The 57671-nt window shown below is 61.8% G+C and carries 46 protein-coding genes, 1 tRNA gene and 2 pseudogenes (2 of these 49 only partly in view); 19 read left to right on the top strand and 30 right to left on the bottom strand.

Features of this window, described 5'->3' with window-relative positions:
- The 9 genes from NUH86_RS15355 to NUH86_RS15315 all read right to left on the bottom strand — a co-directional run.
- Positions 1-4014, bottom strand: the 5' portion of a protein-coding gene (locus NUH86_RS15355) for a sacsin N-terminal ATP-binding-like domain-containing protein (protein ID WP_267250297.1). Its footprint begins 3222 nt before the window's first position; 4014 of the gene's 7236 nt are visible here — the first part of the coding sequence; the start codon lies at positions 4012-4014; its stop codon lies beyond the left edge, outside the window.
- Positions 4015-4568: 554 nt separating this feature from the next.
- Positions 4569-5900 carry an McrC family protein gene (locus NUH86_RS15350; protein WP_267250296.1) on the bottom strand — a complete coding sequence of 444 codons (1332 nt, stop codon included), beginning with the start codon at positions 5898-5900 and terminating at the stop codon, positions 4569-4571.
- Positions 5897-9607 carry an AAA family ATPase gene (locus NUH86_RS15345; protein ID WP_267250295.1) on the bottom strand — a complete coding sequence of 1237 codons (3711 nt, stop codon included), beginning with the start codon at positions 9605-9607 and terminating at the stop codon, positions 5897-5899. Before NUH86_RS15345 ends, NUH86_RS15350 begins: the two co-directional genes overlap by 4 nt.
- A gap of 185 nt (positions 9608-9792) precedes the next feature.
- Entirely contained in the window at positions 9793-11289 is a 1497-nt protein-coding gene (locus NUH86_RS15340; RefSeq protein ID WP_267250294.1) for a relaxase/mobilization nuclease domain-containing protein, read from the bottom strand.
- Positions 11286-11609, bottom strand: coding sequence for a plasmid mobilization protein (locus NUH86_RS15335; RefSeq protein ID WP_044661439.1), 324 nt, complete (start codon positions 11607-11609; stop codon positions 11286-11288). Before NUH86_RS15335 ends, NUH86_RS15340 begins: the two co-directional genes overlap by 4 nt.
- A gap of 293 nt (positions 11610-11902) precedes the next feature.
- The gene (locus tag NUH86_RS15330; protein ID WP_267250293.1) at positions 11903-12487 is read right to left on the bottom strand and encodes a hypothetical protein; all 585 of its coding nucleotides are present in this window, start codon (positions 12485-12487) and stop codon (positions 11903-11905) included.
- Positions 12484-13245: a division plane positioning ATPase MipZ gene (locus tag NUH86_RS15325; RefSeq protein WP_267250292.1), complete on the bottom strand. Its 762-nt coding sequence runs from the start codon at positions 13243-13245 to the stop codon at positions 12484-12486. The genes NUH86_RS15330 and NUH86_RS15325 overlap by 4 nt, the downstream gene beginning before the upstream one ends.
- A gap of 146 nt (positions 13246-13391) precedes the next feature.
- Entirely contained in the window at positions 13392-13571 is a 180-nt protein-coding gene (locus NUH86_RS15320) for a hypothetical protein (protein ID WP_267250291.1), read from the bottom strand.
- Between the two features lie 96 nt (positions 13572-13667).
- On the bottom strand, positions 13668-14120 hold the full coding sequence (locus tag NUH86_RS15315; RefSeq protein ID WP_267250290.1) for a hypothetical protein: 453 nt from the start codon (positions 14118-14120) through the stop codon (positions 13668-13670).
- 155 nt (positions 14121-14275) lie between these two features.
- On the opposite strand from NUH86_RS15315, the gene NUH86_RS15310 reads away from it, so the two are divergent.
- A complete protein-coding gene (locus NUH86_RS15310; RefSeq protein ID WP_267250289.1) occupies positions 14276-15778 on the top strand; it encodes a hypothetical protein in 1503 nt (500 codons plus the stop codon).
- Positions 15779-16137: 359 nt separating this feature from the next.
- Here the strand turns inward: NUH86_RS15310 and NUH86_RS15305 are convergent, their stop codons facing one another.
- Entirely contained in the window at positions 16138-17487 is a 1350-nt protein-coding gene (locus NUH86_RS15305) for an IS1380-like element ISSp1 family transposase (protein WP_013039775.1), read from the bottom strand.
- Between the two features lie 137 nt (positions 17488-17624).
- Between NUH86_RS15305 and NUH86_RS15300 the strand changes: the two are divergent.
- A pseudogene (locus tag NUH86_RS15300) lies at positions 17625-17741 on the top strand (helix-turn-helix transcriptional regulator); the annotation flags it as partial.
- A gap of 100 nt (positions 17742-17841) precedes the next feature.
- Here the strand turns inward: NUH86_RS15300 and NUH86_RS15295 are convergent.
- From NUH86_RS15295 to NUH86_RS15270, 6 genes are all read right to left on the bottom strand, one after another.
- On the bottom strand, positions 17842-20844 hold the full coding sequence (locus NUH86_RS15295; RefSeq protein ID WP_267250288.1) for a DEAD/DEAH box helicase family protein: 3003 nt from the start codon (positions 20842-20844) through the stop codon (positions 17842-17844).
- Positions 20845-20855: 11 nt separating this feature from the next.
- Positions 20856-22883, bottom strand: a complete 2028-nt coding sequence (locus NUH86_RS15290) for a site-specific DNA-methyltransferase (RefSeq protein ID WP_267250287.1) — start codon at positions 22881-22883, stop codon at positions 20856-20858.
- A gap of 44 nt (positions 22884-22927) precedes the next feature.
- A complete protein-coding gene (locus NUH86_RS15285) occupies positions 22928-23719 on the bottom strand; it encodes a DUF4391 domain-containing protein (RefSeq protein WP_267250286.1) in 792 nt (263 codons plus the stop codon).
- A 10-nt stretch (positions 23720-23729) separates the two neighbouring features.
- Positions 23730-26396 carry a DEAD/DEAH box helicase gene (locus tag NUH86_RS15280; RefSeq protein WP_267250285.1) on the bottom strand — a complete coding sequence of 889 codons (2667 nt, stop codon included), beginning with the start codon at positions 26394-26396 and terminating at the stop codon, positions 23730-23732.
- A gap of 755 nt (positions 26397-27151) precedes the next feature.
- Positions 27152-28474, bottom strand: a complete 1323-nt coding sequence (locus tag NUH86_RS15275; protein WP_267250284.1) for a tyrosine-type recombinase/integrase — start codon at positions 28472-28474, stop codon at positions 27152-27154.
- Between the two features lie 153 nt (positions 28475-28627).
- A tRNA-Ser gene (locus NUH86_RS15270) sits at positions 28628-28717 on the bottom strand.
- 122 nt (positions 28718-28839) lie between these two features.
- Here NUH86_RS15270 and hspQ point away from each other — a divergent pair.
- The 3 genes from hspQ (at position 28840) to NUH86_RS15255 (ending at position 31998) form a co-directional block, all read left to right on the top strand.
- Positions 28840-29211, top strand: coding sequence for a heat shock protein HspQ (hspQ, locus tag NUH86_RS15265; RefSeq protein ID WP_267250283.1), 372 nt, complete (start codon positions 28840-28842; stop codon positions 29209-29211).
- Positions 29168-29938: a GDSL-type esterase/lipase family protein gene (locus NUH86_RS15260; RefSeq protein WP_267250282.1), complete on the top strand. Its 771-nt coding sequence runs from the start codon at positions 29168-29170 to the stop codon at positions 29936-29938. The genes hspQ and NUH86_RS15260 overlap by 44 nt, the downstream gene beginning before the upstream one ends.
- A 122-nt stretch (positions 29939-30060) precedes the next feature.
- Positions 30061-31998, top strand: coding sequence for an OPT family oligopeptide transporter (locus NUH86_RS15255; protein WP_267252161.1), 1938 nt, complete (start codon positions 30061-30063; stop codon positions 31996-31998).
- A gap of 139 nt (positions 31999-32137) precedes the next feature.
- On the opposite strand, the gene NUH86_RS15250 is transcribed toward NUH86_RS15255, so the two are convergent.
- The gene (locus NUH86_RS15250) at positions 32138-34795 is read right to left on the bottom strand and encodes a M1 family metallopeptidase (RefSeq protein WP_267250281.1); all 2658 of its coding nucleotides are present in this window, start codon (positions 34793-34795) and stop codon (positions 32138-32140) included.
- A gap of 263 nt (positions 34796-35058) precedes the next feature.
- Positions 35059-35532 carry a preQ(1) synthase gene (queF, locus tag NUH86_RS15245; RefSeq protein ID WP_267250280.1) on the bottom strand — a complete coding sequence of 158 codons (474 nt, stop codon included), beginning with the start codon at positions 35530-35532 and terminating at the stop codon, positions 35059-35061.
- 84 nt (positions 35533-35616) lie between these two features.
- Here queF and NUH86_RS15240 point away from each other — a divergent pair, with 84 nt between their 5' ends.
- The 6 genes from NUH86_RS15240 to NUH86_RS15215 all read left to right on the top strand — a co-directional run bounded on the left by NUH86_RS15240 (position 35617) and on the right by NUH86_RS15215 (position 41790).
- A complete protein-coding gene (locus NUH86_RS15240; protein WP_267250279.1) occupies positions 35617-36774 on the top strand; it encodes a hypothetical protein in 1158 nt (385 codons plus the stop codon).
- 71 nt (positions 36775-36845) lie between these two features.
- Entirely contained in the window at positions 36846-37694 is an 849-nt protein-coding gene (locus NUH86_RS15235; protein ID WP_267250278.1) for a sulfurtransferase, read from the top strand.
- Complete coding sequence (gene metC, locus NUH86_RS15230; RefSeq protein WP_267250277.1) at positions 37691-38914, top strand: cystathionine beta-lyase; 1224 nt, start codon at positions 37691-37693, stop codon at positions 38912-38914. The genes NUH86_RS15235 and metC overlap by 4 nt, the downstream gene beginning before the upstream one ends.
- The gene (locus NUH86_RS15225) at positions 38911-40167 is read left to right on the top strand and encodes a mechanosensitive ion channel family protein (protein ID WP_267250276.1); all 1257 of its coding nucleotides are present in this window, start codon (positions 38911-38913) and stop codon (positions 40165-40167) included. Before metC ends, NUH86_RS15225 begins: the two co-directional genes overlap by 4 nt.
- Before the next feature lie 254 nt (positions 40168-40421).
- Complete coding sequence (locus NUH86_RS15220) at positions 40422-41177, top strand: TorF family putative porin (RefSeq protein ID WP_267250275.1); 756 nt, start codon at positions 40422-40424, stop codon at positions 41175-41177.
- Between the two features lie 103 nt (positions 41178-41280).
- Positions 41281-41790 carry a sterol desaturase family protein gene (locus tag NUH86_RS15215; RefSeq protein WP_267250274.1) on the top strand — a complete coding sequence of 170 codons (510 nt, stop codon included), beginning with the start codon at positions 41281-41283 and terminating at the stop codon, positions 41788-41790.
- Positions 41791-41965: 175 nt separating this feature from the next.
- On the opposite strand, the gene NUH86_RS15210 is transcribed toward NUH86_RS15215, so the two are convergent.
- The 10 genes from NUH86_RS15210 to coxB all read right to left on the bottom strand — a co-directional run bounded on the left by NUH86_RS15210 (position 41966) and on the right by coxB (position 50697).
- Entirely contained in the window at positions 41966-42835 is an 870-nt protein-coding gene (locus NUH86_RS15210; RefSeq protein ID WP_267250273.1) for a class I SAM-dependent methyltransferase, read from the bottom strand.
- Between the two features lie 2 nt (positions 42836-42837).
- A complete protein-coding gene (gene thrC / locus NUH86_RS15205) occupies positions 42838-44238 on the bottom strand; it encodes a threonine synthase (RefSeq protein ID WP_267250272.1) in 1401 nt (466 codons plus the stop codon).
- 44 nt (positions 44239-44282) lie between these two features.
- The gene (locus tag NUH86_RS15200; protein ID WP_267250271.1) at positions 44283-44909 is read right to left on the bottom strand and encodes an SURF1 family cytochrome oxidase biogenesis protein; all 627 of its coding nucleotides are present in this window, start codon (positions 44907-44909) and stop codon (positions 44283-44285) included.
- Positions 44906-45316, bottom strand: a complete 411-nt coding sequence (locus NUH86_RS15195; protein ID WP_267250270.1) for a DUF983 domain-containing protein — start codon at positions 45314-45316, stop codon at positions 44906-44908. Before NUH86_RS15195 ends, NUH86_RS15200 begins: the two co-directional genes overlap by 4 nt.
- A 72-nt stretch (positions 45317-45388) precedes the next feature.
- The gene (locus NUH86_RS15190; protein WP_267250269.1) at positions 45389-46219 is read right to left on the bottom strand and encodes a cytochrome c oxidase subunit 3; all 831 of its coding nucleotides are present in this window, start codon (positions 46217-46219) and stop codon (positions 45389-45391) included.
- Between the two features lie 36 nt (positions 46220-46255).
- A complete protein-coding gene (locus NUH86_RS15185; protein WP_267250268.1) occupies positions 46256-46831 on the bottom strand; it encodes a cytochrome c oxidase assembly protein in 576 nt (191 codons plus the stop codon).
- Positions 46831-46962, bottom strand: coding sequence for a hypothetical protein (locus NUH86_RS15180; protein ID WP_267250267.1), 132 nt, complete (start codon positions 46960-46962; stop codon positions 46831-46833). Before NUH86_RS15180 ends, NUH86_RS15185 begins: the two co-directional genes overlap by 1 nt.
- Positions 46959-47879, bottom strand: coding sequence for a heme o synthase (locus tag NUH86_RS15175; protein ID WP_267250266.1), 921 nt, complete (start codon positions 47877-47879; stop codon positions 46959-46961). Before NUH86_RS15175 ends, NUH86_RS15180 begins: the two co-directional genes overlap by 4 nt.
- Positions 47880-47997: 118 nt before the next feature.
- Positions 47998-49665, bottom strand: coding sequence for a cytochrome c oxidase subunit I (gene ctaD / locus NUH86_RS15170; RefSeq protein ID WP_267250265.1), 1668 nt, complete (start codon positions 49663-49665; stop codon positions 47998-48000).
- Between the two features lie 18 nt (positions 49666-49683).
- Positions 49684-50697 (bottom strand): cytochrome c oxidase subunit II, encoded by a 1014-nt coding sequence (coxB, locus tag NUH86_RS15165; protein ID WP_267250264.1) that lies wholly within the window; start codon positions 50695-50697, stop codon positions 49684-49686.
- A 286-nt stretch (positions 50698-50983) separates the two neighbouring features.
- Between coxB and pyrE the strand changes: the two genes are divergently transcribed.
- From pyrE to NUH86_RS15140, 5 genes are read left to right on the top strand one after another with little or no spacing between them, the layout of a single operon-like run.
- A complete protein-coding gene (gene pyrE / locus NUH86_RS15160) occupies positions 50984-51565 on the top strand; it encodes an orotate phosphoribosyltransferase (RefSeq protein ID WP_267252160.1) in 582 nt (193 codons plus the stop codon).
- A 5-nt stretch (positions 51566-51570) separates the two neighbouring features.
- Entirely contained in the window at positions 51571-52308 is a 738-nt protein-coding gene (locus tag NUH86_RS15155) for a pyridoxine 5'-phosphate synthase (RefSeq protein WP_267250263.1), read from the top strand.
- Entirely contained in the window at positions 52305-52706 is a 402-nt protein-coding gene (gene acpS / locus NUH86_RS15150; RefSeq protein ID WP_267250262.1) for a holo-ACP synthase, read from the top strand. The genes NUH86_RS15155 and acpS overlap by 4 nt, the downstream gene beginning before the upstream one ends.
- Before the next feature lie 28 nt (positions 52707-52734).
- Positions 52735-53625, top strand: a complete 891-nt coding sequence (lepB, locus tag NUH86_RS15145) for a signal peptidase I (RefSeq protein WP_267250260.1) — start codon at positions 52735-52737, stop codon at positions 53623-53625.
- A gap of 23 nt (positions 53626-53648) precedes the next feature.
- Positions 53649-54680 (top strand): AI-2E family transporter, encoded by a 1032-nt coding sequence (locus tag NUH86_RS15140; RefSeq protein WP_267250259.1) that lies wholly within the window; start codon positions 53649-53651, stop codon positions 54678-54680.
- A 72-nt stretch (positions 54681-54752) separates the two neighbouring features.
- On the opposite strand, the pseudogene NUH86_RS15135 reads toward NUH86_RS15140, so the two are convergent.
- Positions 54753-55316 (bottom strand): annotated as a pseudogene (locus NUH86_RS15135) (FKBP-type peptidyl-prolyl cis-trans isomerase).
- Between the two features lie 84 nt (positions 55317-55400).
- Positions 55401-55607 carry a 30S ribosomal protein S21 gene (gene rpsU / locus NUH86_RS15130; RefSeq protein ID WP_004208618.1) on the bottom strand — a complete coding sequence of 69 codons (207 nt, stop codon included), beginning with the start codon at positions 55605-55607 and terminating at the stop codon, positions 55401-55403.
- Positions 55608-55832: 225 nt separating this feature from the next.
- Between rpsU and NUH86_RS15125 the strand changes: the two genes are divergently transcribed.
- The 3 genes from NUH86_RS15125 to NUH86_RS15115 form a co-directional block, all read left to right on the top strand.
- Entirely contained in the window at positions 55833-56603 is a 771-nt protein-coding gene (locus tag NUH86_RS15125) for a class II aldolase/adducin family protein (RefSeq protein WP_267250258.1), read from the top strand.
- A gap of 401 nt (positions 56604-57004) precedes the next feature.
- The gene (locus NUH86_RS15120) at positions 57005-57319 is read left to right on the top strand and encodes a hypothetical protein (RefSeq protein ID WP_267252159.1); all 315 of its coding nucleotides are present in this window, start codon (positions 57005-57007) and stop codon (positions 57317-57319) included.
- A 53-nt stretch (positions 57320-57372) separates the two neighbouring features.
- Positions 57373-57671, top strand: partial view of a hemerythrin domain-containing protein gene (locus NUH86_RS15115; RefSeq protein ID WP_267250257.1) — the 5' portion only. The gene runs 166 nt beyond the window's last position; only the first 299 of its 465 coding nucleotides appear in the window; the start codon lies at positions 57373-57375; its stop codon lies beyond the right edge, outside the window.

Below are 57671 nucleotides of genomic sequence, written 5' to 3'. Positions count from 1 at the left end.
CTCGGCAGCAGCCAGCATGGTCGTGCCCGCGGCTGACAGCGTCAGTGCCTGGCCGTCCTGCACCGGAACTACCATCAGGCGCAGGCGCGCCATGTGCTCCGCCAGCGGATCGTACAAGCCCAGTTGTCGGCGCGACCGGTCATCAAGGTCTGCACATATGTCGTCGAAACCGGGATTGCCCATGAATTGGCTAGCGACCCGGCGAATGGCCTTTTCGCGCCCCAACATGGCCAGAACCATTAGCACCGCAGTGTGCAGTTCGTGGAAGGGCTGGAACGGCTTGAACAGCGCCTCAACCATGTCCCCGATCGGCCGGCACGCTACCTCTTTGCCAAATGCGGCCGGCGAATGATCGGCAGGCACATCGAACCGCCATTGCCGCGCTAACAGATCGCGCGGTTCCACACCTGAGGCAGAGAGGGCCAGTTCGTCGGCACGGGCAAAGCGACCGGCCTCGCTTTCCACCAGCACATCGGCGGGCAGAAAATCGGTTTCGGTACGCAGGTCTGGGGCATGCTTCTCAAAACCGGCGCGCCACAACCTGCGGGCGGCCTCACCGACCTGACCATCGCGCCCGGCGATTCCGGCCAGCGCATTGAGTTGGTCGACGACGGCATCGAGATCGGGGGCGGCAAAGCGGATGCCGGCCATGACCGCTCGTAGCGCCTCCTCATCCGGAAAGTTGCGGAGCGTACTAGCAACGATCGGCCAAGCGCCTTCGGCCAGGTCGCAGCGCGCGTGCGCAAGCTTTGTCAGATCCGCCCGCCAGTTCAACGTATCCACGATCAACCCCGCCAGGCGGCTTTCGGCCGCGTCGCGCAGCACCCGGCGGAAAGCCGTTGCTCGATCGTCGACGAGGCGATGGCGATCAAGCGCCGAAAGCAGGTCGGGGGACAATTGCTCGCGGAGGACCGGGGTCTGTGCAGCCATCACCTGGGTCCACGCATCGGCAGCGCAAGTCGGCAGGTCGAGCACATCGCGCGGCGCACGGCCGCGCCCATCCACCGCCAACCAAGCCCGATCACGCAGATCCGCATCCATCGAATCCTCGAGTGACGCGATACTGCCCAGCACCTCGGCTATCTCCGAGCAGAACCGATGCGGTTCGGCACTGTCTAGCGCGAGCCTAACCTGGCGCTGCGGACTCCATCCGACTATGAGGGCATTTTGCACGGCAGAGGCGCGCGGATCAGGCCAAGGGTCCAAAATCCGCACGAGCCTTCGCATGGTCACGGGCACGGCATTGAGCCCACCTCGAAGCAGGGTGTCCGCACGGTGCAGTCCCTCCTCATTCATCGCCCGGTGCAACGCCAATTGCATTAGGACTTCTTTCGAGAGGCCCGACGTAAGTAAAGTTTCAGCCTGATTTTCGCTAAATGGCTCGACGAAGCTGCGCCGGCGCACCAGCTGTTCACCGAGCCAGGCCAGATCGAGATCCTCAATGTCGGTCTTGCGCGCCTCCTCGTGGCCGAGCTTGTCGGCGATGGCCGGGTCAAGCAGACGGATTGAGACATCATCCGCCATCAATTTATGGACGAGAGATCCCAGCGCCACAGGCAAGCCGACAAGCCGCGCCAACGTGACCTGATCACGTAGGCCCGGTTCGCCCGTTATCAGCCGCCGCATCAGCGGTGCCGGCATGTGTTCGCGCAATTCCTTGAACAGTTCGACCCGCGCTGAAATCGGGCCGAATTGCAGAACTTTTCCCAGCACCGCGACCTTGTCGGATACCGTGTTCGACGAAGCCAACGACATGCCCGGCGGCGGGGGGAGCGCGATATTCTGCCGCAAGTGGTAGATCACCGGCTCAACAATCGCGCTGGCAAGCTTTTCAAGCTGCGACTGCGGGCCATGGTGGAACAGCAGCTTCTCGCGCATGAGGTCGAGGACTTCCGCGGGGGAGAGCATGATGTCTGCTCGATCATCAACCCGCACAACGGGGATGACCTTCAGCGATGCTGCCTTGCTGTCGCGCGCCAGTTCGGCAAGCGTCAGGCCGTTCTGCAGAACAAGTCCGATGAGTGCGAGCGCCTGATCGAAGATGCGGCTCGGCCGCTGGGTCACCGATTCAAGCACAGCCAGCAACGACACTGCTTCGTCACGCGCAAGCCTACGCGTTTGCTTCGCCTGCTCCTCGCTTATCCATTCTGCGCGAATGCACAATGTGTCTGGAAGTTCTGCAAGGCGAGCGAGCAACTCCGGATCGGTCACCGACTTGGGGAGGACGAGCACCTGATCGTGCGGCAGATGCAATGTCAGTCGCCTGAGCTGGGCCATCGGCGCCAACTTCGTGCCATTGCGCATGGCAGCGCGAAACGCATTCGCCATTGCGGCCCGGGCCAACGGACCAATCTCGCCGCCGCCCGTGCTGGCATTGTAATCGAGAATTTCGACCAATGTATTGGCGGCATCCTTGCTCGATAGAGATGCTGGGGCGAAGCCGGCTACCAACTCGGCCAGCTCACGATCCTCCCACGCAGGGCGCGCTTCGCCGAGCGTGACGCCTTGCGCGAGCACGAACTCATTTGCTGTGCACCAATCAAGAAAGCCCTTCCACGCCTCCGTGAGGCGGCGCGGGCGAGTTGCCTCGGACGAAGGCATTGGGCGCAGTTGCGTCGCCTTCTCGATGCGCCAGTTGCTATCGCTCCCATCGAGTCTCCGCACCAGCGCGCGACCTCCGCAAATCGCTCTCGCCCTCTCCCGCCACCAACGACTTTCACCAAGAGCGCGAATCAGCTCATAGCGGTCGTTGTTGGCTTTGATGCCGAGGACCGCCTGAGCCACAGCGTCGAGCACGCACGGGAGCGAAGCTTCGGCCTGCAAGGCTTCGTTCCAGCGGAGCTTGATCGCGTCCTGCCCCCTGTTACCGTCGTTAACAAGAATACTCGCGCGATTGCTCGACACAAAGAAGTCGCCGTGGACGACGATGTCGACATTTTCATTTCCTAGCAGCGCGGGATCGCCAAGTACGACACTGCGGTCCTTGGCCGGGTCACCGAGCGGCAGATAGACACCCTGCCATATGCGTAGTCGCGCGGACTTGCCGGGACCTACCGGGTGCCGGCAAATGATCGACGCTCCATGTGGCGTGGCTTTCGCCTTGTCCAGCCCGGTCAACGTCCAAGCAGAGGGCCAGTCACCTTCTTGCCTCAGCGTCACAGCCGTTCCATCGGTGAGGCTGCGCTGGGCGCCATGTACCTCGCACGCTTTCCCGTTTACAGTGAAGCGCCCCCCAAACGCTGCCTCCATCTGACGCTGGGCGTCATCGCCAGGGCCGGAGAGGCGCGTGCCCCCCGGCTGAACTTCGGCGCGCCAGGAAATTTCGCCCGGGCATTCGATGTCGATCCGCACGAGGTGACGCAGGCAACTTATTGTGGCGTGGAGCTGCTCGCCATCTACAATATCCTTCAATGCGTCGCGAGGATTCCATTGCGCTCTGGTCAGGCTAATCCGGGAGTCAGAACTGGGCCGCAGCGTATCAGTGCGCAACGGGATGTAGAGAACGAGCCCCATCGCCATCCCCTGACCATCGGCCCAATCAGCCAACAGCATTTCATCCTTCGCCGAAAGCGACTTCCATGCGCGGGCGTGATCGGCCTCAGCGATTTCCTCATACGGATTGAGGATCATCGTGGTCGGCTTAGGACCGCCATCGATCCGGGCGAACACGGGATATGCATCGCACAGGTGGTAAAGCGCCTTCTGGCCTAAACCGAAGCGGCCGACCGCCTGGCCGTCACCACCCTTACTGCCGCCGGCAGCCAGTTGCAATCCCTCCCAGTTGCTCGAACTCACCGGACCATCATTGGCGACAAAGATCCCAGGCGCACGCAACAGCACGTTGTCAGCATCAGGGAAGCCGTCGTGCCCGGCCAAGAGAAGCCGAGTAGCGCCTACATCATCAGCGTTCTGAATTAGTTCCTTGAAGATCGTGAAGCCCGATCCGTAACTTTCCGAGAGCAAGGTCTGGATCTGCTGTATGGTCGCCTGCGGCGTGGTCTTCAGTGCGGTCATGCAATTTCAACTCAAGAGTTTCTGAGGCCAATTATTCATCAGATGCGAGATTTCACCGATGGCTGCTAGGTTGTAAGCGCCACAAACTCCGTGCCGCTACCGAACCGCCAGCGATCACGAAGATCTGAGCGAGATTACGCTCCGCCCATATACAGGGCACGGGGGCCACGGTTGACGGCAGCTGGCGCTGAATTGATGGATTCTTGACATGCGCTACAGCGTGGCACGATCAAGCGACAAAATTGGTCGCACCATCATTCGCCTCGAATTCCGTGCGCTTGGGTAAATGGCGCAAACCAGCGGGTGCTTTGACGAGATGCAGCTATCAATCAGAATGCCCCCTTCTCGACTGCCAACAGAACCAACATCGGATCTGTTGCACAGACAGCTACTGCCGAAAAGTTGATTTACTTACGCATCGGCAAATTTTAGTTCTTGTCCCGCCGGGCAGCCTTTCCACTACGCAGTACGATGCAAGAGTGCTGGGCCCTGCCGCCGAGGAAGGGCTGATCAGATCGGCGCAGGGACGTTGCATCGCACCGAACGTAGACCGATCATGCTGTAGCCAACTTCAGATCACTCTCGAGTTCACGAGGCAGAAAGTCGAAAATCAGTTTTTTCAATTCGTTTTGGACGAGGTTCATCTGCGCCGTCAAATCGACTACTCCCAGCGCCAGCATTTCCCGCCCCCCCGCTATGCCGAAGCGGTGGCTGACAGCCGTTCCGTTCCCCGCGACTGCGGGATAGAGTAACATCAGGCGATCGCACTGATAGAGACGAGAATAAGCCATCATCTGGTACACATCGCCCTGGGCCACCCCCCTCTTTGCAACCGAAGCATCCGGGGTAAGACATTTCCATTTGGTATCGATAATGGCGAGGTCCTTCCCTCCACGGCGAAGAAGGATATCAGGTCGTGTTTGGAACACGTGGCCCTCACAATCCTCATCTTTTGTCCATTCGCCCAAACAATGACGAAGGCCTCCCTGCTCCACGACGCTGATGCCGCTTCCTGACAAAGCCCGCCGTAGCAGGGCAGCGACCGCTGCTTCGAAAAGGTCATTCATTGGAAAGAGAAGCGTTATGCCGTTGTGTGATCGATGATCGTAAGTCGTTCCCTGCCAATCACGCCTGAGCAGCAATTTCGCCAAAGCGAAGACAGTTTCCCACCGCTGACTGGTGCGATCAATCCTGACCTTCTCCCAGGGAAGTGCGGAAATAGGTACATCTGCGACATCTGCCAGAACGAAGCGCAGTTCTTCTAGCAGTCGGCGCGTGTCGTGCGCGCGGGCCAACCGAGACAGAAAGACCACGGCTGCTTTCATCACCTGCATCAGCGGTGTGTCGCTAGACAGCACATCAAAGCGGCAGGCGAGCCGATCCGGGCGCCCCACATGAACTGTCAGTTGGCGGACAATATCGAGCTTTCCGCGGAGTGTCGGCAGATCTTCAGCGCGGGCTTGATAAGCGCGAGGCAAGCCTCGGCGAGCTAAGCCTAACAGCCGCTGCGCAAAGTGGCGGATCAAAATATCGAGCAGGTTTTCGGCGCCGTGAGCCAAGGCTGCCTGAGCACCGTCCGCCAAGTTCAGCCCCAGCGCCAAGTCCAGCAAGCAAATCAGGCGGGACCGAACCGTCGGGAGATCACCCAGTTCGGCCTCAGGATCGACTTTCGGCAAGATTTCTAAGCTGCAACCTGGTGCGGCGATGACGCCCACCATCTGTTTGGCCCGCAGGTGATGACGATGATCGGTCAGGATGGCGCTCCCATCCTCTCCACCCATCGGATGTGCCCGAGCGGCAGCCAGCAGCGCCTCAGCCTGCGCCAGGGAAAAGCCATCTGGACCGATTGCTACTCGTCCCCACTCGGGCACGTGGAGATGCGTCATGCGACGTCGTTCTCCGCGTCCGGCGCATCATCCTCGTTGACCGCTGACAAAATTGCCCCTTTGCCCAGAAGACGGGCGAAAGCGTCAGAGAGGGAAATTTCCGGTTCAGCACTGTAGAAATCTCGAACAAACCAACGCTCGCGATTAATACCCTCCATGCCAGGTGGAGCCTTGATCACTCCTTGGCCAATGAACCCGTCGCCAAGCACCATCCGAACGCGGCTCCAATCTTCGAAGAAATACTCCTGAAGCAGTGGAATGATCTTGTCGCGCATCACGTCGACAACATCGTCGGACATATTGCAGCCCATGAAGAAGGCATGTCCGATACGGTGCTCGCGATCGATCAGATACTCAATCCGATCGTTGATCGTCTCTAATATCTGGACGAGAGGCAGTTTCACCGCTTCAGCTACACCCTTGAGTTGCTGCGGATCAGGGGCAATCTCGCGAAATTTAAAGCGGCGACGAAGCGCAGTATCGAGCAATGCTATAGACCGGTCGGCAGTGTTCATCGTGCCAATGACGTGAAGGTTCGCCGGCACGCCGAACTCTGCCTTCGAATACGGCAATCGTACAGTCAGAGCGTTAGGCATGCCGAGCCGCTTGTCCGGCTCTAGGAGTGTGATGAGCTCTCCAAATACCTTTGATATGTTCGCCCGATTGATTTCATCGATGACTAAGACAAATTCGTCGGGCTTGGTCGAAGCGATCGGCGACTCGCCAGGCTCTTTATCGGCCTTAAGCAGACGACTCAATGCAGGAATGTTGATGCGCTTACGAGGTATCTCGTAAACGGTGCGCATAGTGAAATTGCCGTCGATGATAACGTCTAGAGGCAGCGGCTCATCAGCTGTCATGAGCCATTTCACCTTGCGCCGGTGGGCAAAATAACCTTCGGCTTCAGGGATGAACTCGTAATCGCCTACGATCTGCCCCACGGCTCGAAACGCGCTATTGCCGAAAGGAACAATGACGATATCACCTATCGCCATATCATTGCGGAAACGGTGGGTCTGAGTCCAATTGCTGGGCTCTTGGCTTTCAGGAAACAGCGACAACCAATGGGACTTGATCGCCTCTACGGTCGAGAAGCGGTCATCGCTCCAATCTTCCGCTCTCCCCCAACCCAAAGCGATGTATTCGTCCTTTAGCGCCGCCTCGTAAACTTCTTCCTCCTGCCGAATGGCACCCAAGCCCATCTTCCAAAATTGGCAGGTGGAAAGATCGATCGCACTACCCGTTTCGCCTGCTTCCGCCTTTTTCCGAGCATGTTCAGCGAGCGCACAAATCTCACGTAGAATGCCCGGACACGGCTTTAGCCGGAAACCAGCTCCCTGTTCTTCGGCATCTTCGTCAGGCCGCAAACCTTCCACGAAATTTTCATAGTCGTAGGCCTGATGGAAGGTGACGAACGCAATGCGCTTCTCCGCTTCGAGCTGCCGATAGCGAGCCATCAGAGCAGCCCTCCCCTCGGCCGTTTCCGCGAAGTCAGCCGAACCAACGCACAAGCGCACGGCTTCCCGGGCCGTAGAGTAGGTCTTACCGGTGCCGGGAGGCCCATAGAGAATGAGATTGGTCGGGTTGAGCATTATATTGTCATCCTGCGATGCGTTGAGGCGATCACGCCAAAAAGGTGAATTCAAGAACCAATTGAAATCTTGCGCTTCGCCCTCAAAAATGAACGCCGCAAGCTTCTGTGCGGCCTCGCGTTCAGGCCGAAGGCGCCAAATTGTGTCGTTGTTGGTGTAGAGCCACCAGAGCAGCGGCTCGGGCAAGACGGTCCAATCCACTTGAACCTGACGACCGTCTTCCCCTTTGCCCGTCACAATCCCGGTTGCCCGTATCCGCATGGCACTGACCGGTTTACCGTTGGTTTCAAATGGCGCATTTCGCTGGTTTGGCAGGTAGTCTCGCAAGACGATCCTGTCGCCCGCCTGCATCTCGCGAACCATATGATTATACTTGCTGTCGCTGTCGTAGAGCAGATGCCATGTGCCACGTTCCACGAAGCTGGCGAACCCGTCAGCGTCCCCATCACGGGAAGTCACAAGCCAGATTGGGGTCCCACCGGTGATCTCGCCGACCTTCGCTTCGGGTTCCGGTAATCGCTTCTGGCAGGTTTCCCAAACAAAGCCTTGAACGTCCCAGAGATCGCGAGGCGCCCACTGCCATTCGTCACGCATGATCCGCTCTACCGTGCGGACAAGGCGCATCACGCCGGCCAACTCACCTTCGCTCAATGGATTCGGGCCGAAAGCGGGGCTGCCGCTCAGCATCCAACATGCGTTGTCCGTGGGGGTGGATCGGATGCCAAACATTCCTTCGGGAGCGATCAACGCCCGAAGCATGGTCGATATCGTCCGGCTTTCGGCATACGGATTTGCTTGCGCATGAGGCAGCATCAGCGGCCACGTAGCGCCGACGAAAGCCATGACTCCGGCAACGTCGTCCCCGACCTGAGCCAGATCCTCAGCTGCTTGCTCCACCACTCCTGGATTGTCAGTCCGAAGCGCTTGGACAATATTGATCACCCGCCAATCAAGAAGCTCGCATGGCACCCCGGCTTTGCCGACGAGCAGGTCGAGCAACGATGCGCCTAAGGATGGCTCATTCTTCGTTTCGCCCGTGAATTGGCCTACCAAAGCTTGCGCATGTTGTACAAGATTGCGCCTTTTACTGCCCTCATTAGACGCATAACTGGCGCCGTCCTCGAAGCTTACGAACCCGGGGTGGCGCTCAAGAAATTCAGAACGCAACCCGTCGAGCCAGTCACGATCGACATAGGGGCCGGCATCCTCATACCAATCGAGCAGTTCAACAAGCTGCACTGCATCCGCTGGGCGAACGATCAAAACGGGTCGCGGCCTATGTCCATTTGCCGCCCTATGTTTCAGCCGAGGCGGTAGATTAGAATGCCGCGCCTGTGTGGGAAGGTACGTGCGGTGAATAGGAAGCGGGCAAGACTCTCGATCGACACTGTCTTCAATCCAAATTTGAGCTACCGAGACCGTGCGCTCCCACGCAAGCTGACGCCCATCTGGCAGGCCAAATGCCAGCATCTTAGCGGTATCCACAATCGGGACGCCGTATCGCTGACGCAGTTCCCCTTCGATGTCACCGTCATTTGCCGCGAGATCAAAACATAAGACAGTTGCCGGGCTGATATTCGCTCCGACACGCTCAGCCAGTCTCACATCAGCCATTTCGCGAAACTTGCGGCCGGCAAGAGCCTGGCAGATGTTCGGCCAAGCCTCCTTCAGGCCGAGAGCCGCATTGACGTCGCGCACGAGAACCTCAACGCTATCCTCTTCGCGCTCACGTGCCGGCTCAATGTAGTTCTCAAGGACGTGCAGTCGAATGGCGTCGGCGTACCGATCGCCCAGTACCGCCCCTTCCAAAAACTGCCCGTACTGGCCCAGCCAGGAGCGCCAGCTAGCCAATCGATTTAGCGGCCTCTTAGACTGCGGCATGAGTATCTTGAAATCACTGCCGCCGTTTTGAAAGTCGGCCTGCATTGCCTTCAGACGCTGACGTAAATGTACAAATTTGTCAGCCTGCCAGGCGTCGGCGAGATCCGAATGAGGAGAGCCTAACGCAGACAGGTTATTCTCGATGGTCCGAACTGCATGGGCACGAGTGCTTCGACCGCTTTCAGTATTCGCTCCCCGCTCGGCAAGCCAAGCCTTAAACTCCGCTTCTTGCAAATCAGCCCCCCATTTTCCGCATCCAGCTAACGCTATCGGCTCGTTGGAGCTACGATTTTCTTGTTAACTTTCCATGCCTTTTAGACGAGCCAAGCCGTACAACAGTCTACGACAGTAACGGTCGTATGTCTGAGAACGGGTTCGCAATTCCGATGGCCTTGGCGGAGCTCGGCTCTCTCACAATGTCAACGCGAACGGCCTGATTGTTGCGCAATCCAGGCCTGTTGACGATCGATGTCGGGGTCAGTCTCGACCCGAGGTTCAGCATGCGGTTGCGTGTGCAGGGGGGCAACCGCTGATCGCTCCACAACAGTTTCCTTCGTGCTTGGTTTGTGAGCGGGCATTTCGTAGAACACCGGATCACTATGCTCGACGACAGATTTCTCGGGCACATTCTGAGCCATGAAAAGCGCGTAGCTCAACAAGCGCGGTAGTCGAAGCTTGCCTATTTGCGTCCGGAAGTCATCGTCCAGCGCCTTGAGCTGAGGCAATCGCACGTTCTTCGTGAACGCGACGCTGAACGATCGCCTTTGCGATGAAGGGAGACGTGCAGTTTCCTCCTTGCGCTGTTTGGTGAGTCGCTCAGACTGAGCCTTCCGCTTTGCCCGGTGCGAGCGTTTCAGCTTTTCCCGCTCGAGACGCGCCAGTCGGCGCGCCTCGAAATGCTGCGTCCGGTATAGATTAAATTCAGTCCGGTCTGGTCGCACCTCTTCGACCTTCATCTCCGGGCAGGCGCGCAGATAGTCGGTATTTTGCGGCCACCACCGCTCAAAGGTGATAGCGTCCGCCGGGCGGCGCTTTTCAATTTGAAGCAACCCATATCGGCTCTCCGCGGTATCCAAATCGGAGGCCTTGATTCGATTGTTGACGCTGCGCAAATCATACAGCGTTAGCCCAATGATCTTTGCCCTTGCCTTTTTGCTTTTGCGCAAGGCAGCCTCGAAACCCACACCGATGGCGGCGAGGGCCCGTCCAGCGTGATGCCAGCTCGGAAGGTCCAGAGCGGCACGGATGTCATCAGCCCGTTCAAGCAAAGACCGCTCACCAGTTCGGGCGCGCCGATGTTCATGGGCGGCTTTCGTCCGACGCGACGGCCCGACTTCTCGTACGCCCTCCATGTCGAGGTGGGTACGCAATTGGCGCAGTTCGAGCCGCTTCTCGATCGCCCTGCACAGGTCTTGAAGCCGGAACAGTGCAAACTGATTGAACGATCGCCACACAACATCCGCCACGGGCAACTGCTCAACCTCAGTCTTTTTGAGGGCGAAAGATGCAACCCCTTTGTGACGCGCGTGCGGCGCGAGGAAAGCCTGCTTCGGAGGTGTCTTAAGAGTTAAAGGCGACACGGTGCAGATCATGAGGTGGATATGATCATATTGCTTATCGCGGTGGCGGACGGCAACTAGCTGGTGGCCGTGAAGGCCGAATTCGTCGAGCAGATCATCAATGATGTGCTTCCATGTCTCGTCAGACAACTCCCCGTCTTCGACGGCCGCGGAAAGCGAAATGTGCATCACGACCGCCTTGGCGCGAGGCGCCTGCTCGGCGACCAAAGCCATCTCCGCTGATGCATTCTGGAGTGACGAAACCTCGCGCAAATCGAGGATCTCGTGATCGCGATTGTAGGTAAGGTATACCTCCAGTCCGGAGAAATTTCGGCCCCATGTGATTGAGGGGATCACGACGCAAGCATCCTGCGGATGGCGTCGAGCAGGTCGGCATAGGCGGCTTGCAGCTCGCCCACGAGTTCGACGGAGCGCGCGGTATTGGCATGACGCGCAATCTGGTTGATGTTCTGGCCGATACGCCGGACATCATGAACCAACTGACGCGAAGGAATGAGCTGGGGATGCGATTGCCGCACCAAACGGCGGAGCACTTCAGCAGTTGAGATGTCCGAATGTTCTGCGATCTCCTGGAGGAGATCATATTCGGCAGGTGACCAGCGCGTGGGAAGCACGACGGTGCGCACACGAACCTCGCTGCCTGAGCGATGGGTCATTTCATTTTCTCCAGAAACAAGGGTTTCGAAAAGTCTTGGAGGGAGGGGTCCAGGGGAGGGCAACGCTCCTCCCCGGCCAGGTCCGGCCACGTCAACGGCAGCGCCAGAGCGACCACGCGACAAAGCTGACGTCTCCGCGCCGATGCGCGGTATACGTTGGCCAGCCCTGGCTAATTTCCTCCCACGTTAATTTGAAAGCACACTAAACTTAAACCCGCAGCTATCTGCGGACGGAGCCGAAGGCGGAGGGGAGAGCCTGTCAGCACAACATCGTTGAACTGACGGGCCTTCAATTACTGATTTGCGAGGCGGTCGGCGTATTCCGCCGCACAAATGCGAGAGTCGCTGCGGAACTGTTCCACGGCGTAATCTGCAGCTTCGGCGACATTCCGCTGTTTGATCGCTGCTGCTCCGAAGACGGCATCAATGCAGTGATTGAAGTTGATTTCCGAGATTGCGTGCTGGCGTACCTCAGGACGCGAGAGCCACCATTTGGTGCTGGCCCCACCAGTGACGAGGCCGAAGATCAAAACAAACAGCATCCAAAACGCGCCCCAGCGATACAGGCGCGCCATCGCGTCCTGACTATCGACTGGCATCAGATCGCGGAAGGTATAGAAGGCAGTTTCCGCTGCCTTCTCGACGCGTTTTGGCAGGTCTCGGTGAACGGTCTGTTGTGCCTCGAATGAGGCCTTCTGTACAACTTCATCAATTTGGCGGATATGTTCTAACCGGAAGATTATCTCAGCAAGAACCCCCGGCGAATCCCGCATTCCCGCAGGAAGCCGTCGGAGGAATTTTTCCATTCTGACGTAATCTTCGGAACTTGCTTCGCGCTCCAATAGATCACGATACATCTGTTCGACAAGTTGCCTCATAGGATCAACCCCGACTGAATGCAAAACGGACGAAAGGCTCGAATGACGTCGTCCCACCACAGCTCGAAATCGACCTGTTCGGATACGCTCAGGGTCAACATCGACAAATCATCGAACGGGCAACGTGCGCGGGCGATCTTCGTACGAGGCCGAATTTGCAGCGCCGGAATGAAGGTCTCCGACGCGCCGGCCGCAAGCATTTCTTCGCGCAGTTCGGACTCGTGCCACAGTACGAATGAGCGGGGGCTATCGCCGAACCGCCCATTCATCACGATTAGCGTTTTCTCTGGAGGCGCGAAATCTTTGACGCGATTCAACAGGGTGATTACGTCTTCCTCCTCATCAATCACCCAAACATGCAAAATGTCGCGATTGAGCTTTGCTACGGCCCGATTTACCCGGTGCATCTCGCGCTCCAGCGCGTCGCCAACATTTCCTGGCATATCGACAAGGAGCGCGGCATTTGAAGGGGAATTCTCCCACCCATCAAGAAGCAATCCCCAACCATCCGTATGGCGAAGATAAGCCCGCGTTACCGGCATGACGCTACGATAGTAGCGATCCAAATGCGCATTGCGCGCATCGCAATCGAAACCGACGACGGGGTAACCGGCTGACCGGAGAAATGCGGCCAAAATACGGGCGATGAGAGACTTGCCGATTCCACCCTTGTCACCATTTACGACAATGATTGGCAGACGTGGTGAAGTAGCGAGTGGCGGAAATTCGGGGCAAATCGATCCTGTCTTTGCAGACATAACGTGCACTCCTCGAAAAATTTTATCAATGTGGTCGCTGATCGAGTGATGAGCGTCCGTGACGGAAGCGCAGAGCGCCTGGCCGCAGTTGTTCAATCCGTGCCGGCGCGGGTTATCCGCCAGCTAGTCTGCGCTTGCCTGAGCTTTCAACGCCATTTCGGCGAAGCAGCCTGTGGCCAGCTAGTGCGAGACAAACGCATAAAGCTTAAGGCCTTGAACGACTTACCTGCGCCTCCTTTGTTACCGGTGACGAAGATCACCGAGGCGCTTTCCACAGCATGAGGCTCACGGCGAACGGCAGCATTTTTATCGATAATCATGGTCATGATTTTTGAGTCCTGTTGGCGTCATTTCGAAAGAATGCGGGCAGATGACACGATCAAGCCGCCCGCCATTTTGATGCGAGGCTTTAGAAAGGAGGATTAGTTCGGCACCATCACATCACTATAGAGATCAGCGTGAGGTGCTGGCTTGGGAGCCACGACGCTGTGAGCGCTGCTCGCCTTCGACGGGACTGAAGTTCCCAAAGCGGTTTGCTGCCGCGCATTCCGCGGCGAGACCGGCTCCGCATCGACGGGCGCATACTTCTGGCGCTTCTTCGGCCGCTTCAGCGCGGTTTCAGCGCCAACCGCTTTCAGCTCCTTGCGACCAGCAGCCAGCGCCTCACGGAGGATCGACGGCGTAACGCTGGCAGCCTCCATCCAATCTCTGGCCTTCTGGTTGGCGACAATCGCCGGCAGTTTCACCCGAGGGTTCGCCGCCAAAAGGGCCTTCACGAACCGGGCGGCCGCTACCTGCGGGGCGGCAAGCAGCTCGCGATCTGCGAGCAGTTCGCGCGCAACTTCCGTACCAAGTTCCGCTTCATCGTTAATCATCTTTACGTCCTCATTTAAACCGAACCACTGCGGCTCGATAAGGACGTTCGTACACAGCTAACGACGTCTTCGATTGGTATACGATCCGGCTTTTAATCAGAACTTTAGGGTCTTCATCCACAGCGCTCCGGGCCAGTTCACCGGAGCGAAACCAGATGTTTGAAGATCCCTCGAATTTCATCAGAAGCGGTTTTGGGAACGGACCCGTGGACATGGGGATTTTGAGGTCCCTGGCGCGGGAGTTTGTTCTGAGCGCTCAAACGCATGATATGGACCGGCAAACGTATCTCGGCCGTCTATTTACTGAAGAAGATCTCGCAAGCTTGCCCATCGGACACCTGATGGACCATCGCATCCGCATGCCACGGGAATTCGCCCTCGACCTCAAAGACAAAGATCAAGACGAGATCACTGGCCTTTTGGATCACATGCTTTGCGTCCGCCCTCATCCGGAAGCCCGCCTCCTTCTTGCGGACGCTTTGAAGATCGAGACGAGCAAGCTGGCATCAAATCTTATTGAGATGCGTGAGCAGAATCATAGTCTGTTTTTCGATGTCATTAGCGGACACCTCGATGAGCCTTTGGAATATTTGGCGAATCTGCATCTCGGAAGTACGGATTTATCCCGCGCACAAGCATGTATCGCAGATATGCTTGTGCTTTATTCAATGTTTGAAATTCAGGTGCTTGCAGCACGAGCTGTGGTTTTGGACGCCGGAAAATTCCTGCCCTTTGATCACACCGAGATGACAGAGCGGGCTATATTAAACCTCATGTCTGATATTGCCGACGCCTATGTTTATCGCTATCGTCAAAACCATCTTAAAGTCAATAATCTTCCACTAATACAGGGTCGTCCTCCCGTACTCGCATCAAAATTTAACCTAAATTTCGCCAGAGGCGTCGCCAAATCAAAAGGAATCTCCAAGAAGGACCAAGATGGCAATTTTGGGACGCTGAGTGACGAACTTTATCAAACGTTTGGTGAGATTAAAGACATCATCGATCGAGCCAAAAATGACCCAGAATTCAAGCGCCCAACTAAAGAGGATATTGAAAACTTCAAGAGCACAGCGGCATCAACCTATTTTTTTGGCATAAGCGCTGGGACCCAAATAGCTTTTGCCGCATTGCGACTCATAAACCTCTCTAAAAGAAAAAGGCAGCTGACGTCGCCAAATCCTAGCCATCGTGAGTTAGCGTTCTGGGAATGGCTTAAAGAGGATCTCCCAGCCAAACGGCACAACGGGGCCAAGACGATACTTTTTGTCATGAGAGCGTTGATCCTTGAGGATCGCCAAGCCGGCACGGCGTTTGATTCCGACGGCAAGGCTTGTCATCTGTCATCGCAAATGAACTCGCACGATCATGACGGCAACGTGGCGGGCATATCCCTACTTAGGGATGCAAAGCGAGGCTATCCAATGAAAAGTGCTGTAAATCGAGAAACAGTGCCTCTGGATAACAAGCTGAGCTTAGCGGGAGTTCACGAGATAGACCTCCTGCCCGACTACAGGATTGGATTAAATCTCAAATCGTCTACCTCCAAGGAGAGGACGAGAAAGCCTACGGTTGGGCATGACCAACCCCCGCGCCCTAAATACAAATTGGAAAGCCGCTCTCGGAGAAGCCCCCGAGCGCCCAGTCGATTTGGATGAACTCGGCGGACTGATTTCGAACCTGATGCAATCTCTAAAACATCTTCCTAGTAAGGAGCGGCAGCACCTGATTGCCGCCATCCTTCCCATATGCCTTTCATTTGCAACTTCATTGAGACCAGTCGATCAGACCAGCAGATCCAGCTCAAGCTTACTTCGGCTACCAGAGGTGCTACGCCGGACAGGCCTAACCTCTCTTATTCACGACGCTCGGTTTCGGGCCCGCTCTGGGCATTTGCTGCGGCTGGCTGTATTGCGCGGACGACCGGCATCGCTGGCGTTTGTTTCACCGCATTCGGATTGATGGGCTTTTCGGGTTGAAGGGCTGGGCTCGGAGTTCTGCGGCGCTGCCGCATGGGCTACGTCGGCGCAGGCTTCAGCCGGAGAACGAGGGCGCGGAACAGGTCGGCATCCGGACAGGCGGAAGCGAAGGCAATGCGGATGCGGCTAGCACTTTCTACGACGCGCGCAGCGACCTTGAGCAGCCGCAGGCGCAAGGTGGTAAACTCCGCGCTTGCCAGAGCAGCGGTCCTGGGCATCGCCTGCTGGATGCGCCATAGCAGCCAGTATGCGGCAGTGTGCAGTATCAGGCGCATCTGATTGGCATTGGCCGAGCGGCACGAGGTTCGGTCGCTGGCGAGCTGGGACTTGTGGCGCTTGATCAGGTTCTCGGCCTGACCACGCGCGCAGTAGAGCGTGTCGTAGATGTGCTCGGCCGATCCTGTTGCCAACGAGGTGACGACATAGCGGATGTCCATGCCCAGCGTGCTGGCCTCGATCCGTGCAACGACGCGACGCTGGCACTTCCAGGTCTTTGCCCCATAGCGGGTCTCGGCATAGTTGCGCAGGACGGGACACTGACGCTGGGCGCGCTTGACCGCGCAGGCATCGGCGACCGCAACAATGGCGGGATCGGCGCGCAGCGCTGAATTGGTGGGCAGGCCGAACACGTAATCGACGCGGGCCGCATCGCAGTAGGCCATGACCTCGGGTCGACCATAGTGCCCGTCGCCGCGGATAGTGATGTGGGTATCGGGCCAATTACGGCGCAGGTGACGCACCAGGCGTCGGATGTGCCCCGCCGCCTCCTTTCCAGAAGGCGTCTTGCCTGTGCGCAGCAGCATGGCCACCGGCCTGCCGGTCGCGGTGTCGTAGATATGGATCGGTAGGAAGCAGCGCTCCCCATGATGCCCGTTCCAGAACGAGAGCTGTTGATAGCCATGCACGACGTCGCACGTGTCGTCGATATCCAGCGTGACCGCTGTCGGAGGGGCGGGATAGCTGGCGCAGTAGATGTCGATCATCGCGGCCATCATGCTGGCCAGTTCGCGCGTAGTCGGTGCATTTTCCCACCGGCTCATCGTCGGTTGGCTGGCCAGCCCCGCGCCCGATTCCGGCAGCTTGCCGAGCGCCAGGCGGAAGCCTGGATCGTCGCGCAGAGCATCGAGATCATCGGCATCCTCATAGCCGCACGCAATCGCGAACACACGGGCACGCAGAATGTCATCCAGGCGATGGATCACCCGCGCTGGATCGCGCGGATCGGCAATACAAGCCGCCAGGCGCTGGCAAATCCCCATCGCGCGCTCGGCCTGTGCAAGCAGTAGAACACCGCCATCCGAGGTAAGCCGGCCACCGTCGAACGCAGCTGTGATTTTCTTGCGGCCGACTGCTGGGAATCCAAATGAGCTTGCGATATCATCGTTCATGGCGGGTGTGGCCCGTGGCATTTTCTGCCCTGCGGCAGGTTCGGCTTAGACACCCAGTTCCTAATTCAGATCAGAGGCTTACGCCACTCCCGCCAACCCTTCAGGACACTTTTGGTGAATAAGGCGGGCTAAAGAGGTCCACACTGTATAACAAGATTGCGGCAGGGTCATTTCCGTCGCAAATCCAGATCTCAAACAATTGCACTGCTTGGCGGGAATCCGATATTGAAACGTGGTGCGCAAACCCAGCGTGACACATTCGCGCGATCAAAGCGGTTTTTCGCACTGCCCCGAGGCGAAGTCCGGCATCAAAGCTGATACCTAATGTACTTCGCCCCAGCATTCGAGCAGCCGCTAAATCTGCGCGAGAATTCCGTCGAGGTTGGTCGCGGTCACGAAGGGTACGTCCAGCGCCTTGAAGTGCGCCTTGCCGCAAGCGATCTGCGCCTTCTCGGCGTCGCGGAGCGTATTCAGGTCGCCCTTGCTCTCACTGACCAGATAGACGTCTTCTCGACCATCATGCTGGCGGACGATGGCCCAGTCTGGATTATACGTGCCCAACGGCGTGGTGATCTTGAAGCCCTGCGGAAGCTTGGCGAACACCTTTATCGCGCCGCTGATGTCGAGCGCCTTGGCGAGTTCGGCCTCAATGTTCGAGTCCGTGACGATGTGATCGAGCGGCGCGTGCTCGACCGAGACCAGCCGATCGACCGACACATCGTCTTCGGGCGCGAACAGGTCCTGGGCCCACCATTCGTCCAGCGGCTTATAGATGATGCCGTTCGTCATCATCAGCCGTTTACCCGCCTGGATAATCGCCGTCACCGCGTCGACGAAGGCGGACGGGTTCACCGCCGCGTCCGCCAGCCGACCGGACTGAACAAGGATGTCGGCCAGCACCTTACGCGGCAATTCGGTGCGGTTCTGTAACTCGCCCAAAAGATCGGGCACGTCGAGGCGCGTGACGGCAAGCCGTTGCGGCTGTGAAGTCCCGACCTTTTCCGGGGTTACCCCTTCTCGGCCGATCAGCATCTCGGCAAGCTCGAAAGTAACGCGGGCCTCGCCGGGGCGCGGCATATCCCGTAGCGCTTGCGCGCACCGCGCGACCAGCGCCGTGTCGTCGAAGTCGAGGCGATAGGTCGTCTTGCGGCTGATCCGTTCCCACAGCGCCTGGAAGTCATGCCCCTCAAGCACCTTGAGGTTGAGCTTAACCTGCCGCTTGTCGCGGGCGTCGCTGACCGGCACCTTGCGCGCAAGACGGTGCAGCATATCGCGAACCAGCTTAGCCGCCGGTGGCGGCAGGTCGGCAGGGAGCGGTACGGTGTTCTGGGCGAGGGCGGTACGGAGCTCAGGCTTCGCATTGCCCTTCTCGTCGATCAGCCCCGCATCCGCGAGGCCGTCGAAAACGGCGCGGCTTTCCTTCACCGACACGAGGGCTGTGCTGCCATCTGGCAGAACGTACGTGAGGCCGGCGAACAGGTCGGCGGTGACGATGCCTAGCTTGACATCCAGCGCCTGTTCCATCTCGGTCTGCAGGCCTTGGGCGAATTCCTTGTAGCCCTCCTGTGCAATGACAGTGAGGACGTTCAGCCCCTCGTCGCGCCGGCGTTGGCCGCCCTGGTCGACGCATAGGCGCAGGCCCCGGCCGATGGACTGCCGCCGCCGTGTCTCGTTGGCCATCTCGCGCAGCGAGCAGATCTGAAAGACGTTGGGATTATCCCAGCCCTCGCGTAGCGCGGAGTGCGAGAAGATGAAACGCAGGGGCTCGGATTCGTCGAGTAGGCGCTCTTTGTCCTTCATAATTAGGTCGAAGGTACGTTCCGCATCCTCACGTGAGCGGGCATTGGAGAATTCGCCAGCCGCGTTCAACGTCGGCTCGGTGAACCGACCCTTCTTGTCTTGCGAGAAATATCCGTCATGCGCTCGGGGGGCGTCCGCGGGCACTTCAGCGAAGAGCGACTGGAAGCGCGGCTGCGCGGCTAGCTTGGCATATTCTTCTTCGAACATGGTTGCGAGCGGGCCGGGCTGTGGGTTGTTTGCCTCGTCATACCGGCGATAATCGGCCACCGCGTCGATGAAGAACAGACTGAGCGTCTTGATGCCCAGCGGCCGATTCCGTAGTTCTTTACGGAAATGGTGCTCGATCGTCTGGCGCACCATCGCGCGGGACAGCGACGCGGCATCAACATCGCCCCAGCTGTCATTTATCCCAAGCACCTTCACGCCATCACCGGGAACGATCAGTTGCATTGATCCGCCGCCACGCATCTTCTCAATGATGCCGATGCGGTATCCGGCATAGACTGTCCGCCCGCCGGACGCCTGATCCTCGATCAGTTCGGTCCCGTCATAGACCCACACCGCCTGGCGGGACACGCCGCCCTTCATCTGCTTGGCGATCTCGACCCGGGCGCGTGGGAGCTGTCCCTTCCTGGCCTCGACCTCCAGCAATTTCACATAGGGGCTGTTGTCGGCGTCCTGGATCTGGGCACCGTCCACTTCGATTGACTTCACCAGCCCCCGGTCATGCGCGTCGAAAGCGTCTAGGCGATAGACCGGGTGAAACTTGGCCACATGCGTCGCCGAATAGCGGATCGTCGCCAATGGCTGCATTGCCCGCATGATCTGGCGGCCTGCGCCATTGGGATTGGCATCGACTGACTGCGGCTCGTCAACGATGATGATCGGACGGGTGCTCTTCACCCATTCGACGCCGGGAATATCGCGCGTCTGTTCGCGTGCCTGCTGGAACACGGCAGTCTTGGTGCCGAGCGACTGCACGGTGGCGATCATCACCCGGATCGACGAGGACGACGCGAAATCGATGATCCGAGACAGGTCGGAACTGTCATAGACGAAGCTCTCGAAAGGCACGCCATCGTAGATCTGACGGAAATGGTCGCGTGTCTGCTCGATTGTCTTCTTCACGCCCTCTCGGATCGCAACAGATGGGACGACGATGACGAACTTGGTGAAGCCGTAACGTCGGTTCAGTTCAAAGATGGTGCGCAAATAGACATAGGTCTTACCGGTGCCCGTCTCCATCTCGACGGTGAAATCCATGTCATAGTCGCCGCCAGCATCCTTCTTGCCCTTGGACGCGACGTTCAGGTCTGGAGAAGCAGGCAGCGCGTGGCGGTTCTGCACGATGTGCAGATTTTCCAGCACCGCCTCGTCGAGCAGGTCAGAGCGGTTGGCGTAGCCCAGCAGCTTCTCGTTATATTCCAGTTCGCCCGCGATTTGGCGCGGAGCGACGGTGAAGAGCGATTGGCGTTCTTCCTGCCCAGCGAACAGATCAACAACGGCGTCGATGGCGGCGACCTGATGCGGAAGCTCGGCTTCGAAGACAAATTTCATCGGCCGTCCAATCAGATGCTGGCGATCTTGGCGATGCGATCGCCCAGACGCTGACGCAGGATGGCCGCAAGGTTCGCCTTAGTTGCCGCGCGGTTGCCATCGGCACCCAGCCCCGTGTCCTTGAAATAGACTGTTGTCTGCACCGGATCGAGTTCCTCGACCCAATCCGCGATGCCTTGGCTTAGTGCTTCGGCGTCGTCGGCGTCGACATTGCCCAGGGAGACCATCAATGTGCCGCCGCCCATCGCGTGGACGATCTGGCCCGAAACGCTACGCTTCTCTTCCGGCAGCGTCAGATCAATGCCGGTCTTGAGCAGCAGCTCGACGAGCAGGTCGTTCTCGGTGCGACCGGGCAGGACATTGTCGACGGCATCGAGGATGCTCGCCTCCAGATTTTCGACATCTGGCTGCCATGGCTTCAGGTTCGACGTTGCGAGCTTGTAGACACGAAAGCCGGTGTCGATCTTGGCGCCAGGATGCTCCTTGCGGATTTTCGCACCGGCACGACGCAGGCGCTCCTTGGTCAATTCTGCGATATTGGCCGGCTTACCGATAGAGCCTAGAAACTTGACAGCCGCGTTTTGACTGGCCTGTCCAGCCTCCAGCAGCTCCGGCAGCTGCACAAGGATGCACCGTCGTGCAACGCCATCTTCTAGAGTTGCCTGCCAAACTCCACGTCCAGTCGTACCGGAACCTGCGAAAAAGTCCATTATGCAGTCGCCATCGTCGACCGCCGTGTAGGAAATTAACAACGATATCAGCGAAACCGGCTTAGGGTTGGAGAACACCCGCACTGACTCTGGAAAATCATCGCGCAGATCATACGCGCCAAGTCGCCCATCTATATCGACCCAACTTGGCAGCTTTGCACTGTAATCTTTGGCATACACTTTAAGCTCTACAATTTTATTTTCATCTTCTCCAAACAATATGCGATCGTCATTCAGAAGCTTATCCATTGTCTCTTTTGGAAAGCGATAGCCTAATAGTGGCTGCTTCGTTGGCTTGCCAGTCACCGGATGGAGAACATCGTATCGGTAGCCCTCCTTGCCCGGGTTATGAACGCTCTGACTTCCCGTATAAATTCCGCCTTCGTCAATATACTTGTATCTATCCAAAGGCCACAATTCGGCTCGGTGGGCGCGATACCATTTGTCATATTCTTCTGAAAGACGGTCGCCATGATAAATGGCAGAAAGCTCAAAGCCCTTTTCGATAAGTATATCTTTTACAGCTGATGCTCTGGACCTCCATACCCCGTCGATAGCCGCCTTGCTTCGAGCAACAACTATTATGTATTCGTGTTCAACCGCTACATTTGTTGGATTGTTGTCTGTTGCATTCTTCCATACGATAGTTCCAACAATATTCTCCTGTCCGAAAATATCGCAGCATATTGCCCACAGATTAGAGTATTCGCGCTCTTCGATCGATATGGCGATAACACCTTTATCTGCCAGCATCTCCTTTGCCAAAATTAATCTGGGATACATCATGCTGAGCCATTCAGCGTGCAGCCGTCCCGCAGCCTCGCGATCTGTTGTCAACAATTCACCTACACTTCCACTCTGACCTGTTAGTGCGAGATATGTTGAAATCGATTCCGTATAATTGTCAGGATATACAAAATCCTTTCCCGTATTATACGGAGGATCAATATATATCAACTTTACTTGACCAGCATACGATCGCCGCAGCAGTTTCAGTGTTTCCAGATTGTCGCCCTCGATCATGAGGTTCTGCGTCGTATTCCAATCGACGCTGTCCTCGGGCGCAGGCAGCAGCGTTCCCAGGCTCGGTGTCAGAGCAAAGGCACGAGCCTTGCGCTTTCCCTTCCAGTTGAGACCATACCGCTCCTCGCCGCCCTCCACAGAATCGCCGAGTATTTCCCGCAGGATTTCGAAATCGATCGTGCCATCGATCATGATTTCCGGGAACAGCTCTTTCAGCCGCGCGACGTTGCCTGCGACAAGGTCGCCGCTGCCCGCCGCTTCATCATCGCGGGTGATCTGCGGAATAGGGTCGCTGGCGTAAGTCACACTTCATCTCCATGCGCGCCCAAGGCCCGCATCTTCCTTCAAAATTATTGTCGAGCGAAGGGAGTTTCGGCCAACTCCCCCGCGATGGCCTGAAGCCTATCTTTAAGCTCCCGCGCCTGATTGCCAAGTTCAACCTGTTGAGCCAGCCGCTTTTCCCTGCGCGCGGCCGCACGGGCCGTCAGCCATTCCGTTTCGACCTGTCTATAGCGTTGCAGCGCCGTCCGACGCGCTTCGGTGGATGCCGCATCAGGCGCCAGTTGGAATGGCTGCTTGACGATCCGGGCTATTGCAAGCGCCTCAGCCCGCTCGATCAATGCACCATAAAGCGCGGACAGATGCGCCTGCGGCAGGCCCGGCAGCGCGAGGCTCGACAGGAATGACACCGAGGCAGGATCTTGCTCAGCCTCAAGGTCCGGCACGATGATCAACCGCTCGACCACCATCTGGTCCGCGATCCGCTCCGCCCGGCGGAGTGGGGCAAGGCTTAGCCGGGTTCCAGCGCCTCCCGGCAATGCCGTAGCGAGGATGATCGGCACAGGGACGGCGCGATGGATCAGGGTCAGCAGTCGCTGGGTCGGCTCGATCCGCGCCGTCATAGCCAGCAACTGGATGGCCGGGACCGGTCGCTCTTCATCCACGCCCGCCGCGACGCCGATCGTGGCGGGGGACAAGGTTGCCCACCAGTCCAGCCGCTCGATTGCACTGTCGATCAGCTTGCGGTCGGCGGTGTTGGCGGCGCCATGCTGCGCCAGCACATCTTTCGGTAACCGCCGCGCAGGAGCATTCATCGCGGGCAAAGCCAGTGCGGCGCGAATATCGGCGGGCGTGACCGTCATGCGACGGCCATCATTTAGGCGGCAAGACGGCCAGCCAGCAGATGACTTCCCAATCATCCAACCCGCTTTCACCGCCTGCACCCTCGATCCCGCCAGTGGTGAACAGGCTCTCGACCGCGCGTTCCTCCGCCTTGCCGGTCACGCCCCGGATGGCGGCCGCCAGCAAGGACTGCCATGCCTCCATCGCCTCACCGCCTCGCGTTTCGGCATCGAACCGTGTCCACGCCTCGGCTTGCTGATCCGCAGATGTCGCGGCGGCGAGACGCAACAGGTCCAGCATCCGCTTGGGCTGGCTATGCGGCAGGATGATACGATCATCGATGCCAACGTAGATCAGCGCATGGGGAAAGAGTGGATCGCCTTTTGCTATCGACCGTTCCGCTGCCGGCGTCGCGGCGCGCAGGACGAACAACGCGCCGGGCGGAAAATCATCGCTGGCGAAGATCGGCGAGTATGTGCCCAGCAATTGCTTGCCGAGGGCCACGCGCTCATCCGGGGACAAGCGCGCCAGATCCAGCCTCAGATCGTTCAGCGTCAGATCGGTGATGGACACGCCGGATGACAGATCCTCCAGGTCCACGACCCGCGATTGCAGCGTTTCCAGTTGCTGGCGGCGATATTCCAGATCGTTCATCTGGTCGCCCGCCTGCGTCTCGATCAAATTCTCCTCGCCGGTCGCGGATACGTCGAGCAGCATCATCTTGCCGGAAACGCTGCGCTCCAGGCCAATATAGCTATCCAGGTCCATGTTCGGCCAGAAGTTGACCAGCCGGATAACCGCGTTGGGCGAACCCAGGCGATCGATGCGGCCGAAGCGCTGGACTATGCGGACCGGGTTCCAGTGGATGTCGTAATTCACCACGCAATCGCAGTCCTGCAGGTTCTGGCCTTCGGATATGCAATCGGTGGCGATGATGAGGTCGATCTCTTCCTCGCCCGCTAGCGCCTCCGGACGCGACCGGGCGCCGGGCGCGAAGGCGGTGAGAATAGAGCTGAGGTCAGCGGTGAGCTTGGGATGCGTCGTCTTGTTGCGGCCCGACCCCGTGACCAGCGCCATGCGGTGCGGGTAGTCGGCCCGGATCGCGTCATAGAGATAGGCGGCGGTGTCAGCGAAGGCGGTGAACACCAACAGCTTGACGTTGCCGGGATTGAACGGATCGGCCAGCTTATCGGCGATCAGCTTCTTCAGGTCGGCCAGCTTGGCGTCACGCTCCGGGGTGACGCTGGTGGCCTGCGCGTGCAGGCGCGCTAGCCGATCCCGATCTTCGGCCAGATCCTGACGCCAGCGGACCAGATCCGCGTCGCTAAGCAACACGCGAACGCTGCGCCCGACACCAAGCTGGTCGAATGCAGGATCGTCATCGTCGAGATCGTCGATCGCGGGGGCGGCGATGCTGTCGTCATGCGCGTCTATGCGTGCGATCAGCGCCTCGACCGCCTCCAACTGCCGCCCGATGGTCAAGGCAAAGGCATGAACCGAGCTTTCCATGCGCTTCAGCAGGTTGACCCGAAGCAGCGCGATCAGGCTCTCTTCGCGGTCCAACTGACGGAACACGCTGGCGCCGCCGCCCGCGCCGGCGACATCCTGGTTATAGCGCCGCTCATAGGCCGCACGGCGATCGTCCAGCACATAGCGGAGCGGCGCGAAGGCTGCGAGCTTCAGCCGGCGGATCTCGTTGTTGACCTCAACGATGGGCGGAAATGAGCCTGTGAGGTCGACGTCGGATTTGATGTTGGCGGGGGCCAGTTTTTCCGGGAAGGTGCCGGTTTCCGCGGTCCCATAGTAGCGTTCGATGTGCTTGCGGCTGCGCGCGATGGTCAGCAGGTCGAGCAGGCGGAAATAGTCGAAGCCCAACATCTCCAGCAGCTTCGCCGGCGTGCGCGCTGCCTCCGGAAGTTGCTGCCAGCGGTTGAACTGGCCCTGTGCTATGCGAATAGTGCCGGCGATGCTCGCGATGCCGTGTCCTGCCAGCGCCTGGTCATGACCCTCGGTGGCGAAGGCAATCTGGTTCTTCAGATCGTTTAGACGGTTGTTGACCGGAGTGGCCGATAGCATCAGCACTCTCGTCTTCACGCCAGCCTTCACCACGGCGTTCAGCAGCTTGTCATAGCGGCTCTCTCGCTCGCCCTTGCCAGCTGGACGGTTCCGGAAATTATGGCTTTCGTCGATGACGACCAAATCGTAATTGGCCCAATTGATATGGCCGAGGTCAATGTCGCCGGACTGGCCGCCCTCACGTGACAGATCTGTATGGTTCAGCACGTCGAAGGCGAAGCGGTCGCTGGCGAGCATGTTGCGGACATCGTTGCGTGTCCACAGCGTCCAGTTTTCCCTTAGCCGCTTGGGTGCAAGGACAAGCACCCGAGCGTTGCGCAGTTCGAAATATTTGATGACGGCCAGCGCCTCGAAGGTTTTGCCCAAGCCGACGCTGTCGGCGATGATGCAGCCGCCGAACCGCTGCAGCTTGTCGATGGCACCGATTACGCCATCCTTCTGAAAGCGATAGAGTTTCGACCAGACCTGGGTTTCGCCGATGCCAGTCGCGGAATCGACTATGCGCGCCTCGTCGGTGCCTACTTCCATCTCAGCGAACAGTTGATGCAAGGCCTGCGTGTAGACCGCGCCGGGAGCATGGTCGGCGGCGGCGGCGGTCACTGCATCAGTCAGGGCTGACACCGCTGGCCCTAGCGGATTGGCTGCATTCCACTCCGTTTCGAACCACTGACGGACCATTGCCAACTCGGCGGCACTTTCGGTCTGTTGGACAAACCCAAGTCGAGACTGCGGCGCAATACCGAGACCTCCTGTTGTCAGGCTGCAATTACCTAGCACTGCGCCCCCCTCGGTGAGCAGCACCGATTGCGAGGGAGGTAATCGAGTTTGTCTAATTTGGGCGACAGTGAGAGCACGAGCGAGCGAAGTTGCTACCGATCGGCTTTGAAGGCGATTGCGTCGAACTCGATCTGTCTCGTCGCCAGCTAAGGCCGTATCGCTCGCCATTCCGAGTAGAAGGCGATCAAGCCGCAGACCGCTCGCGTTCAACGCTTCGCGCGCGCCAAAAATAGAAATCAGTTCAGTAAGGATCTCCAGGGAATTGCCTTGAAAGCTTTTTACGATGTCGATTGCCCGGTCAGTCCCGGAATTGGCAATTAAGCGCACATCGGCTCCCCAAACATTTCACGAACTCCCCAGCGCCCCGATGCGCGACATCGACGACCTATTCACTCACTGGTGAAATATGTAGCGTCCATCTACAACTCTTCAACATTTAGCTACCGCGGTCGCATCGAAGATTCAGATCACCTCGGAGGGACCGAAGCCATCGAGAACAGCGGTCCTACCTCGGTCGCGAAAAGGCGTCGGGATGGCTAATCTTCTATCAAACACTTCGTGCAACAGGATAAAGAATGAGTCCATCACTGATACGTTGATCACCGCGTGTTGGATTTTGAGCGCCTTCTACCCCCTAGAAGATCACCGGCGGCAACTTGACCTTCCATCAACATATCCCCCCACTGTTGCACGAGTTCCCTTCTTCGCTCCATGTATGCGGCCCGGTTATAAATCAGTTCACTGCCGGACATTCCAGCCGGGATATGCGCCAGCATGAGATCAATGATAAGCCGATCAATGACGAGCCGATCTGAACCTGGGTGCGAACGTTCCACCAAGCCGTTCATCGTGGTTGAGAAAGACGAACGCCATCCATGCGGAACGTGCCGTCCCTTGTAGCCGATCCGATTGTACAAATATCCTACGGCGTTCTCACTCAACGGCTCCAAGCCGCTTCGTGCTCCTGGGAATACCAAGGGACCTCTTCCCGACAAACGGCGGGCGACATGCAGAACCTCGACAGCTTGGTGCGACAGGGGCACGATGTGCTCAAAGGTTTCATCTTCACGAAGTTCGAGCACCAGCTTGATGCGGGAGGCCGAGATCCGCCATTGCGGCTTATCCGGAACCCCATCCGGCTTATCCCAATCGATTCCTTCAAACTCGCTCCATGGCGCGGTTCGGATCATCCCCGGTCGCTGAGCAGTGAGCGCCATCATTCTTGATGCAAGACGGGTAATCGGATGGGAGGTGGAGCAATCTACGGCGCGAATCAGAGCCTGAAGCTGATCCAACTCTGTAAGCGCAGGCCATCTGCGAGCCGGGGGAACCGTTTTGAGGCTGACCTTCATGTCAACGGCAGGGTTCTCGCGGCACGCACCGATGCCCTTGCCATATTTGAATATGGACGAACACCGCTGCAGTAAGCGATGCGCAGTTTCAATGGCGCCGCGCCCTTCAACTTTCTTCAGCGTCGCCAGAAGGAGTGGCTCATCGATATCGGTTATCGGAAGCCCTCCTATGGCAGGAAAAACATCTCGCTCCAGGCTCGTGATGACGTCCGCAGCGTGGACAGGCTTCCAGCGAGCCACTTGGTCGGCATACCACTGACGGCCCACCTTCTCGAAAGTGTTTTCCATCTGAACGACGTTGGCTAGCTTGCGCTTCTTCGCCTCGATCACCGGATCGCGACCGTCACGTAACATCCGCTTGGCATCATCCCGCAAATCCCTGGCTTCAGCCAACGACAGATCGGGGTAGCTCCCCAACACGAGGCGCTTCTCTTTATCTCCGAAACGGTACTTGAGCCGCCAACTCCGGTGGCCGGCTTTCGTGATGAACAGATACAAGCCACCATAATCGGCGAGCTTGTAGTCCTTGTCCTTAGGCTTCGCCTTGCGAATTGCCGCGTCGGTCAGCATGCCCCCAAATCTCCAATTCGATGCCCCCAAAATGCCCCCAAATAGCGTTGGCTTGGACTGGATATCGCTGGATGCGCTTGGACACGCGAATCACCTAAAATCCCGTTAAGACGGGATTTTATGGATGATCTTGGATCCGGTTGGATGACCAAGTGGCGGAGAGGGAGGGATTCGAACCCTCGGTACCGTTGCCGGCACGCCGCATTTCGAGTGCGGTGCATTCGACCACTCTGCCACCTCTCCGCAGAAGGTTCGGCGCGTGCCGTTCCGGTCGAGCGGCGGCCATTAGCGAATGATTTCCGCCTTGCCAAGCGGCGGCGAGCATTTTTCTTGTGTCGGGATGCAAGCATCCTAAATTACGTCATATGAACGACATGATTCAGATTTTCGGACAGGATGTCACCGCCCCGCCCATCGTCCATGCCCGCTTCAGCATCGGCGACGTGGTCCAGCACAGGCGCTTCGCTTTTCGCGGCGTGATTTTCGACATCGACCCGGTCTTCGCCAATACCGAAGAATGGTATCAGGCCATCCCCGAAGAGGTCCGGCCGGACAAGGAGCAGCCCTTCTACCACCTGCTCGCCGAAAATGGCGAAAGCAGCTATGTCGCCTATGTCAGCCAGCAGAATCTGATCGCGGACGACAGCGAGGAACCTGTCGACCATCCCGCCATTTCCGACATGTTCGGCACCTATGCGAACGGCAAATATCAACTGCGCCCGCTGCACCGGCATTAAGGCGCGGGCGCTGATCGGCCTTGCCCTGCTGCTCGCGCCGGGCGGCCTGCTGCTCGCGGCCGAGCCGCAGGCGCAGACGCCACCGCTCAGGATCAACGCCGACCCCGCCTTCCCCTTTTCGCGGGAGATCGAGGCCTTCGCCAAGGCCAATGAAGCGGGTCCGGCCATCGCCGACGCCACGCTGTTCCTGGGCAGTTCCAGCATCCGCCTGTGGGACATAAGCGGCAGCTTCCCGGACATCGGCACCGTCAATCGCGGCTTCGGCGGCGCGACGACGCCCGACGTGCTGCGATATTACAAGCGCCTGCTGCCCAAGGCCAGGCCGCGCTCCATCCTGGTCTATGTCGGGGAAAATGATCTGGCCGCCGGCGCGGCGCCCGGCGAGGTCGCGAACAATGTGCTGACCCTGCTCAAACAGCTTCGCGCCGATTATCCCAAGGCGCATATCGCCTATCTGTCGCTGAAACCCAGCCCGATCCGCTGGACGCTCTGGCCGAAAATGGCGGCGGTCAACATGACGGTGGCGGCACGGTCGCGGGTGACCCGCTTCGATTATCTGGATGTCGGCCGGGTGCTGCTGGCCGCCGACGGGCTGCCCGACGCATCCCTGTTCCGGCCCGACGGGCTGCACATGAACCCACGCGGCTATACGCTGTGGACACGGCTGGTCGATGCCTATCTGGATAAGGCCGCCGCCGCCGAACTTGAACCGGCTTCCCCCTCCTGAAGCACTTTCCGATTGATCCACGCGCAAGCAACATTATTACCGGACATTCATAAAACAGCCGCAGGCAAGGGGACAGACGAGTGAGCAGTCGAGTAACAGGCGATTCCGCCAGGGCGGCCCCGATGGCGGAGCTGACGCTTCGCGGCGTCATATTGGGCGCGCTCATCACCTTGCTGTTCACGGCGGCGAACGTCTATCTGGGGCTGAAGATCGGCCTGACCTTCGCCACCTCCATCCCCGCGGCGGTCATTTCCATGGCGGTGCTGCGCCTGTTCGCGACCGGCACGATCCTGGAAAACAACATCGTCCAGACCATCGCGTCCGCCGCCGGCACGCTGTCCGCAATCATCTTCGTGTTGCCGGGGTTGGTCATCATCGGGTGGTGGCAGGGCTTTCCCTATTGGCTTTCCGCCTTCACCATCGCGCTGGGCGGCATATTGGGCGTCATGTATTCGGTGCCGCTGCGCCGCGCGCTGGTGACGGGGTCCGACCTGCCCTATCCCGAAGGGGTCGCCGCCGCCGAAGTGCTGAAGGTGGGCGCAGGCTCCCGCGAAGGGCTGGAGGAGAATAAGCGCGGGCTGGCCGCCATCGTCGCCAGTTCGGTCGCCGCCGCCGCCTTCTCCATCCTGGCCAAGACGAAGCTGATCGCGGAGGAAGCCGCCACCTTCTTCCAATTCGGCGCGGGTGCGTCGAGCGTCTCCACCAGCTTTTCCATGGCGCTGATCGGCGTCGGCCATCTGGTGGGCCTGTCGGTGGGCGTCGCCATGTTCTTCGGCCTGCTGATAAGCTGGGTCGGGCTGGTCCCCTATCTGACCGCCCCGCTACCCTCCGGCGCGGACCTTTCGGAGATCGTCGGGACCACATTCCGCATGAAGGCGCGCTTCATCGGCGCGGGCACCATCGGCGTGGCGGCGATCTGGACCCTGCTCAAGATCCTTGGCCCCATCGTCAGCGGCATTCGTTCCGCCCTGGCCGCCACGAAGCTGCGCAAGGGGGGCCATGCCGGGCTGCTGGAACTGACCGAGCGCGACCTGCCCATCGGCATCGTCGGCGGCACCATCCTCGCCTCGCTCATCCCCATCGCCATCCTGCTGTGGGTGTTCGCGCAGGGCGGGCCGATCGCGCTCAATCCGGTGCCGATCATCGGTCTTACGCTGGCCTATATATTGGTCGCTGGGGTCGTGATCGCCTCTGTCTGCGGCTATATGGCGGGCCTGATCGGCGCTTCGAACAGCCCGATTTCCGGCGTCGGCATCCTGGCGGTGCTGGGCGCGTCGCTGATCCTTGCGGCGATCTACGGTTCGGGCGGCGACCCGAAGCAATCCCAGGCGCTGATCGCCTATGCGCTGTTCACGACCGCCATCATCTTCGGGGTCGCGACCATCTCCAACGATAACCTGCAGGATCTGAAGACCGGGCAGCTTGTCGGCGCCACGCCGTGGAAGCAGCAGGTCGCGCTGATCCTGGGCGTGATCTTCGGCGCGCTGGTGATCCCGCCGGTGCTGGACCTGCTCAACAGCGCCTTCGGCTTCGCAGGCGCGCCAGGCGCGAAGGCGAGCGCCCTGCCCGCCCCGCAGGCCGCGCTGATCTCCGCGCTGGCGAAGGGCGTGCTGGGCGGCGATCTCGACTGGAACCTTATCGGTTTCGGCGCGGGCATCGGCGTTATCGTGATCGCCATCGACGAACTTCTGGGCAAGGCGGGCAAGCTGCGCCTGCCGCCGCTGGCCGTCGGCATGGGCATCTACCTGCCGATGGCGCTGACGCTGCTGATCCCGGTCGGCGCGGCGATCGGGCATTTCTACAACCGCTGGGCACTGCGCCAGTCCAACCCCGAATTTGCCGAGCGCATGGGCGTGCTGATGGCGACGGGCTTCATCGTGGGAGAGAGCCTGTTCGGCGTGGCCTTCGCGGGCATCGTCGCGGCGACCGACAGCGATGCGCCGCTGGCGCTGGTGGCGGAAAATCCGTGGGCGGTGATTCTTTCCGTGATCGCCTTCTTCGGCGTGATCGCAGCGCTGTACGGGCGGCTGCGGCGTTGGGCGAGCGCGCCGCTGGGGTGAATTCTTTTCATCGGAAGATAGGGGAAGGAGGCACGACCTGTGCACCTTCCCCTCCACCGCGCTGCGCGCGGTCCCCCTCCCCACGCTTCGCGTAGGGAGGAATAAGAAAGGACGGTGGATCGCTCCACCGCCCTTTCTTTCACTTACTGGCGAACCAGGCCGTCAGCGCCGGTTTCAGCCGCGCCCGCGTTTCGATCCGCGTCTTGATGGCGGCGATGGAGCGGTCCACCACCTTGCGCGATTCGGGCGTCAGATACTGGGTCGCATAGGCGTCCAGCTTCGTCGCCATCGCCGGATCGGCCGAATTGCCGCCCAGCCGCGCAATCGCCTGCGACCGCGCCGACACGTCGATCATCGCCTCATATTGCTGCCGGTGCGCCAGCACATAGTCCACCGCCAGCATCGAATGTTCAGACCCCACGGCGGAGATGATCGCCGCGCTGGTCGTCTTGCCCGGCTCGTCGGTCATGGCAAGGTCGAGCGCCTTCTTCGCCAGCGCCTCATCCTTCGCCGCGCCCAGCAGCGCGAAGGTCGTGCTCTTTTCCAGGTCCGATTTCGCGCCGTTGGCCATGGCGCGCAGCTTTTCCCAGGTCGCGGCGTCGGCATTTTCCGCGATGATGCGCAGCCAGACATTGCGCAGCGGCCCGTCGAGCGCCGCCGGATTGGACGCCAGCGCGGCGAAGCGCTTGTTCGCCTCCGTCACCACGGCCTTGTCGCCCATGCCGCCAAGCGTCGACACCAGAGCCGAACGCAACACCGGCACCTGCGGATTTTCGCCCGGCCTGGCGTCGAAGCCGACGGTCGCCAGCACGGGATTGAGCTTCTTCGAGGCATAGGCGGCGACCCGCGCCTGGGCCGCCTTGTCGCTTTCCAGCATGGTGTGGGCGCTGTCGAGATAGTCCGGCACCTCCGCCAGCACGGCGGGGCTGGCGTTTGCGGGCACCGCATCCACCAGATCGAGCGCGAGGCCCATGGGCTGATAGCCGCCCAGGCCAAGCTGGAAATTATCCGCCAGCAGGCCGATCTGGTCGATGGAGGCCAGTCTGGTGAAGTCCTTCGCCAGCGCCTTCACATTCGCTTCCGGATAGAGCGAGCGGTAATAGCCGGTCTGCCCCGCATTGATCACATAGGGGCCGCAACCCGGCAGCGTGACCTGCGCCGGTCCGTTCAGGATCAGCCGCTGCTGCGCGCCGCCGCCCGCTTGACCGATGCTCTGCGCCATGACCGGCACATTCCATTTGAGCGGCGTCTTGTCCCTGCGGTCGCGGCTGAATTCGCCCTGCGACAGCGACAGGACCGTCGATCCGCCCTGGCATTGGGCGCTGTCCACCTTCACCAGCGGAATGCCCGGCTGGCTGGTGAAATCATGCGCGATGCCGACCACGCCCCTGGCCCCCGCGCCCTCGACCGCCTTCCACAGATCGTCGGTCACGGTGTTCCCATAGGCATGTTGCTTCATATAGGCGCGGATGCCGGAGCGCCACGCATCCTCCCCGGCAAAGCCCTCCAGCATGGTGATGACCGCCTCGCCCTTTTCATAGGTGATGTCGTCGAACGCCTGGTTCACCTCATCGACGGTGTGAATCTTCTGGAGGATGGGGTGGGTCGTCACGAGCGAGTCGAGGCTCATCGCCCGCTCGCGGCCGTTGACGCGGCTGAGCAGCATTTCCCATTGCGGGTTCAGCTTGTCCGTGACCTTGGTGGCCATCCAGCTTGCGAACCCTTCGTTCAGCCAGAGGTCGTCCCACCAGGCCATGGTGACGAGATCGCCGAACCACTGGTGCGCCATTTCATGCGCGACGATGGCATAGATGGTCCGCCGCGTGCTTTCCGACGTGAAGCGCGGATCGACCAGCAAGGCGCGTTCGAACGTGAAGATCGCGCCCCAATTTTCCATGGCGGAGAAGAACTGGCTCTGCCCCGGCCCGGCGACATTATCCAGCTTGGGCAGCGGGAAGGGCACGCCGAAATAGTCGTTATAATAAGGCAGGATCGCCGCCGATGCGTCGAGCGCCAGTTGCGCCTTGCCGGTATTGCCCTTGCCGGTGATGACGCCGACTTCGGTCGCGCCGGACATCTTCGTGGCGCGCTCCAGTTCGCCCAGGCCGAAGAACAGCAGGTAGGAGGACATTTTCGGGGACGTGCCGAACGTCACCCGCTTCTTGCCGTCTGCCGTGTCCGTACTGCTCTTGACCGGCATGTTGCTGACGGCGAGTTGATCGGCGGGGATGACGGCGCTGAGGTCGAAAGTCGCCTTGTAGCTCGGCTCGTCGAAGCTCGGCACGAAGCGGCGGGCGTCGGGCGCTTCGAACTGGGTGAAGAGGGCGCGCTTCGCCTTGCCGTCATTGTCGCTATAGTCGAGCGCGAACAGGCCGTTCGCCTGGGTGTTGATGATGCCCGCATAGTCGATGGCGAGCGTGTAGTTGCCCGGTGCGACCGGCTTGCCGAAGTCGAAGGTCACGGTCTGGGCATTGGCGTCGATCCTGGCGGTTCCCTTCACCGCCTTGCCCTTTGCGGGGGTCAGGGTGACGCCGCTCACGGTAAGATCGGCGGCGTTCAGCACCAGCGCGGGCATGGCCTGCGCCACGGCAAGGTCGATCTTCACCTTGCCGGTGAACTTCAGGTTTGCCGCGTCGGGCGCGACCTCAATCGCATAATGGCCGGGCGCGGCGCCGCGGGGCAACTGGGTGGTGACGCCTGCGGCTGGACCGGCGGGGGCCGTCTGGGCGAGGGCGGGCATGGCCATGGCCAGAGGCGCGGCCGCCAGCATCAGCGGGAGTATCTTGGAAAAGGACATGAGGTTCGCAACTCCGACAGGTTGGAACGGCACGGCGGACACGCGCCGCACCCGAATGACAGGGGGATCGGCCCTTTCGCCTCACCGGTCAAGCCGGGCGTCCCGCCGCCCATGTCGTTGGTCGAACCCTATTGTTCGTTTGTCAAACAAATCGTCGTCATCCCAGCGGACGCTGGGATCTCAGGCCGCTATGCGATGATTTCGAACAAATCCCGCCACTCAACAAGAAGCCAGCGTTCGCTGGCATGACGATAAGGGCGAACCTAACCCCGTCCGCGATAGCCCGGTACATCCTGCGGCGGCAGCCAGAGGCCTGCGGGCGGTTCGCCGGATTGCCAGAACACGTCGATGGGAATGCCGCCACGCGGATACCAATAGCCCCCGATCCGCAGCCAGACCGGATTCATCTCCGCGAACAGGCGTTCCCCGATCCCGACCGTGCAATCCTCATGAAAGGCCGCATGGTTGCGGAACGACCCCAGGAACAGCTTCAGCGACTTGGATTCCACGATGGTCGCGGCGGGGGCGTAATCGATCACCAGATGCGCGAAATCCGGCTGGCCCGTCACCGGACAGAGCGAGGTGAATTCCGGCGCGGTGAAGCGCACCAGATAGGGTTTGCCCGGTCGGGGATTGGGCACATAGTCCAGCACGGCATCCTCGGGACGCGACGGGAGGGCGCTGGCCTGGCCCAGATGAATCGGAGAGGGTTGGAGCGGAGTCGGCGTATCAGTCATGGGCAGGCCATCTACGCGATTGCACGCCATATGTCATCGTCGCCCCTCTCTTGCCTTTCGTTCATGGCGGGTTCACTGGAGCTTATGCCTTGGCTGCGCCTCATGGGGTTCCGTTTCTCGTTTCTGTTCGCCGCGCCGATGCTGCTGGCCGCGCCCGTCCTTGCCCAGCAGGAAAATGGCGCGGAGCCGGTGTTCAACCTGCCGCGCAGCCAGCCCCAGACGCCCACGGACAGGCAAGGCCCGGAACTCGACGTCTTTCGCGGCGCGCCCGCGACGGTGACGCCGCCGCCGGTCGTCGCTCCGACGATCCAGGTGCCGCCGCCCGTCACGCCCGCGCCGCAGCCTGCGCCCCAGCCGTCGCGATCCCGCCCGGCGGAGGTCCGGCCCGCGCCCCAACCCACACCGCCAGCGAGCGATCAGACCAACGAAACCACGCCAGCGCCGCAGGTGGTGGAGAGCCAGCCCCCCATACCCGCCGAGAGCAACGCCAGCGCCGTTCCCGAAGCGGTGCCGCTGGCGCCTGCGGAGGAACCCGCCTCCCGCTGGCCGTGGATCGCCGCCGCAGCCGCGGGCGCCGTCATGCTGACCGGCGCTTTCCTCTGGCTTCGCCGCCGCAAACCGGAAGAGGTCGAGGAATCCTATGAAGAAACCGAACCCGCGCGGCCTGCACCCGCGCAACCCAAGGCGACCCCCGTCCCGCCGCCAGCCTCCGGCAAGCCCGAACCGGGGGACCGTCCCTGGCTCGACATCAGCATGGAGGTCCAGGCGGCGCGCCTGACACTGATGGGCGCGACCATCGGCTATGCGCTGACGGTTCATAATCGGGGCGAGCGGACGGCGGAGGATATTCTGGTCCGCAGCCTGATCGCCAATGCCGACGCGCAGCAACAGGCGCTGTTCCAGCAATTTTTCGCGGGCGAAACCGGCCTGCCCGTCCATTCCATCGTTTCCATCGCGCCGGGCGGGACGCAGACGCTGACCGGCGAGATGCGTTTGGACGCGCAGGCCATCGAAGCGATCCGGATGGGCCAGCGCGCCCTGCTGATCCCGATCATCGCCTTCGATGCACAATATCGCTGGGCCGGGGAGAGCGAAGGCATCGGACGCACTGGCCGCGCCTTCATCGTGGGCGAGGAGCAGTCGCCGCAGGTCGAGCGCCTCTCCCCCTTCCGCCTCGACCTGGGGCCGCGCCAATATCGTGCGCCGGGCAGCCGGGCTACCGCGCTGTCCCTTGCCAGCTAGGGTCAATCGGCCCTTTCCACTGCCGACCGACGCCCCTAAAAAGGAGGCAAGCGCAAAGGAAAAGGCTGCACATGGAGATATTGGTATCCACCGACTGGCTTGCCGGGGAAATCGGCAAACCGGACCTCAGGATCGTCGACGCCAGCCTTTTCCTGCCCGGCACGCCCCGCGATCCCAAGACGGAGTTCGAAGCCGCCCATATCCCTGGCGCGGCGTTCCTCGACCTTCCCACACTGGCCGATCCGGACGATCCGCGCCCCGGCATGTTGCCGACCGACGCCTTCATGACGGAGCGCTGCCGGGCGCTGGGCATCGATGCGGACAGCCGCATCGTCGTCTACGACAACAGCCCGACCCACAGCGCCGCGCGCGGCTGGTGGATGATGCGCCTCTACGGCGTGGGCAAGGGCGCGGCGATGCTGGACGGCGGCCTGCCCAAATGGCTGGCGGAGGGGCGGCCCGTGGAAAGCGGCATGCCCAGGCCCGCGCCCGGCAATGCGGTTGCGAAACGGGCCGCAGGGCAGGTCCGGACCAAGGAAGAGCTTCTCGCCAATCTGGAAAGCCGGGCAGAACAGGTGCTGGACGCACGCGGCGCGCCGCGCTTCACCGGGGAGGAAAAGGAACCCCGCCCCGGCATGGCGTCGGGCCATATCCCGCACAGCCGCAACATCCCCTCGTCCGCCTTCTACCATGCCGACAACAGCATGAAGCGGGGAGAGGAACTTCGCCGCCTCTTCCTGGATGCCGGGACCGATTTCGACCGTCCCATCATCACCAGTTGCGGCAGCGGCGTCACGGCGGCGATCATCCTTGCGGGGCTGGAACTGATCGGCAAGACCGACGTCACCCTCTATGACGGAAGCTGGTCCGAATGGGGGCTGGACCCCGCCACGCCGAAGGAAACCGGCCCCGCAGCATGAGCCAGAATTCCGATAAGCGAGGGAGCCGCAAGCCCCTCACCCACCTCGCGCAGGCGGGCCGCAAGCCCGAATGGACCGGCATGCCCGGCCAGCCCGGCGGCATCGTCAGCCCGCCCGTCTGGCGCGCATCGACCATCCTCTATGACGATGTCGCGCATCTGCGCAGCGCGGCGGGGCGCAGCACCCACGAACGCCTCTTCTACGGCCGCAAGGGCACGCCGACCGCATGGAGCCTGGCCGACGCCCTCACCGAAATGGAGCCGGGCGCGGAGGGCACGATGCTCTATCCCTCCGGCGTCGCGGCCATCGCCTGCGCGCTGATGGCGGTGCTGAAGCCCGGCGACCAATTGCTGATGGTGGACAGCGCCTATGACCCGACCCGCAATTTCTGCGAACTGATGCTGCGCCCGCTGGGCATAGAGACGGTCTATTACGACCCGACCGTCGGCGCGGGCATAGCGGACCTGATCACCGACGCCACCCGCGCCATCTTCCTGGAAAGCCCCGGCAGCCTGACCTTCGAGGTGCAGGACGTTCCGGCCATCACCGCCCTGGCGCGGGAAAGGGGCATCGCGACCCTGATCGACAATACCTGGGCCACGCCCTATTTCTTCCAGGCGCTGGCACACAATGTCGACATCAGCATTCTCGCCTGCACCAAATATATTGTCGGCCATAGCGACGTGATGATGGGATCGGTGACGGCCACCCCGGCCTTCTTCCCGAAAATCCGTCAGGCCGCCCATCTGTTCGGCCAGATGACCAGCCCCGACGACGCCTGGCTGGCGGCGCGGGGCCTGCGCACATTGGGCGTGCGGCTGAACCAGCATCAGGCGAGCGCGCTCCGGATCGCGATATGGCTGTCGCAGCAGCCCGATGTCGCCCGCGTCCTCCACCCGGCCCTGCCCTCCTGCCCCGGCCACGACCTCTGGCGACGCGACTTCACCGGCTCCAGCGGGTTGTTCAGCTTTGTCCTGAAGGGCGGTGACGAAAAATCCCGCGCCGCGCTGATCGACGGCCTGGACCATTTCGGCATCGGCTATAGCTGGGGCGGCTTCGAAAGCCTTGCGCTGCCGGTCGACCCCGCCCGTTACCGCACAGCCACCGCATGGCAGGCCAAAGGCCCCGCCGTCCGCCTGCAAATCGGCCTGGAAGACCCCGACGACCTGATCGCCGATCTCGACGCAGGCCTTGCCCGTTTCCGGGCGGCGCGCGGATGATGCCGGGATTGCCCGAGTTGCTGTCGCGGCTGCCGGGCGATCCCGCCATCGTCCATCCGCTGATCGCGCTGGCGCTGGCCGTCGCCCTCTATCTGGTCGCGGGCGCCTTCTCCCGCTTCGCCTCGCCGCGCCTGCGCCGCCGCTTCCGCGGCTTGGGCGAAGCGCTGGCGGGCCATCTGCGCCCGATCCTGCGCCATATCATCGCCGCCAGCCTGATGACCGTCGCCGTCACCTTCTGGCCGGTCGGGGATTTCGCCCATTTGATTCTGGGCGCGGCGCTTGCCCTGTCGCTGTCGCTGCTTGCCGTGCATATCCTGCGCAGCCTCGCCATCGCGCGCCTCGCCGTCCTGCCCATCGCCCTGCTGCTCTTCGTCATGGTCCTTTCAGGCAGCAGCGGCGGCTTCGCCCCGGTGGCCGACATGCTGGACGGCGTGGGCCTCGACCTGGGCAAGCGGCGCGTCACCCTGCTCGGCCTGGTCAGCATGGCCGCCATCTGTGTCGCGCTCTTCGCCCTGGTGCGCCTTGCCAACCGCATCGTCGGGCGCAGCATCGCCCGCACCCATGGCCTGGACGCCACGCAGAAGCTGCTGGCGCAGAAACTGGCCGCCATCGCCGTGGTCGTCGCGGCCTTCTTCATCGGCGTCGATCTGCTCGGCATAGACCTGACCGCCTTCGCGGTCTTTTCCGGCGCGCTGGGGCTGGCGGTCGGCTTTGGCCTGCAAAAGACCTTCGGCAATCTGATCGCCGGGATCATCCTGCTGATGGACCGGTCGATCAAGCCGGGCGACGTGATCGTCGTGGGCGACAGCTTCGGCTGGGTGAACAAGATCGGCGTGCGCGCCGTCTCCGTCATCACCCGCGACGGCAAGGAACATCTGATCCCGAACGAGAACCTGATGACGCAGGAGGTGGAGAACTGGTCCTATTCCGACCGCAACGTCCGCGTCCGCATCCCCGTTGGCATCGGCTATGACAGCAACCTGAAGCTGGCGCAGGAACTGATGCTGCGCGCCGCGCAGGAAAGCCCTCGCGTGCTGCGCAGTCCCAAGCCCAATGTGTGGCTGACCGCCTTTGGCGAAAACCGCGTCGAACATGACATATTGGTCTGGATCAGCGATCCGGAAAGCGGGGTCGGCAATGTGAAGTCCGACGTCCTCGGCCGGTTGTGGCTGCTGTTCCGCGAACATGGCGTCACCATCCCCTATCCGCAGCGCGTCATCCACGCGCCCCGCGACGTTACGCCGCCGCAATAGGCCTTTTCTCGCGACAATTATGGCGAAAATCGCGCAAGACGCTGCGCAGCGCCACAATCACGCCTGATTTTGTTGCAGACCAGCAACATTAGAGAAGCAAACTACACGCTACGGCAATAAAATCTTGTGCACCGCAACCGGGGAAGGCATTTCGTCACCCGTTGAGGCAATCCGGTCCATCCCGCGCAGGGCGACAAGAGACCGGGGACCATGACGCAGGCGGGACGATCGCAGAACCATTAAGGGGATACTCAATGCGTAAGTCCATTCTCGGCCTTTCGGCTGTTGCTCTTGCCGCGCTCTCCGCGCCGGCCTTCGCCCAGGACGAACCCACTCCTGAACTGACCGTCACCGGCAATGCGGCTGTCGTCACCGACTATCGCTTCCGCGGCATTTCGCAGACCGACAAGCGCTTCGCGCTGCAGGGCGGCATTACCGTGACCCATGCGTCGGGCTTCTATGTCTCGACCTGGGGCAGCTCGATCGACGATTATGTCGCTGCCGGCAGCGACCAGGAACTGGACCTGATCGCAGGCTATTCCAAGACCGTCGGCGCGGCCACCTTCGACGTCGGCGTGCTCTATTACTACTATCCCGGTTCGGGCGGCGGCAACACCGACTTCGTTGAGCCCTATGCCTCGGTCAAGGGCACTTTCGGCCCGGCGACCGCCAAGCTGAGCGCTGCCTACGCCCCCAAGGCGAAGGCCCTGTCCGTCGGCAACGGCAAGGAAGACAATCTCTACGTTGCGGGCGACCTGTCGGCCAGCATCCCGAACACCCCGCTGGGCGTATCGGCGCATCTGGGCCACAGCTTCGGTCCCAGCTATCTGGTTCCCGTGGGCAAGGGCTATACCGACTGGAGCGTCGGCGCGACCTACACCTGGAGCCATCTGACCTTCGGCGTCAGCTATGTCGATACCGACACGCATTTCAGGCCCAATGCCGGCGTAGGCAACTTCCGCGATGCGGCGAGGGGCGGCGTGGTCGGTTCGGTCACCGCGTCCTTCTGATCGCCTGAAAAAGTCACGAAGGGGGCCGCGATCCATTGGGTCGCGGCCTTTTTCTTGTCCTTTGCGGGTCGCCTGAGCGCGGGCCTCGTTCTATACGGGCTGCATGACCGCCTTTCCGCTCGCCCTGATCTTCCTCGCCACGGTCGCCGCGATGGAGGGTTTCGCCTATGTCATGCACCGCTGGGTCATGCACGGGCCGGGCTGGTTCCTGCATGCCAGCCATCACCGCCCGCGCACTGGCCGGTGGGAAGCGAACGACCTTTATTTCGTGATCTTCGCCATGCCCTCTATCCTGCTGCTGCTGGGCGGCGTGCAATGGCAGTGGGGCGATTGGGCGACGGCGGTCGGCGCGGGCGTGGCAGCCTATGGCGCCATCTATCTCGGCTTCCACGACATCATCGTGCATCGCCGTGTCGCGCACCGATATGTCCCGCGCTCCGCCTATATGAAGCGGATCGTCCAGGCCCACCGCCTGCACCATGTGGTGGAGAGCAAGCAGGGCTGCGTCAGCTTCGGCTTCCTCGTGGCGCCCCCGCCGGAAGCGTTGAAGCGCGAACTTGCGGCGAATGGCAAGGCTGGGCTGCGCGCGGCCAAGGGGGGGTTGGAGGGCTGAAAGGGGTGGGAAGCGGACGTTCAGTTTCCGTTCGGGCTGAGCGAAGTCGAAGGGCTTCCATGCTTCGCCTCCGCTCAGCAGAGCCCTTCGACTTCGCTCAGGGCGAACGGATATCTAATGTCCGCCATTGGCCAAAACCAGCCGCCATTTCAGTAACCGGGCAGCCCTGAAAACCTCAGCGGCTCCATCGCGCCCAGATCGCGGTCGGCAGCATCAACCCGCGTGCTTCTTCGCGCACTGTCAGTTCGCCTGCTTCCACCGTGCCGGGCAGATCGGCAAAGGCCTGTTTCAGCAATTCCTCGATCGCCAGTGCCGACATCCGGACCGCATAGACGGTCAGGAACAGGAACCGGCTGTCCGCATCCAGCAACTGCCGGCAATGGGCGATAAGCTCCGGCAAATCCTCTTCCAGCCGCCAGACCTCGCCATCCGGCCCACGTCCATATTTGGGCGGATCGAGCAATATGCCGTCATAGCGCCGTCCGCGCCGCACTTCCCGCGCCACGAACTTGGCCGCGTCGTCGACGATCCAGCGGACCGGGCGGTCCTCCAGCGACGACAGCGCGGCATTGGCCCGCGCCTGCGCCACCGATTTCTTGGAGGCGTCGACATGCACCATCTGCGCGCCCGCCGCCGCCATCGCCAGCGTGCCGACGCCGGTATAGCCGAACAGGTTCATGACCTGCGCCTGATCCTTGTCCGCGATCTTGCCGCGCATCCAGTCCCAGACCGGCGCCATGTCGGGAAAGAAACCCAGATGGCGGAAGGGAGTGCAACTGGCCTGGAACGTCACTTCGTTCCAGTGCAGCGGCCAGCCTTCGGCCGGGACGGGGCGTTCATAGAACCAGCGACCGCCGCCTTCCTCGTCGGAACCGGGGATGAATTCGCCGTCGGCCTGCCAGTCGTCCTGCGCGGGCGCCCACATCGCCTGCGGCTCCGGCCGGATGAAGCGGTAACGGCCATAGCGTTCCAGCTTTCGTCCATGGCCCGAATCGATCAGGCCATAATCGGCCCAAGGTTCGCCAGTGAGGGTCTGGAGGTTCACCCTCAACCCCTCGGCGTCGCCCGCTCCGCGACATAGGCGGTGACCGCTTCGAAGGTGCCGGGCAGCTTGGCATAGGCCTCTTCCCGCGCGAACAGGTCGCCCACGCGCGAGGGCAGCGAAGGGCGCATGCCCGTCGCGCGCTCGACCGCCGTGGGGAACTTGGCCGCATGCGCCGTCGCCAGCGTGACCACCGGCACCGCCGGGTCGAGATCGATCGACCGCGCCGCCGCCAGCCCCACCGCGCTATGCGGATCGATCACCTGCCCCGCCGCGTCATAGGCCCAGCGCATCGCCATGGTCATGGCGTCCGCATCGACCCGCGCCGAGGTGAAGAGGGCCGAGGCCCCCTCCCGCTGCGCATTGGTGAGGCGCATCGCCTTGCTCGCCTCGAACCCCTTCATCTGTTCGGCCAGCGCTGCGCCGTCGCGCCCGCCCGCGTCGAACAGCAGCCGCTCGAAATTGGAGCTGACCTGGATGTCCATGCTGGGGGTCGCGGTCGCCACCACCTGGCCCTGGCTGTAATCGCCCTCGGCCAGGGCGCGGTGCAGGATGTCGTTGACGTTGGTCGCGACCATCAGCTTCGCGACGGGCAGGCCCATCTTCGTGGCGACATAGCCCGCGAACACGTCGCCGAAATTGCCGGTGGGGACGGAGAAGGCGATGGCCCGGTCCGGCGCGCCCAGGCGGACGGCGGCGTAGAAATAATAGACGACCTGCGCCATCAGCCGCGCCCAGTTGATGCTGTTCACCGCCGACAGGTTGAAGCGGCGCGCAAAGGCCGCATCGTTGAACATCGCCTTCACCAGCGCCTGCGCGTCGTCGAAGCTGCCGTCGATGGCGATGTTGTAGACGTTGGGCGCCAGCACCGTGGTCATCTGGCGGCGTTGGACGTCCGACACGCGGCCTTCGGGGTGCAGCATGAAGATGTCGATCTTCTCGCGGCCCGCGACGGCGTCGATCGCCGCCGAACCGGTGTCGCCGGAGGTCGCGCCGACGATGGTGAGGTGATCGTCCCGCCGCGACAAGAAGCGTTCGAACAACTGGCCTAGCAGTTGCAGCGCCACGTCCTTGAACGCCAGCGTGGGGCCGTGAAACAGTTCGAGCAACCAGTGCCGGTGATCGAGTTGGACCAGCGGCGTCACCGCGTCATGGCTGAACCGGCCATAGGCGGCGGTGCACAGATCGCGCAGTTCCTCCTCGCTGAGCGACCCGGCGACGAAGGGCGCCATGACCCGCACCGCCGTTTCGACATAGGACAGGCCCGCAAGCGCGCGAATATCCTCCGCGGAAAAGCTGGGCCAGCTTTCCGGCAGATAGAGTCCGCCGTCGGACGCCAGCCCTGCCAGCGTCACATCCTCGAACCCGAGCGCGGGCGCGCTTCCCCTGGTGCTCACATAATGCATGATGGGGTAGCCCGGTAGCGCTGGACGCGCCTTCGGGCAAGCTTTTAAGGTCGTGGCGTCCGTCTGCGCAGGGCGAGCAGGTAGATGATCGCCGCGATGGCGGCGAAGAAGAACCACTGGACGGCGTAGGCCAGATGGTTGTTGGGCACGTCGGCGGCGGTCGGCGGCGCCAGCGGTTTCAGGCCCGGCACAGCCTCCCCGGCGATCAGCATAGGGCGCAGGGGCATGGCCTTGCCGCCGATCCGCGACAGGAACGAGCGGTGATCCGGCTCCTCCCCGATCCACCCGCGCATCTGACCGCCCTGCCATTGGGGCTTGGCATCCGGGGTCCGGGCCACGCCCGCCGCCACCAGCAGGCCGGGGCCTTCCGCGCCCGTCGCGCATTCGGCGATATAGCGGTAGCCGACCGATCCGTCGGCGGCGCGCCCGGCTTCGCTGTGCCAGCGGACCACGCGGAGGCAATGGGCCGAGGAGCGGCGGAACAGAAGCTCGGGCGGCACGGGCGGATAGGCGGGGAAGGCGACGGAGGGCTTGGCTGGGTTGGCGGCGACCAGGACCAGCGTCGCTTCCTTTTCGGCGCGGCGTTGGAGTTGCCAGACGCCCAGGCCGATCATCACCAGCACCGCCGCCGCGACGATCAGCGTCGGGATAAGGGGCAGGCGCCGGGTCATGCTTCGCGATCCTTTGCGATGAGCCGCCCCTCGCGCGCCTTGTTATGATATTCGAGGATCAGCAGCGCGCCCTTTGCCACGCGCAGGCTGCCGATCACGGCGGCGACCGTCAGCGGTGTCCAGAGCAGGAGGTGCAGCCAGAGCGGCGGGTGGACCTTCAGTTCCAAGATCAGCGCCATCGCCACCATCAGCGCGCCGATGATCAGCGTAAGGAAGGCGGCGGGGCCATCCCCGACATTGAACTGGCCATAGTCCAGCCCGCAGGAGCGGCAGGACGCGGCAAAGCGTACCGGGCCGGAAAACAGGGTTTTTGCGCCGCATCGCGGACAAGCGCCGGTCGCCGCGCCGATCAGCAGGGGCTGTGGCGCAGGAGGATGAGGATCGGGGGCGGACATGGCGTCAGGCATAATGCCCGCCGCCGAAAAAGAAAACGGCCGGAACAGGTCCGGCCGTTTTTCCTGAATTCATCGGCGGAAGGATCAACCGCCGTGCATCGGCGCGCCCCAGCCGCCCCAGACATAGATGGCGACGAAGAGGAACAGCCACACCACGTCGACGAAATGCCAGTACCAGGCAGCGGCTTCGAAACCGAAATGCTGGCGGGGGGTGAAATCGCCCCTATGCGCGCGGATCAGGTTCACGATCAGGAAGATCGTGCCGACCAGGACGTGGAAGCCGTGGAAGCCGGTCGCCATGTAGAAGGCCGAGCTGTAGGGGCTGCCGCCGAACGGGAAGGGCGCATGGGCATATTCATAGGCCTGGATCGCCGAGAAGAGCGCGCCCAGGATGACCGTCAGCGTCAGCCCCTTCTTCAGCCCATCGCGGTCGCCATGGATCAGCGCGTGGTGCGCCCAGGTCACGGTGGTGCCGGAGCAGAGCAGGATCAGCGTGTTGAGCAGCGGCAGTTCGAAGGCGTTCATCACCTCTATGCCCTTCGACGGGAACATCCCCTCGATCGGCGCCAACTGGCTGGGGAAGAGCGAGAAGTCGAAGAAGGACCAGAACCAGCCCACGAAGAACATGACTTCCGATGCGATGAACAGGATCATGCCGTAGCGCAGGTGGAGTTGAACCACCGGCGTATGGTCGCCGGCATGGGCTTCGGTAATGACATTGGCCCACCAGCTATACATGGTGAACAGCACGCCCGCGAGGCCGACCAGGAAAACCCAGCCGCCGCCGGCCGGCGTGGCATCGGGATGCATCCACATGATCGCGCCGAAAGCCATGACCAGCACCGACATGGAGCCGAAAAAGGGCCAGATGCTGGGCGGAAGAATATGATAATCGTGGTTCTTGGCGCCTGCCATGACGTTTCTCATCCCCGTTCGCGTTATGATTGTGCCTTAGCTTGGCTTCTTGTCCTGCTCAACAGGATAGAAGGTGTAGCTGAGCGTGATTTCCTGCGTGTCCTTATTGTCGGCATCCGTCAATATCTTCGGATCGACAAAATAGATCACTGGCATGCGCATCTGCTGTCCCGGCTGAAGCGTTTGCTGGGTGAAGCAGAAGCACTGGATCTTGGTGAAATAGACGCCCGCCTGGGTCGGCGTGACGTTGAAGCTGGCGGTGCCGGTGACCGGCTTGTCCGACATGTTTTTCGCGACGAAGATCGCCATGTTGCGCGCGCCGATCGTCACCGTCTGGGTATGGCGTTCGGGATAGAATTGCCACGGCATGCCCGGCGTCACATTGGAATCGAAGCGGATCGACATGCGGTGCCCCGCCGCCTCGCTGACCTGCACATCGGCGGAGGCGCGCTGCGTCGTGCCGCCGAAACCGGTCTGCTCGCAGAAAAGCCGGTAGAGCGGCACGGAGGCGAAGCCCAGGCCCAGCATGGCGAGGCCCACGCCCGCCATGCCGATCATGGTCCGCCGGTTGCGGCGATCCCGGTCGAAGGGGGAAGGGGGAAGGCTGGCCATCACTGCCCGCCGCCGATCTTGGCGATGGTGATCGCGTAGAAAAGGATGACCAGCGCGGCCAGCAGCAGCCCGGTCACGATGGTCCGGGATTTCTGCCGGGCACGGATCTGCCTGTCTTCGTCCGGAGTCATGCGAACACCCACCGGTCGACGACCACCGCAGCAAAGAGCAGGAACAGATAGAGGATCGAATATTTGAACAGCCGCCGTTCGGGCGCCATGCGGGCGGGGTCGCTTTCCCGTCGGCGCAGCACCTGGAAGGCCATGGCGACGAACAGCGCCGTGCCGAGCAGGGCCGTCGTGCCGTAGATTGGGCCGGTCAGGCGCAACAGCACCGGCGCCATGGCGGCGACCGCCATGACCGCGGTGTAGAACCAGATCTGGCGGCGCGTCGCCACCTCGCCGGAGACGACCGGCAGCATGGGAATGCCCGCGGCGGCATAATCCGTCTTCACGAACAGGGCGAGCGCCCAGAAATGCGGCGGCGTCCAGAAGAAGATCAGCATGAACAGCGCCACCGGCAAGGCGCTGACGTCGCCCGTCACCGCCGCCCAGCCGATGACCGGGGGAAAGGCGCCCGCTGCGCCGCCGATCACGATATTCTGCGCGGTCCGGGGCTTGAGCCAGATGGTGTAGACGAAGACGTAGAAGAGGATCGACACGGCCAGCACGGCCGCCGCCAGCCAATTGGTCGCGACGCCCATCAGCAGCACGGAGAAGAAGGACAGCCCGACCCCGAAATGCAGCGCGGACTGGCGATCCATCCGGCCCGCGGGCAGCGGGCGGTTGGCCGTGCGCTTCATCTTCGCGTCGATATCCGCCTCATACCATTGGTTGAGCGTGGCCGCCGCGCCCGCGCCGAGCGCGATGCACAGAATCGCCGTGAAGGCCAGAACCGGATGGATATGACCCGGCGCCGCAAGCAGACCGCAAAGCCCGGTAAAGACGACCAGCGTCATCACCCTGGGCTTGGTCAGCGCGACGAAGTCCCGCCAATGCGCGGGAATCACGGGAACCGTACCTTCGGACATGAACGGCGAACTTGCCATAGTCTCCTCATGCGGCAACCCGGCACGATGGCCGCGCCGGGATCGCCTAGCTTCCAGAATTGGCGGCCTTTACGCCAATCCGGGCGTCCCGACAAACCGGAACGCCCCCTGGCCACGATCAGTCGATGACCGGCAGCGTTTCGAACTGGTGGAAGGGCGGCGGGCTGGACAGCGTCCATTCCAGCGTCGTCGCGCCTTCGCCCCAGGGATTGCCCTCCGCCTTCTTTCCGGCGACCAGCGACCAGATGAGGTTGACGAAGAAGATCAGCATGCCGGCGGCCATGATCTCATAGCCGTGGCTGGCGACCTTGTTCCAATAGGCGAAGGCTTCCGGATAGTCGGGGTAGCGGCGCGGCATGCCCGACAGGCCCAGGAAGTGCATCGGGAAGAACAGCAGGTTCACGCCGGCGAAGAACACCCAGAAGTGCAGATGGCCGAGGAATTCGTTGTACATCCGGCCCGACATCTTCGGGAACCAGTAGTAGAAGCCCGCGAACAGGCCGAACACCGCGCCCAGCGAGAGCACATAGTGGAAGTGCGCCACCACATAATAAGTGTCGTGCAGCACGTCGTCGACGCCGCCATTGGCCAGCACCACGCCGGTGACGCCGCCCACGGTGAACAGGAAGATGAAGCCCAGCGCCCAGACCATCGGCGTCTTGAAGCTGATCGAACCGCCCCAGATCGTCGCGATCCAGGAGAAGATCTTGATGCCGGTCGGCACCGCGATGACCATGGTGGCGGCGGTGAAGTACATCTTCACGTTCACCGACATGCCGGTGGTGAACATGTGGTGCGCCCAGACGACGAAGCCGACCACGCCGATCGCGACCATGGCATAGGCCATGCCGAGATAGCCGAAGACAGGCTTGCGGCTGAAGGTCGAGATGATCTGGCTGACGATGCCGAAGCCCGGCAGGATCATGATGTACACTTCAGGATGGCCGAAGAACCAGAAGAGATGCTGGTACAGTTCGGGGTCGCCACCGCCGGCGGCATCGTAGAAGGTGGTGCCGAAATTGCGGTCAGTCAGCAGCATGGTGATCGCGGCGGCAAGCACGGGAAGCGCGAGCAGCAGCAGGAAGGCGGTGACCAGCACCGACCAGACGAACAGCGGCATCTTGTGCAGGGTCATGCCCGGCGCGCGCATGTTAAGGATGGTGGTGATGAAGTTGATCGCGCCCAGGATCGAGCTGACGCCCGCGACGTGGAGCGACAGGATCGCCATGTCGACCGCCGGACCCGCGGAACCACTGGTCGAGAGCGGTGCGTAGACCGTCCAACCGGTGCCCGCGCCGTTGCCGGTGCCGCCAGGGAAGAAGGTGGAGCCGAGTAGCAGGGCGAAAGCGGGGACGATCAGCCAGAAGCTGATATTGTTCATCCGCGGGAAGGCCATGTCCGGCGCGCCGATCATGATCGGCACGAACCAGTTGCCGAAGCCGCCGATCATCGCGGGCATCACCATGAAGAAGACCATGATGAGGCCGTGGGCGGTGATCAGCACGTTCCAGAGGTGATAGGCCTGGTCCAGCGTGGCGCTGGGCCCGTCGCTATATTGCGCCCAGGCCTGGAGATACTGGATGCCCGGCTGCGCCAGTTCGGCGCGCATCAGGCCCGAAATCGCACCGCCGATGATGCCGGCGACGATCGCGAAGATCAGATAGAGGGTGCCGATATCCTTGTGGTTGGTCGACATGAACCAGCGCTGGAAGAAGGCCGGCTTGTGGTCGGCGTCATGATGCTCATGCACATGATCGCCGTGATGATCTGCGGTAATGGTGGTCATGGCGTCTATGCCCTTACATCAAAGCTTGGCGGCAGGTGCGGCGGCTGGCGCGGGCGCCTCGGCCGTGGTCGCGGCGGCGGCGCCCTTCAGCGTGCCGCCCTGCGACAGCAGCCACTGTTCGAACTGCGCGGGTTCCAGAGCCTCGATCGCGATCGGCATGAAGCCGTGGCGCGCGCCGCAAAGTTCCGAACACTGGCCGTAATAGACGCCCGGCTTCTCTATGGTGAAGCTCTTTTCATTGAGGCGGCCCGGCACCGCGTCCATCTTCACCCAGAGCGAAGGAACCGCGAAGCTGTGGATGACGTCCGCGCCGGTGATGATCAGCTTGATCGGACGGCCGACCGGCAGGACCAGGCGATTGTCGGGCGCGAGCAGATAAGGTTCGCCATTCGCCTCCGCCTTGTCCTTGGGCAGCATGTTGGAGACGAATTCCGGAATGCCGTTGTCGGGATATTCATAGCCCCAATACCATTGATAGCCGGTGACCTTGACGGTCAGCGCATCCTTGGGCGCGGGCCTGTACTGATCCGCGAGCAGGCCGATGGAGGGCACCGCGATCGCCAGCAGGATCACCACCGGCACCACGGTCCAGATCACCTCTATCACCGTGTTGTGCGAGGTCTTCGACGGCGTCGGATTGGCGCTGCGGCGGAAGCGGACCATCACGTAGAGCATCAGGATCAGCACGAAGATCGAGATGATGGTGATGATCGGCAGCAGCAGCACGTCATGCAGCCAGCGGGCCGTATGGCCGGTGGGCGAGAACTGCTTTTGAAGGGTGATTTCACCCGGCATCGGCATGCCGATTCCCGGCGTGGGCTTCATCCGCGGCGGCGCAGCCACCTTGGCGGCGGGCGCTGCCTCTGCGGCGGGCGCCGCTGCGTTGCTGGCCGAATCGGCGGCCGCCGCTTCATTCCCGGCAGCCGGCGCCGCGATCGCGGCATTTTCCTGGGCCAGTGCCGAACCGTTCAGCGCGAGCGTGGGCGCAAAAGCCAACAACCCGGCGAGAACGAGCGATTTCACCTTGTTCATAAGCGTCTTCTTACCCCGTAACCCCTTGGCGCCGCTGCAACGAAGACACACGCTTGCACGTTCCCCGCCCGTATCGGTCAGCCGCGGCTTATAAGCATCTTTTTTTACGCCTCAAGGTTCCACAACCAGATTTTCTTCGCTGTTGCAACGCCTAGTTGGTGAGCCTATCTCGCTCCCCGCGCACAACTGCGCAACATGGGGCGCGATCATGGGGTGACCCATGACGGGAAAGGCATGCCGCATGGCGCCCAAGCGGGCGGCATGGGCGAATGGATCGAAGACACGGATGACCGACGAGGAAGTATTAGCGGAATTCAGGGCTGCAGGCGCGTTGCTGGAGGGGCATTTCATTCTGTCCTCGGGCCGCCGCAGCGCCAATTACCTCCAATGCGCGCGCGTGCTGATGAATGCGGAGCGCGCCGGGCGGCTGGCCCGCGCCATCGTGCAGCAGCTGCCGCGAGAATTGCGGCAGGACATCGACCTGGTGGTGTCCCCTGCCATGGGCGGCCTGATCATCGGCCATGAAGTCGGCCGCGCCCTGGACAAGGACGCGGTGTTCCTGGAACGCCCGGAAGGCACGTTCGAGCTGCGCCGCGGCTTCGCCATCGCGCCGGGGCAGAAGGTGCTGATGGTCGAGGATGTCGTGACCACCGGCCTTTCATCCCGCCAGGCGATCGAGGCGGTCGAGGCGGAGGGCGGCATCGTCGTCGCCGAAGTCGCGCTGGTCGACCGTTCGGCGGGCGGGGTGGAGTTGGGCGTGCCCTTCTACCCGCTCGTCAGCATCAATTTCCCGGTCTACGAAGCCGACCAGATTCCGCCCGAACTGGCGGAGATCCCGGCGATCAAGCCCGGCAGCCGGAAGCAGTAAACATCATGCCCCACTCCCCCGCCTTTCTGCGCCTGGGCGTCAACATCGATCATGTGGCGACCATCCGCAACGCGCGCGGGGGAGCGCATCCCGACCCGGTCAAGGCCGCGCTGCTGGCGGTCAAGGCCGGGGCCGACGGCATCACCGCCCATCTGCGCGAGGACCGGCGGCATATCCGCGACGAGGATATCGCCACGCTGATGGCGGCGCTGAACGTGCCGCTGAATCTGGAAATGGCGGCGACGCAGGAAATGCTGGGCATCGCGCTCAAGCATCGGCCGCACGCCGCCTGCATCGTGCCGGAAAAGCGCGAGGAGCGGACGACCGAAGGCGGCCTGGACGCGGCCGGGCAGATCGAAGCGTTGCGGCCGATCGTCGGCGCGCTGAATGAAGCGGGCGTGCGCGTCAGCCTGTTCATCGAGCCTGACGCGGCGCAGATCGAGGCGGCGATTCGCCTGGGCGCGCCGGTGGTCGAACTGCACACCGGCCGCTATGCCCATCTGGAGGGGTCGGCGCGGGCCGAGGAACTGCGCCGGCTGGCCGACGGGGCGGCGCTGGCGGCGAAGAACGGCATAGAACCGCATGCGGGCCATGGCCTCACCTTCGACAATGTCGGGCCGGTCGCCGCCATTCCCCAGATAGCGGAACTCAATATCGGCCATTTCCTGATCGGCGAGGCGATCTTCGACGGACTGGAGGGCAGCATCCGGGAGATGCGCCGCCAGATGGACCTGGCGCGTTGATCGTCGGGCTTGGTTCCGACCTCTGCAATATCGAGCGGATCCAGAATTCGCTCGACCGTTTCGGCGAGCGATTCGAGAAGCGGGTTTTCACCGATGTCGAGCAGGTCAAGGCCAATCGCCGCCCCTTCACCAAGGCGGGCACCCTCGCCAAACGGTTCGCCGCCAAGGAGGCCTTTTCCAAGGCCGTCGGCACCGGGTTCAAGAGGGGCGTGTTCATGAAGGACATCGGCGTCGTCAACGCCCCCAGCGGCGCGCCGACGCTGGCGCTGACGGGGGGTGCGCTGGCGCGGCTGGAAGCGCTGGTCCCGGCGGGGCATCGGCCCATCGTCCACCTGACGCTGACCGATGACCATCCCTGGGCGCAGGCCTTTGTCATCATCGAAGCCGTGCCGCTATAGGCACGGCATTCCAGCCGGAAACCCTCCTATGACGGCAGCCGACATGAGCGAAAACGAATCCGCCCCTTCCGAACAGCCGACCCCGGCATCCGAACCGGGAAAGAGGTCGGTGAACTGGTGGCAGGAGGCGAAGAGCATCATCCTGCTGATCCTGGCGGTGCTGGCATTCCACAGCTTCGTCGCCAAGCCCTTCTACATTCCCAGCGAATCGATGATGCCGGTGCTGCTGAAGGGCGACCGGCTGGTGGTCAGCAAATATCCCTATGGCTGGTCCTATGTCTCCCCCAGCTTCCATCCGCTGCCTTTTCTGGAAGGGCGGGTTTTCGGGAGCCTGCCGGAGCGCGGCGACATCGTCATCGTATCCCCCCAGAACAAGCGGGAGGATTATATCAAGCGGATCATCGGCCTGCCGGGCGACATAGTGGAGGTGCGCGGCGGCCAGGTCGTGCTGAACGGCGTGCCCGTGCCGCAGAAGGTGCTGAAGCCCATCCGCATCCCCGTCGACGGCAACGCCCCCTGCCCGCCCATGCAGTTTCCCGGCGCGCTGGTGACGGACGCGAGCGGCCAAAGCTGGTGCGAACTGCCCGCGCGGCAGGAAGTGCTGCCCAACGGCAAGAGCTATGTCACCATCGACATGGGGCCGAGCACGCTCGACTGGTACGGGCCGGTGCGGATTCCGGCGAATCACGTCTTCCTGATGGGCGACAATCGCGACAACAGCGCCGACAGCCGCGCGCCGCTGGAGGAAAACGGGTTGGGCGGACCGGTGCCGTGGGAAGCCATTGGCGGCCGGGCGGAGTTCATCACCTTCTCGCTCGACGGCGATTCGTCGTGGAACCCGTTGAGCTGGCTGCATGCCTTCCGCGGCGGGCGGGCAGGGAACAGCCTGCGTCCGGCGAGCGTTACTCCGCCGAAATAAGCTTTTCAGGATAGGGGCTTGGCTTGAGCGGGACGAAAATCCACATCGAGGAACCCGGCCCCAGCGAATGGCGCAGCCCGCTGGTCCAGCATGAGAGCAAGCGGGCGGGCGTGTGGTTCGCCATGGGCATCGCCGTCGCGCTGGTCGTGCTGCTGGCCCAGCCGATCATGCTGATCATGGGTGCGCTGGTGCTGGCGACGATGATGGACGGCGGCGCGCGGCTGTTGGGCAGGATGTTGCCGATCGGGCGGGGCTGGCGGTTGGCCATCATATTGATGGCCGCGCAGGCACAGGCGATGCGGGTGATTATCGAGACGCAGATCAATCGGATCGGCCAGTGGTTGCAGCAACTGGGCATCACCACCACGCCGGGGGATTTCAAGAGCCTGGCGCAGCAGGCGATGAATTCGCTGGGCCGGGTGACGGCGGCGGTCGGGACCATGGTAGGCGCGATCACCAGCGGCGTCATGATGCTGGTGCTGGCCATCTTCATCGCGATCGAACCCAAGCTGTATGAACGGGGCGTCGCCTGGATGCTGCCGATGGACAAGCGGGGGCGTTTCTACAGCATCGCCGACAAGATGGGCTGGACGCTGCGCCGGCTGATGTTCGGGCGGTTGATCGGCATGGCGGTGGAGGGGGTGGGTACATGGCTGCTGCTATGGGCGGGCGGCGTGCCTATGGCGGGGCTGCTGGGCATATTGACCGGGCTGTTCGCCTTCCTGCCCAACATCGGATCGATCATTTCGGGCGTGCTGATCGTGCTGGTCGGCTTTTCCGCCGGGGCCGATGCGGGCTTCTATGCCTTTGGCGTCTATCTGGTGGTGCAGATCGTCGACGGCTATCTGATCGTGCCGATGGTCGCCAAGCGGGCCACGGACCTGGCGCCTGCTCTGGTGTTGGCGGCGCAAATCCTGTTCGGCGGGCTGTTCGGCATCATGGGGCTGTTTCTGGCCGACCCGATCGTCGCGATGATCAAGGTCTGGCTGGAAGAACGGTCGAAGGCGCTGGAGGCGGAGAATGACAGGAGTGCCGCCGTACCGGTGGTGGGATGAACCAATCCAGCCCCACAAGAAAAAGGGCCGGGAAATCCCCGACCCTCATTCGCTTTTCGACTGCGGCCGGACTTAGTTGCCCGGCATGCCCTGCGGCATTCCGCCCTGCTGCTGCATCATCTGCTGCATGCGCATGATGTCCGACTTGGACTTGAAATCATGCAACTGGACGTCGAACACCAGCACCGAATTGGCCGGGATCGGGCCTGCGGCCTGATCGCCATAGCCAAGCTAGGCCGGAATCCACAGGCGGTACTTGCCGCCCTTCTTCATCTTCTGCAGGCCTTCGGAGAAGCCGGGAACCACGCCATCCACCGGCATGGCGGTCTGCGGATTCTCATCGAACACCGTGCCGTCCAGCAACGTGCCCTTATAACCCACCAGCGCCACGTCGGCCGGGGTCGGGCTGGGGCCGGAGCCTTCCTCCAGCACCTTGTACTGCAGGCCCGATTCGGTCGTCACCACGCCTTCTTCGCCACCGTTATGCACCAGGAAGCTGGCGGGCGAGGGTTCCACGCCCTGCTGCCCGGCCCAGGCCAGGCCGCCAGCCGCCAGGGCCACCGCGACGATTCCCACCCAGAGGCGCGTCAACGACCCCTTGGCGATAGGACGAAGGGGAACGGCGGTGGTCGACATGCGCTATGCCTCGCAAATTGGTGCGGGTGATGTTTTCAGCGGAAGAACGGGACGATCAGCCGACCGTCCCGGAAACGGCGATCCTTAACGGACGCCGTCGCGCTCAGCGCGCTTGCGCTCCAGCTTGCGGGCGCGGCGCACGGCGGCAGCCTTTTCGCGGGCGCGCTTTTCCGAGGGCTTCTCATAATGACGGCGCAGCTTCATCTCGCGATACACGCCCTCACGCTGCAGCTTCTTCTTGAGCGCGCGCAGGGCCTGGTCGACATTGTTGTCGCGAACGATGATTTGCATAAGCCAGTCAAACTCCAGTCGAAAACGGAAGGATCGCCAGGAAAACAAAACCCTTCCCGACGGGCCGCCCGAATGAAATAGCGGTGAGTCGCCGCAGGTCACCCTGCGCCGTGTGGGGCGCGCCCTATCAGCAGAGTCGCGCAAATTCAACCCAAAAGCCGTTTTTCTCGACAGAGGCGCGGGATGGGCAGATAGTCGCCCCTATAAACAAGGAGGAGGATCGCCATGGCAACAGCCGCCAGGACCACCGGCAAACGCCCCGACATGTCGGCTTCGGAATGGGCCGCGCGCCGGCAACTCGCCGCATGTTACCGCATATTCGACCATCTGGGCTGGTCGGAACTGATCTACAACCATATCACCCTGCGCGTGCCGGAGGAAGAAAACGCCTTCCTGATCAATCCTTTCGGCCTTCTCTACAGCGAAGTGACCGCGTCGAACCTGGTCAAGATCGACATTGACGGCCATGTGCTGGACGGCAGCCCCTATCCGGTCAACCGCGCCGGCTTCACCCAGCACGGCCTGTTCCACCGCCACCTGCCCGACGCGCATTGCATCATCCATACCCACACCACCGCGGGCATGGCCGTCAGCGCCACGCGGGAGGGGCTGACGCCCACCAATTTCTACGCCGCCGCCTTCATCGGCCGAATCGCCTATCATGATTTCGAAGGCGTCACGATCCGTCCCGAAGAGGGCGAGAGGCTGATCGCTCATCTGGGCGACCGCCGCATCATGATGCTGCGCAACCACGGCACGCTGGTCATGGCGAAGTCCCTGCCGGAAGCGTTCCTGACCCAATGGCTGCTCCAGCGCGCCTGCGAGATTCAGGTGGCGACGGGCGCGGCCGGAACGCCGGTGGACATCCCGCCGGAGGTCATCGCCGTGCACCAGCGCGACCTGAGCGGCGTGCAATTGCCGGTCGGCCCCGGCGTGCCGGATTTCGAGGCGATGGTCCGGCTGATCGACCGCATCGATTCAAGCTGGCGGGATTGAGGCTGCATCGTCCTTCAGCGTTGGGCTTGGATGAATTTGGCGCTTGCCGGATGGGTTGGGTGGAAGGCCGACATCGCCAATCCTCCCCATCGAGAGATGGGGGGAGGGGGACCAACCGCAGGCTGGTGGTGGGGAAAGGGGCACGACCTCCGAAACTTCCCCTCCACCATTCGCTTTGCGAACGGTCCCCCTCCCCACGCTTCGCGCAGGGAGGATTTCAGCGTCCGCTTCGGGCCATTTCCCGGCTTTTCGATTTGTAGACGCGGCCCACGTGCGATTTTTCCGCGAGTCATCCGCATTTTGCCGTTGATCGGCGCAACCGTTCATGTTTTCCTTGGGCCTGCACTGGGAAAGAGGCGAAATTTTTGGCGACGAAGTGGAATGATGACGCATCGCACCGCATGGGCCATGCCCGGCGGATGAGTACGCATCTGGCTGCCGCCCTGATCGTCTTTTGCCTGCTTCAGATTTTCATCGTCGCCAAGATGGGCGGATCGCTGCTGCTGCATCTGGGCATCATCATCGCGATCGGCGGCTTTGCCGTCGCGGCGCGGGGGCTAGAGCGGCGGTGGGAAATGTTCGACCGGAGCGGCCTGTCATCCCACGGCCTGGACCTGCGCTTCCGCCGTGATCTGGTGCAGCTCTGGTCCGCCAGCGTCGTCGGCGGGCTGCTCTGGATTCCGGTCGCGATCATCTTCCGCGCTCTGTTCGGCTGAACCCAAACCCGCGGTCCGTCGTTGTTCCTTCCTGACGAGAAGGAGCAACCCCCATGGCCGACACCAGCATCTTCGACCGACTGAAGCAGGATCACGACGCGCATCGCCAATTGTTCGACAAGATGGCCGATGCGCAGGACGAGCCCGACCGGCTGGAAAAGCTGTTCGAACAATTCAGGGTCGAAGTGACGGCCCATGCGGCGGCGGAGGAGGAGACGCTCTACGCCACCATGCTGGCGCGGCCGGACCTGCGCGAAGACGCGCAGCACAGCGTGTCGGAGCATAAGGAAATCGACGATTATCTGGAGGAGCTGGAGGACGCCCCCTTCAACGGGGAGGAATGGCGCCGGAT

Source organism: Sphingobium sp. JS3065 (genome assembly GCF_026427355.1).
GTDB lineage: Bacteria > Pseudomonadota > Alphaproteobacteria > Sphingomonadales > Sphingomonadaceae > Sphingobium.
Note: the sequence above shows the minus strand (reverse complement) of the source record. Positions and strands in the feature narration are given on the sequence as shown.

What these genes read in the sequence shown, in the direction of transcription:
- NUH86_RS15350 (WP_267250296.1), bottom strand. Translation starts at nt 5,900, where the DNA reads ATGACGCATCTCCACGTGCCCGAGTGGGGACGAGTAGCAATCGGTCCA.
- NUH86_RS15335 (WP_044661439.1), bottom strand. Translation starts at nt 11,609, where the DNA reads ATGACCCATCGCTCAGGCAGCGAGGTTCGTGTGCGCACCGTCGTGCTT.
- NUH86_RS15330 (WP_267250293.1), bottom strand. Translation starts at nt 12,487, where the DNA reads ATGAGGCAACTTGTCGAACAGATGTATCGTGATCTATTGGAGCGCGAA.
- NUH86_RS15325 (WP_267250292.1), bottom strand. Translation starts at nt 13,245, where the DNA reads ATGTCTGCAAAGACAGGATCGATTTGCCCCGAATTTCCGCCACTCGCT.
- NUH86_RS15320 (WP_267250291.1), bottom strand. Translation starts at nt 13,571, where the DNA reads ATGACCATGATTATCGATAAAAATGCTGCCGTTCGCCGTGAGCCTCAT.
- NUH86_RS15315 (WP_267250290.1), bottom strand. Translation starts at nt 14,120, where the DNA reads ATGATTAACGATGAAGCGGAACTTGGTACGGAAGTTGCGCGCGAACTG.
- NUH86_RS15310 (WP_267250289.1), top strand. Translation starts at nt 14,276, where the DNA reads ATGTTTGAAGATCCCTCGAATTTCATCAGAAGCGGTTTTGGGAACGGA.
- NUH86_RS15305 (WP_013039775.1), bottom strand. Translation starts at nt 17,487, where the DNA reads ATGAACGATGATATCGCAAGCTCATTTGGATTCCCAGCAGTCGGCCGC.
- NUH86_RS15295 (WP_267250288.1), bottom strand. Translation starts at nt 20,844, where the DNA reads ATGAAATTTGTCTTCGAAGCCGAGCTTCCGCATCAGGTCGCCGCCATC.
- NUH86_RS15285 (WP_267250286.1), bottom strand. Translation starts at nt 23,719, where the DNA reads ATGACGGTCACGCCCGCCGATATTCGCGCCGCACTGGCTTTGCCCGCG.
- NUH86_RS15275 (WP_267250284.1), bottom strand. Translation starts at nt 28,474, where the DNA reads ATGCTGACCGACGCGGCAATTCGCAAGGCGAAGCCTAAGGACAAGGAC.
- hspQ (WP_267250283.1), top strand. Translation starts at nt 28,840, where the DNA reads ATGAACGACATGATTCAGATTTTCGGACAGGATGTCACCGCCCCGCCC.
- NUH86_RS15260 (WP_267250282.1), top strand. Translation starts at nt 29,168, where the DNA reads ATGCGAACGGCAAATATCAACTGCGCCCGCTGCACCGGCATTAAGGCG.
- NUH86_RS15255 (WP_267252161.1), top strand. Translation starts at nt 30,061, where the DNA reads ATGGCGGAGCTGACGCTTCGCGGCGTCATATTGGGCGCGCTCATCACC.
- NUH86_RS15250 (WP_267250281.1), bottom strand. Translation starts at nt 34,795, where the DNA reads ATGTCCTTTTCCAAGATACTCCCGCTGATGCTGGCGGCCGCGCCTCTG.
- queF (WP_267250280.1), bottom strand. Translation starts at nt 35,532, where the DNA reads ATGACTGATACGCCGACTCCGCTCCAACCCTCTCCGATTCATCTGGGC.
- NUH86_RS15240 (WP_267250279.1), top strand. Translation starts at nt 35,617, where the DNA reads ATGCCTTGGCTGCGCCTCATGGGGTTCCGTTTCTCGTTTCTGTTCGCC.
- NUH86_RS15235 (WP_267250278.1), top strand. Translation starts at nt 36,846, where the DNA reads ATGGAGATATTGGTATCCACCGACTGGCTTGCCGGGGAAATCGGCAAA.
- metC (WP_267250277.1), top strand. Translation starts at nt 37,691, where the DNA reads ATGAGCCAGAATTCCGATAAGCGAGGGAGCCGCAAGCCCCTCACCCAC.
- NUH86_RS15225 (WP_267250276.1), top strand. Translation starts at nt 38,911, where the DNA reads ATGATGCCGGGATTGCCCGAGTTGCTGTCGCGGCTGCCGGGCGATCCC.
- NUH86_RS15220 (WP_267250275.1), top strand. Translation starts at nt 40,422, where the DNA reads ATGCGTAAGTCCATTCTCGGCCTTTCGGCTGTTGCTCTTGCCGCGCTC.
- NUH86_RS15215 (WP_267250274.1), top strand. Translation starts at nt 41,281, where the DNA reads ATGACCGCCTTTCCGCTCGCCCTGATCTTCCTCGCCACGGTCGCCGCG.
- thrC (WP_267250272.1), bottom strand. Translation starts at nt 44,238, where the DNA reads ATGCATTATGTGAGCACCAGGGGAAGCGCGCCCGCGCTCGGGTTCGAG.
- NUH86_RS15200 (WP_267250271.1), bottom strand. Translation starts at nt 44,909, where the DNA reads ATGACCCGGCGCCTGCCCCTTATCCCGACGCTGATCGTCGCGGCGGCG.
- NUH86_RS15195 (WP_267250270.1), bottom strand. Translation starts at nt 45,316, where the DNA reads ATGCCTGACGCCATGTCCGCCCCCGATCCTCATCCTCCTGCGCCACAG.
- NUH86_RS15190 (WP_267250269.1), bottom strand. Translation starts at nt 46,219, where the DNA reads ATGGCAGGCGCCAAGAACCACGATTATCATATTCTTCCGCCCAGCATC.
- NUH86_RS15185 (WP_267250268.1), bottom strand. Translation starts at nt 46,831, where the DNA reads ATGGCCAGCCTTCCCCCTTCCCCCTTCGACCGGGATCGCCGCAACCGG.
- NUH86_RS15180 (WP_267250267.1), bottom strand. Translation starts at nt 46,962, where the DNA reads ATGACTCCGGACGAAGACAGGCAGATCCGTGCCCGGCAGAAATCCCGG.
- NUH86_RS15175 (WP_267250266.1), bottom strand. Translation starts at nt 47,879, where the DNA reads ATGGCAAGTTCGCCGTTCATGTCCGAAGGTACGGTTCCCGTGATTCCC.
- ctaD (WP_267250265.1), bottom strand. Translation starts at nt 49,665, where the DNA reads ATGACCACCATTACCGCAGATCATCACGGCGATCATGTGCATGAGCAT.
- coxB (WP_267250264.1), bottom strand. Translation starts at nt 50,697, where the DNA reads ATGAACAAGGTGAAATCGCTCGTTCTCGCCGGGTTGTTGGCTTTTGCG.
- pyrE (WP_267252160.1), top strand. Translation starts at nt 50,984, where the DNA reads ATGACCGACGAGGAAGTATTAGCGGAATTCAGGGCTGCAGGCGCGTTG.
- NUH86_RS15155 (WP_267250263.1), top strand. Translation starts at nt 51,571, where the DNA reads ATGCCCCACTCCCCCGCCTTTCTGCGCCTGGGCGTCAACATCGATCAT.
- lepB (WP_267250260.1), top strand. Translation starts at nt 52,735, where the DNA reads ATGACGGCAGCCGACATGAGCGAAAACGAATCCGCCCCTTCCGAACAG.
- rpsU (WP_004208618.1), bottom strand. Translation starts at nt 55,607, where the DNA reads ATGCAAATCATCGTTCGCGACAACAATGTCGACCAGGCCCTGCGCGCG.
- NUH86_RS15125 (WP_267250258.1), top strand. Translation starts at nt 55,833, where the DNA reads ATGGCAACAGCCGCCAGGACCACCGGCAAACGCCCCGACATGTCGGCT.
- NUH86_RS15120 (WP_267252159.1), top strand. Translation starts at nt 57,005, where the DNA reads ATGGGCCATGCCCGGCGGATGAGTACGCATCTGGCTGCCGCCCTGATC.